Origin of the sequence: Nitrospira sp., assembly GCA_030692565.1 — a bacterium.
Taxonomy (GTDB): domain Bacteria; phylum Nitrospirota; class Nitrospiria; order Nitrospirales; family Nitrospiraceae; genus Nitrospira_D.
Genome location: JAUYAO010000050.1, coordinates 56,689 through 103,261, shown reverse-complemented (window position 1 = coordinate 103,261; position 46,573 = coordinate 56,689). Strand labels below are relative to the sequence as shown.

Here is a 46,573-nt window from a genome sequence, read left to right as displayed (position 1 = left end):
CCCCCCAAACCGATCACAATTCCACTCATTGGCACACGTATCGGCCACACCCTTCGGCGGCGGACCGAATCGCTGCTGGTCCTGCCGTGAATCTACGTCTTGTCACGCATGGTCAGCCATTACTCGGACAGGCTCCTAGCTCGCCTTGCGCGACAGTCTGGGACGTGACTAGCTCAAGCGAACGGCAAGCCTGCCCTCGGTCTTCCCATCACCTTCGCTTTCTCGTTTTAGTTTTATCACTCAGCTTCTGAATCTCCTGCGTGAGACGCGAATCGTCCACGCCCTCTAATTCAGGAAACTTTTCAAGGGCATATGCCCGCATACCGCGTTGCGTAGAGATGCGACAAAACACTGAGTCGTCCAAAAGGCTCCGGGTCTTGGCAAGCACGCTCTCCTCCTTCTTTAACCGCTGCGCCTCCATCTTTTTGCGAATCGCCTCCCGGTCTTCATCAACCTTCTCGATAGCCTTTTGCTGTTGTTCCTCAAACGAATTCCACCAAGCCTCAGATAAAGAAAAGCTAAGTGCAGCCAACTGACTCTTTGCGATCAATAGAAACTGACACTCCTCTCCTAGATGCTTCCTGAAGTCTGCCAATGAGGGCCATGCAACCGTCAAATCAAAGCTCTCTGCACCTCCCGCAGACTCATCCGAACTCAATACTTCCTCATCTAAGTGTTCACCACCATCGTTATAGTCGCAATCGACATCATAATTAAAATCTTCTTCGCCGAGCTTCGAGACGAAGAAAAACATCACCGTCGCTCCCAACGCCTTTGCCGCCTCAAAAAACTCCTCCAACGAGCCGGAAAACACCAAATCCGTCGATTCATCACGGCTGGCGCCTCGCTCAACAGGGATGGGATAGAAACCTGCCGACTTGATGCGTTGCGTGAGCTCCGATGTAAGCATGGTAGACCTACCTAATACGTGTATTGACGGACAAATAGGGAGGGACCAAACAGGGACCAAACAGGGACATTCTACTTTTCCCCGATCATCACGTCGATCTCTGCCTTCAGCTAGAACAAGCACCGGCTCGTGGAACCTTTTCGATCTTCTGATGCGCACAGGGATTCGCTGGCGAAGATTTGATTGTTGAAGACACTGCGAGCTTCGCCGCAGGGGCGTTCAATCCTGGATACTTCGCCTGAACGAAGCCGGCGACTTGCCAAAGCACCAACGCATTTACCACCGTCGCCACGATCAGCGCGCCGGCGATTCCCACGCCAACTCGCCGAAGCAGCCACTCGGCTATTCCACCGGTCAGCCCGCCTATTGCGATGCCGGCCAAAAGACCGGCCACTGCAAACACAACATAAAACCCCATCGCGAGCAGCATCGCAAAACTATCGGCATTGGGAGCCACACCGAGGTACCCCCCGAATCCTATCCACGCGCCCCATAGCCCCCCGAGCACCGGCCAGGAGATGCGGACGGCCCGCCAGAATGCATTTCCGTCCTTCATCACTTGCCTGCTCCCGGCCGAACACTCTCCAGTGTTTGGCGTGCCCCAAGAAGATGCCGTGCGGTTGCATCTATCTTTTGTAAGTGGCACCCGCCGGACGGTTCATTCCACGTCAATTTCAACGATTGATTGAATCCGCTGCTGAGGACAAATTGTTTCAATGGCATGACACGCAGTTGGGCGGAAGCCACGAGCGGGATGATTTGTTCGACTTGCAGGGACTGTTGCTGATTGCGCCATTGCATGCGCGCGCCCAGCCAGTCGCCCGTCCCGCCATCGATGAGCACCCACCCCCAGCCGTCAGCACTCAGGTTCAGATAGCAATAGGCGCCATGATGACCCGCCCCCGCCCATTCGCCCGAAAAGAAGCCAGGCGAGTTATCTGGCAGAGGCGTCAGCGCTTTCGCAGTTCCCAACCACACAAACACCAGTGCGAGTCCCATGAAATAGCGCATGTGCTGGCCTTGCCCCTGGATAAGAATACTTGTTCACACATCGTGAAGCCGCGCTCCATCAATGCCTACGTTGAAATCACTGGATCCCGAAGCCTGTTTCCCCCGCATCACTCTGCCAGCGGCACCCTCACAGTGAGTGCCAAGAGCGAGCTGGCCACTGCTGTTGATACGACCGCGGGCGGCGTCTACGGGGCGCGTTCAGCCCGTGCCTTCGACGCCGCAACGTCCGGCAGCGGCTGCCCCACGAGTCCCCGCACATAGTCCTTGTCCACTGCGTCGAACAACGCCTGCCGGGCCGGACCTTCCGGCCCCTCGACGAGCACCATCACGTTGTGCACGCGCAAGCCCTCGCTGCGCCGCGCACTCGCGACGCCGAACGTCGCCGTGGTCGGGCCGGCCTCCGGAAAGCGCTCCACATTCATCGCGAGACGCACCGTGATCTCCTGGGGAAACGTCTCAAGCCGCTTGGCCTGGGCGCGCAGGAGATCGGCCTGCGGTTTCACGCTGGCCCTGTGATCGGCGACGAACTTATTGGCGGCCTCCTCGAGCTTTCGGCCTTCGGCATTGGCGCGATCTGCTTGCGCCTGTTGCTCCGACGTGAAGGGAGGATCTTTTCGCGCCCGCCGTGGCGCGGCGTCGTACGCTGTGCGCATTTGCGCGAGCAACTGCTTGTGCTGCCCCTCTTTCTCCGGCGGGAGCTTTTCCAATTCCTCAATTTGCTTTTCAAGACTCTTGCGCTCGACGTACATGCGATCGGCCTCGGCCTTGGGGAACTTGTACAGATAGCCGCCGCTCGCATTGGACGAAAACGCCCCTTCCCCTGTACCACGGCAGAAGGACAGGCGCGGCTGGCGTGAAAAGTCGTACGGAGCCCCGCGCCGCTCGCTATTGGCAACCGGGGCGGGCAATGCCGCTGCCAGCGCCGCTTCCGCTCGGGCCGCGAATCCGAGCTCGGCCGGTGTCGCATCACGTACTCCGTCCACACAGTCGGCCAACCCGACACCGGGTACTCCCCACAACGCCACGGCGGCTACCACAGCAACAGCAACACGAGTCCTCGTCCTGATCATCATGGTCCTCCAATTCTGGCCGTACATGAAACAGATTTACGGGTCATCCCCCTTTGTTCTTCCTTACCATCTTGCGACTCACGCGACAGCCGACATCTTACTCACAGTTCATCTCCCGGCTCAGGAAATGGCTGGTGCAAAATCGCCCTGAGCTGATTGCGCCTGAAGCGCCTGCAATTGAGCGCGCGCCACGTTGACGTCGAGACCCAGCCAGGTGCAGGCGATGTCGGGAGAGTTGAAGACGATCACCTTCACGCCATACCCTTCCACCGCTTTCAAAAACACCAGGGCTCGTTCGTACGTTTCCGTATTCACCAGGAGCGCCATCCGGCCCACCTTGAGCTTCCCAATCACTTGGCCATAGAGATCGACGACCTCTTTGATCTCCTCCATCGTCGTGCCGAAGTGCGCCCGTTCGGCGTCAACCAGCACCGATGCACCGGCCTTCACCGACGGATCGCTTAAATGCAGCCGTTCATGCGCAAGAAGTTCGTCGTGAGTGACCTGCCCTGTCCACAGCTCCACCACCACGCTCCCATCATTCAACACGGCATAGTTATTGGGCATGCGTCTTCCCCCTTTTCAGCCGACCGGCACATCAACCCACCGTTATTTCATGGAACCCTAACGACACGCTTCCGCCCTGTCAATTGCCTCCTTCTGACGGGCAGGCATTGCCAAGCCTGCCCCCACTGCCGAATCGAGGATTGCCCCCTCCTCATCCCATATCCTTGCAGCTTTGAGGCAATCGTGATACTCAGGAATCATGGCACAACAGGTACCTCAAGCCCTTTCCGGCATTGAGCGACAAATCGCTCATGTCATGGCTCGCCACACCGCTGTGGCCATTGCGATCCTTTTCGGGTCCACAGCCACAGGGCATGCGCGGCCGGACAGCGACCTCGACGTGGCCATTGCCACCGTCACGCCGCTCACGGCCGAGGCTCGTATCGCGCTCATTGAAGACCTTGCGCTGACTTTCGGGCGGCCTGTGGACCTCATCGACATCGACCAGGTACATAGCCCGCTGTTGCACCGGATCTTCACGCAGGGACGCATGATTCTCTGCAACGATCGGACGCGCTACGCTGAACTCCTCCTGCGCATGATCTATGAAGAGGCCGATGTGATGCCTTACTACCGTCGGATATTGTCCGATAGAAGGCGCGCATGGATCGGGACATAGTCCAAGCCAAGCTCGAATCACTCCGGCGTTGCGTCGAGCGAATTGCCGCCAAGACACCGCCCTCTGCCGACCCGCTTGCCCACGACCCCGATCTCCAAGACATCATCGCGCTCAATCTTCAGCGTGCCGTCCAACTCTGCGTCGACCTTGCCGCGCATGTCATCGTCGACACCTCCTCCAAAGCGCCCTCGACCATGGCCGACAATTTCGCCATTCTGCAGGAGGTGAACGTCATTCCCCCCGCCTTGGCAGACCGGATGATGAAAGCCGTGGGATTTAGAAACATCGCCGTGCATAGCTATCAGACCATCGATTGGAACATCGTCTATCAGATCTGTACCCGCCACCTCGACGATTTCCGGCAATTTGCCAAGGCCATTGCCCAGCAACTCGCTAAACGCTGAGCCTTAAACTCCCCCCTCTTTCCCCTGAAAGGATTCCATTCCTCGCGCCATATCGTGGGTAGAAGGCAACGCCACTCTACTCACGAGGTGCCTGATGAACCTGCATCGACTCAAGACGGGACTTTCAGCACTCGATCCCCGCCTGTACCAGATCGCCAGTCTGAGCACGCTGCTGCTGTATGGCATCGGCGGGCTGCACTTCACGGTGTCGCCCGGGCAAATCGCCGTCACGATCGGCGCGGCGTTACTGACTCAATATGCCGGCACGCGCATTTACGATCTGCCTGCCTTTGACCCCAAGAGCCCGTTGATCTCGGCCCTCTCGCTCTGCCTCCTGCTCCGCACAGACGACCTCGCCATGGCCGCGTTGGCCGCCATCATCGCGATCGGCAGTAAGTTCGTCATCCGCTGGAAGGACAAGCACGTCTTCAATCCGACGAATCTGGCGCTGGTCGTTATGATTGCCGGCGGGCTCGGCTGGATGTCGCCGGGGCAGTGGGGGCAGGTCGCCTGGTTCGGTTTTCTCATCGCCTGCCTCGGCAGCCTCGTGGTCACCCGGGCGGCGCGGGCCGATGTGACCCTCGCCTTTCTTGCCTTCTATGTCGGTCTGTTGTTCGCACGAGCCATCTGGCTGGGCGATCCGCTCACGATCCCGCTGCATCAGATTGAAAGCGGCGCACTGCTCATCTTTGCCTTCTTCATGATCTCCGATCCCAAAACGACCCCTGATTCCAGAAGCGGCCGGATCTTCTACGCCCTGCTCGTCACGCTGGCTGCTCTCTATGTGCAATTCGGCTTATTCAAATCCAACGGCCCGCTCTGGGGCTTGATCGCCTGTGCGCCGCTGGTCCCGGCCATCGACTATTTGTTTCAAGGTGTTCGATACAAGTGGTCAGCCCCATCGAATGGTTCGTCGCCTGTTTCTCCCCTGTGCCCAGCAGCCTGTCGCCTGTCCCTTTCACAACCAAGGAGGTTCTCATGAGACGCTTCATCATTCCCATGCTCACATTATTCCTTGGCCTGTGTACCTGGAGCAGCGAAGCTTCCGCCTTCTGCGGCTTCTATGTCGGCAAGGCCGATACGAAGCTGTTCAACAAAGCGTCGGAAGTCGCCATCGCGCGCCACGACAACAAGACCGTCATCACGATGGCCAACGATTTCAAAGGCGACGTGAAGGAATTTGCGATGGTCGTGCCGGTGCCGACGATCTTGGAGAAGGAGCAAATCCACGTCGGCGATCCGGCCGTGCTGAAACATCTGGCCGACTATTCAGCCCCCCGGCTGGTGGAATACTTCGACGAGAATCCCTGCCGGCGCTACGACATGATGCAGGACCGGATGGGCGCCATGAAAAGCATGGCCCCGGCCGCCACCGAGGCCAAACGCGAACGCGATCAGGTCCTGGGCGTGACGGTGGAGGCGCAATACCTCGTCGGCGAGTACGACATCCTCATCCTTTCGGCAAAGGAAAGCGCCGGCCTGGAAACCTGGCTGACGGAGAACGGTTACAAAATCCCCAACGGGGCTTCAGCCGTGCTCCACAGTTATCTGAAACAGAATTTGAAGTTCTTTGTGGCCAAGGTCAATCTGGGCGAACAAGCCAAGCTGGGCCTCACGCATCTACGGCCACTCCAGATTGCCTTTGAATCGCCGAAGTTCATGCTGCCGATTCGCCTGGGCACGGTGAACGCCGACGGCGCCCAGGAACTGTTCATCTATTTCCTGACCAAGCAAGGCCGCGTGGAGACGACGAACTATCGCACGGTCCGCTTGCCGGAAGCGCAGGAGATCCCGCTCTATGTAAAGGACAAGTTCGGAGACTTCTATCGCGATCTCTTCACGCAACAAGTGAAGCGCGAGAGCGAGCGCGGCGTGTTTCTGGAATATGCCTGGGATATGAACTGGTGCGACCCTTGCGCGGCGAATCCTCTCTCGGCCGAGGAACTGCGCGGGCTGGGGGTCTTCTGGCAGGACAGCCTCGGCGGCCCGCAACGAGGCCGGAGCATGCCGATGGCCCAGAACGTATTCCTGACCCGCCTGCACGTTCGCTATGACGCGGCGCACTTCCCCGAAGACCTGATGTTCCAGGAGACCTCAGATCGGTCGAATTTCCAGGCACGCTACATCCTACGCCATCCCTGGACGGGCACGGACGAATGCGCGGCGGCGACCGCCTATCGTCAGCAACTGCGGGAACGCTATGAACGGGAAGCGCAGACTCTGGCCACGTTAACCGGCTGGAATATCGGCGAGATCCGCAAGACGATGAACATCGCGGCCATGCCGACCGTCGAGGGGAAGAAGTGGTATCAGCAGTTGTGGGCGAACTAGCACCGCGCACACACGACAACGGCGAGGCCTGGGATCACCAGGCCTCGCCGTCGTCTTCGCTCGACGCCAGCCCCGCGGCCGACGCTTCTTGCTCTAGCAGGAGAAAGATCCTGCGCTATGTCCTGATCGAGAGGGAGACCGACGTCAGGCTGACCGATCGATACGCCAAGACTGCGCCGTTGACCGTCGTCGAAGGAGTGCCCACTGGAGACTCCGGCTGTCCGGCAGCAGGCGTCGCAGAAAGGGCGGCTGGAGTTTCCGGCGGTCCGGCGGGGGATGCCTGCGGAGTCCGTTCATGCTCGCCCCTCAATTCCCGGCCAAGATTCTCACGCAACTTTTTGAGGAAGTCCGGCAGATACTTCCGGATCTTCCCTGACTCCACCTTCGCCTCGTCAAACACGGCTAAGACTTGCTCAACCAGCGACTTCGGCTGCGAGGCACCCGGCGCCGGGGCGACGAGGCGAGTCGTCGCGTCCGCTGCCGGAGCCGCTGCATCCGTCGAAGGCTGGGTGGGCGCCGTGGTACCGGTTGACGATTGCGGGATCGCCGCAACCGTCGAAGGCGCCGCACCCGGGGTAACCGGGATTGAGGGAGTACGGGACGTCTGAGTTGAGGTCGGAGTCGGAGCCGGTTGATTCTCCGGCAGCGCCGGCTGTCCGGTCACGGACGACGCCACCTGAGCTGCAACAACCGTCACCGATCGTTCGACATTGATACTGAGGTCCAAGCTGGATAGTGATGACAGCCCCCCGAACTTGTCGGCGAGCTTGGCCGTCTTGGCCAGCGCTTCGTCGTCCTGGCCGCGGAAATACTTGCGGAAAATATTGCTTACCTTACGGAACAGCTTTTCGAGATCGTGCAACTCCTGCTCGTTCAGGTCCCCTTCGACCGTCACGCCATACTGCTTCTTCAATGACGCCTCAACGCTCGTGGCCTTGACCTCGACCGTGCCCTGTTCAGTCTCCGCCTTCGCCTGATAGGTCACTGCCCGATACCGGGCTTCAAAGTCGGCGGTCAGCGTGATCTTGTCGCCTTCGGCCGTCGTCACGCTCAACTGTCCGGTCAGGTCCGTCGACGCGGAAATGGCGGACACTTTCGTATCCAACCGCTGAGCGCCCGCAGCATTCGCCGCCGGGGCCTGGAAGAATTTGGACGGGTCGAACGGGGTCAAAGCTGAGATAGGCATGACTGCTGTTCCTTCCTGTGGACCTTATCGGATCCCCCCTAGCTAAACTTAAGGGGTGCTGTGGTATAGTGCCTCCAGATATTGGCTATTCGACTTTCTCGCGGAGAAGGAGCCCCTATGCGCACACCATCAAATTCAGCACGCCTTGCTCTCGTGCTCCTGACGCTGACCCTCTCCAGCGGCTGTTCAATCAAGGCCACGCTCGATCAGACGATGGATACGACCTCCAATGTCAGCGGCACCACATCATCGGTTCATAGCTGGGTTTCAGAAGACGGGCTGGTGAAGCCGGACTACAAGGCGCTTGCCTTCATCGCGGCGAGCCGGGAGAACATGGAGCAGAACATCGCGGCCGGATCCGGCGAGTATCTGACCGCCGTCGGGACCTTGCTCGGCGTGCCGGAGCCCCGGCGCGCAGACTTCGGCGCCGCGGTCCAACGCCGCTATGCCCAAGATTGGCCAGGCTCCCATGCGGCCCCGGAGCAATGGCTCGCGCAGCTTCACGAAACCGCCCAACCCTATCGGCTATCCCACTAACCCCTGTCGGATCTCGTATGACCACACCTCAAGCCTCCGCCGCGACACTCCCTTTTCAACGAATCCTCCATCCCTCTGATTTTTCAGAGGACAGCCACACCGGACTGGTCCACGCGGTGAAACTGGCCGTGGCCGCTCACGGCGAGCTGTCGATCATGCACGTCGATCCGGATGTTCCCCGGGCGGATTTCGAAGACTTTCCCCAAGTCCGCCCGTTGCTTGAACGCTGGGGGCTCCTTCCTCACGGCAGTCCACGCGAGCAGGTGGCCGACCTGGGGATCGCGATCAAGAAGACTCGCACCGTGGCAAAGAACCGGACCGAAGCCATTCTCCAATACCTCGCCAAGCACCCGGCCGATTTGCTGGTGATGTCCACGAATCAGCACGAAGGACTCGCCCGATGGCAGCATGAGAGTGTCGCCGAACCGGTCGCCCGCGGGAGTCAAATGGCCACACTGTTCGTCCCCGCGCAGGTCGAAGGATTCGTGGCAAAGGATTCAGGGCAACCGAAGCTCCGCCGGGTGCTGGTGCCGGTGAGCGCGGAATACAGCCCGCAACTGGCCATCGACATGACCGCGCAGTTGGCGTCCGCCCTGGGCTGCGACAATCTCACGGTGATCGTCGTGCAAGTGGGAGATGACCGCATGCTCCACTCGCTCCGCTACCCGATCAAGACCGGCTGGCTCTGGCACACGATGGCCTGCCAGGGAAACGTGGTCGAGGTGATTCTCGCGATGGGGAAAGATTTCGATGTGGATCTCATCGTCATGACGACGTCGAAGCAGCTTACCTTGCTGGACCTCATGCGAGGCAGCACCACCGAGCGAGTGCTGCGCGGCGCCCGCTGCCCCCTGCTGGCCCTACCGGTCTGACATCCTCCGCACCACACTCACCGGCCCGTCCGACATTCCCGACATTCCTTCAGACTGCTTTCGCAGCACCGTACGCACGACCACCCCGTCTTTGAGAATGAGAAAATTCGTCGGCACGGCCGGAATTTTCGGCCCCGGCAGAATGATTCCGACGAGATTCAACGGATCGGACGCGGAAAGTTTGATCTCTTGTCCCGTCGTGGCGCTGCCCACGGACTTGCGCAGCGCGCGCAGGGCCTCCACTGCTTCCGGCAGCGCGAACTGCTCGCCGACAAAGCCTGTCACAAATCGCCCGCCGCGCAGCTCCCCTTGCAGTTCCAATTTCCGATACACCACGAGCAGGTCCCGCCACGACTGCACCAACGACTCCCGCACCAACAGATCCCGAAAGACCACCCCGTACCGGCGTAAGAGCTGACGGGCAACACGCTCTGAAGTCAGTGACGCGTGATGCGTGAGAAGGGACAAGTTGAATGGCGAGGGGCGAGAGGCAAGGGGCAAGGGGTTGGCAGGCGATTCTCCTCTAGCCTCGTGCCACGGACCTCGCGCCTCCATGCTCCGGAGCAGCGACCAGCGGCCCGCTGTATGGCGAGGCCGGCGGGCGCGATCCCGCCCCTCGGCACGGCGGCGCCGCGGATCCATGAGAGCGCGGAGATTGTCGAACCCGTCGGCCGTCACCAGGCCCGCCGCGACCAACTCCCAGACCCCCGCCTCGACCTCCGCCGGCAGATGATTGGTTAATTTCACAAGATCCGCAAAAAAGCTGGCGCCTCGCTCCTGCAACGCACGGCGCAAGTCCTGAGCCACGGCACTCAATTGGCCGTAGGTATCCGGTCCTGTCTGCGCGCCACCCTCTGCGAATGCCGCCATCAACCACTCTCCGTCCTCACGCGGAAACAGACTGATCGGGGCGACGCTCGTGGGCACGATGCGCCGCGCCTTATCAGCGTCACCCGAGAAGGCCAGACGCGGATGCGGCGAAATACGCCCCCAACTGACCGCGCCGCTGAGACAGAGCCGGTCTAGAAACTCCGGCTCGTATTTCGCCAGACGCGCACGCAAGAGCTGCGGTTCCCAGGCTGAAGCCGCCGCTTCAAACCCGGCTAATTGCGTGATGATCCGCGTGAGTCCGGCCTCCCCATGCTGCCGAGAGCCCGGCGTCACATGCTGCCACTGGAGCAGGAAGCGCATGAACTCGGCGGCGGTGACCGGCTCGATGTCCTTGCGCAACCGTCCGATCGTCAATCGATGAATCCGCGCCAGGAGCCGGCGATGACACCATTCGGACGAAGCCTGTGACGCGTGACCCGTGACAAGTGACGCGCTAGGACGGAAATGGCCGCGGAGGACTTGGCCTTGCGATTCGAGTTTCAGCATCGCTGCCATGACACCATCGACAGACAAATGCAGCCGGTCGGCCAGCTGCGGCACCGTCGTTGGGCCGATACTCTCCATCCACCCCTGGACAATCGCATCCAGCGTCGCAGCGTCTTGCATCGCCAGTGCAGCCGTTACCTCCATCTGCCGCTCTGTTGCGATCCACCCGCTCGCCTCTCGCGGCTCGACTGAGCTCGCCGAAGTCCCCTCACCTTCTCCTCTCCCCTCAGGGGAGAGGATTGAGGAGAGGGGAGTCTTGATCACCACTGCACGTCCCGCTTCTATCAATGGCGGCAGGAACGCTGTCCAACGCTCTCCCTCCTGGACCGGCACCCAAAGCAGTGTCAGCAACGCATCGTGCAGTTCGTCGGCATCCCGGACCACCGGCCACGCCTCCCGCTCGACCTCCTCAATCGCCGCCGGGTCGAGCGCGCCGACCTGCCCGAGCATCTCCGGCGGTAGCGTCCGCCGCATTTCCACCGCCCGGGCGCGGCGCTCTTCCAGCGGCGCGTCATCAAGAAACGCGTAGGGGTTGGCGTTCAGAATCTCATGGGAAAAGACCGAGGGCACGGGCGTATCCACCGCGACGCAGCGAATCGTGCCGGTTTCGATGGCCTTCAGCACGGCCGTCAGCCCCTCCAGATCCATCGCCTCCGTCAGGCAATCTCGGATAGTTTCGTTCACGAGGGGATGATCCGGAATCTGCCTGGCTGCCCGCTCGCCGGTCAGATTCTCCTGGCAGGCGATCGCATCCGGGAAGACCGCCGCGAGCAAATCTTCCGACTTCATCCGCTGAATCTGCGGAGGCACCTTCTTGCCGTTGGAAAATCTGAGCAGCGCCAGCGAACGCGACGCATTCCAGCGCCAGCGCGTCGCGAACATCGGCGCGAGGAGCACCGCCTGAATCAGCACCTCACGGACCGTCTTCGAGTAGAGATACCCGAAGACGGACTCCAGCGGGAAACTGTGCTTCTCGCCGAGCGAGATCACCAAGCCGTTATCTGTCGCCGCGGCCTGTAACTCGAAATCGAACGTAACGCAGAACCGCTTGCGCAGGGCGAGGCCCCAGGCCCGGTTGATCCGCCCGCCGAAGGGCGCGTGCAGAACCAGCTGCATCCCGCCGCTTTCGTCGAAGAACCGCTCGGCGACGATCGTCTCCTGCGTCGGCACGGTCCCCAGTACGGCCTTGCCGGTGAGCACGTACTCGATGGCCTGCTGCGCGCCACGCTGATCCAATGCGCATTCATTCCGAAGCCAGGTGATGGGTGATGCGTGATGCGTGATGCGCGGCCCCTCTCCTTCACCTCTCCCCTCAGGGGAGAGGGACGGGTGAGGGGAGCGACCCAGTCTGGTTGTAATTTCTTGCCGCAACGACGCTACCTCCGCCGATAATTCGGCTGTCCTCGACGGAGCCTCGCCACGCCAGAACGGAATGTTCGGCGGCGCGCCCTGGGCATCTTCCACACGGACCTTCCCCGCCTCGATCCCTTTGATGCGCCACGATGTATTGCCCAACAACATGATGTCGCCAGCCAAACTCTCCACCGCGAAATCCTCGTCGACCGATCCCACCACCGTCCCATCGGGCTCCGCTACCACCGCGTAGTTAGCCGTATCTGGAATGGCGCCCCCGGAGGTGATCGCCGCCAGCCGCGCGCCTCGCCGCCCCTTGATCCGCCCGTTGATCCGGTCATGGAACAGATAGGCCAGGCCCCGCCCCCGCTGAGTGGCGATCCCATCGGCCAGCATGCGCAGCACGCCATCGAACTCAGCCTGCGACAGATTCCGATAGGGATAGGCGCGACGGACCAAAGCGAACAGCTCTTCTTCCGTCCAGGTCTGAGTGGCCGCTGCTGCGACAATCTGTTGGGAAAGAATGTCGAGCGGAGCAGGCGGGATCGTGATCTGATCCAGCGTCCCCCGGCGGATCGCGCGCACGAGCGCCGCGCACTCCAACAGTTCATCCCGCGTCATGGCAAAGATGCGGCCTTTGGGAATCGCCTTGACCCAGTGGCCCGCACGGCCGATCCGTTGCAGCCCGGTGGCGATCGCTCTCGGCGAACCGATCTGACAGACGAGATCGACCGTGCCGACATCGATCCCCAGTTCCAACGAGGCCGTGGCAATGACGACGCGCGTCTTGCCGGTCTTCAACCGTTCCTCCGCCGACAGACGAATCTGCCGCGACAGACTGCCGTGATGCGCCGCTACCACGTCAGGGCCCAGATCGCGGAGCCGCTCTTCCAGATAGTGCGACACCCGTTCAGCCAGCCGTCGGGTATTCACAAACACCAGCGTCGAGCGATGCTGCCGCACAAGTTCAGCCACACGGTCATAGACATCGGACCAGATGGCATTCGTGGCCACGGCGCTCAATTCATCCTTCGGCACCTCAACGGCCAGATCCAATTCGCGACGATGCCCGACATTGATGATCGTGCATCCCCTCACCCTTTCCCTCTCCCCTGGGGGGAGAGGGCTGGGTGAGGGGCTCCCGACCAGAAATTGCGCCACCAGCTCGATCGGTCGCTGGGTCGCCGACAAGCCGATGCGTTGCGGCTTCACCAGCGTCAACGCTTCCAGTCGTTCCAGCGACAGGGCCACATGGGCGCCCCGCTTGTTCGGCGCCAGAGCATGAATTTCATCGACGATGACCGTTCGCACGGTCTGCAACATGTGCCGGCTTTTCTCCGCCGTCAGGAGGATGAACAGCGACTCCGGCGTGGTCACGAGGATATGCGGCGGCCGCTTCAGCATCTGCTGCCGATCCGCCATCGGAGTATCGCCTGTGCGGACCAGTACCCGCAGCTCCGGCATCAGCAAGCCAGCTTGCAAAGCCAATTGTCCGATCTCCGCCAGTGGTTTTTGAAGATTCTTCTGGATGTCGTTGCTCAGAGCCTTGAGCGGCGAGACGTACAACACCTGCGTATGATCGTCGAGTTCACGAGCAAGGGCTTGTTTGAAGAGAGAATCGATGCAAGAGAGAAACGCCGCGAGGGTTTTGCCTGATCCGGTCGGCGCGGCAATCAGCGCATCCGCCCCTGATTGAATCGCCGGCCAGGCCTGCCGCTGCACATCCGTCGGCTGCCCGACCTGCGTCAGGAACCATTCCGCGATGAGGGGATGAAAAGAAGACAGTGGCATGGCGTGAAATCTTACCACGCCGGGGGAAGGGGACTCTATCGGGGTCCTGCGAACAGTGTGGTTAGGGAAAGAACAGGCCCGTGAGGCAATACGATCTCACGGGCCAATGATCCACGAGCTTATCTTAGGGACGGCCAGGAGTCGCAATCCCAATGGGATTCACTCCTACGGAAGTGATGGCCCTGGGCGATGCCGGAGTTAGTGCCCCTGTCCCATCAATTGTAAACGCTGCAACCGTCGCGTTCCCACTATTGGCCACATAGAGAAACTGGCCTGTTGGATTAATCGTAATCCCGATCGGCGTGGATAAGCCAGCTGTCGCTGTTGGCGTAGACAACAACCCGCCGGTGAGAATTGAAAGTCTTGCAACTTCGTTATGAAGTGTATTGGTAACGTACAGGAATGAACCATTCGGTGAGATCACAATCCGTTGAGGACCAGCCCCAACAGTTCCAGTGGAAAATGTTGGAGTCAAGAGAGCTGTCAAATTACCGCTCCCATTAATCGCAAAGGCCGCAACTTCTTTCAAACCCGTATTGACCACGTAGAGGAATGACCCATTGGGAGAAATAGCAACCCCTTCAGGGCTTGAACCTGCCCCGGTAGAGACTGTGCCTATGCTGGCCAATGCGCCAGCGGCTCCAATCGTGAATCCTGACACGGTATTGCTGCCAGAATTTGCGACATAGAGGAATTGCCCGTTTGGAGAAACCGCAATCCCCCTCGCCAAGGTACCCCCAGTTGGGAATGTCCCTTGAGCGGTTGCAGACAACACCCCACCGACCCCGATTGAAAACCCCGCTACAGTATCCGTCGCACTATTCGCCACATACACAAATTGTCCGTTGGGAGTTATCGTAATCCCTCTGGGTGAAGAACCAACACCCGCGCTAATAGTCGCGGGGCTGGTGACAGCAAGGGCCCCCGTTGCCGAATTGATTGTGAAGGACGAAATATTTGAAGACCCTTGATTCGACGCATAGAGAAATTGTCCGTTCGGAGATACCGCGACCCACTCAGATGTAGTTCCCCCTGTAGCGATACTCGCTGGCGAAGTGGGACTCAATACACCCCCCGCTCCAATCGTAAAACCAGAAATAGTATGAGACCCGCCATTCGCTGTGTAAACCACAGGCGGCGCTGTCCCACCGAGCGTAAAATTGCCTCCAGGACCATCGCCGCCACCTGGACAGCCGGTGAGAAGAAACAGTCCTGACAACGCGTACATGATCGACAACGATTTCATCATGGTACATCCTCCACACCTGATCTACTTCACACACTATGCAGTCACGACTGCTCTTTTGATAGTGTAGCACTATGGAAAACTAATGCCAACTGAGACGCTCATGTTTTCCATAGACTTTGCCGGCTGTGCGCTGTCAGATTGTAGGTGAAACAGGACGGAGTGTTCCATCGTGCCACACAATCCCCTCGTCATACTTGGCTCCGGCTACACCGCTCGTTTTCTCTGGCCGCTCGTCGCCGATCGCTCACTAATGGTCTACGCCACGAGTCGCGCGCCGGAGGAGCATCTCGACCATGTGCCGCCGGCCCACCGTCTCCGGTTTGATTTATCCCAGCATGACACCTGGGGAAATATCCCACACGATGCCGATCTCCTCTGGTGCTTTCCCGCAACGCCTCTTGATCTCGTCCGGCAATTCGCTGCGTCGCTGAGCGGCTCAGCCCGCCGCCTGGTGGTACTCGGCAGCACCTCCGCCTATGACACGGGAGTCTCCCACGCATACCCGCCGCCTTGGATCGATGAAACCGCCCCGATCGATCTCACGAAGCCTCGTGTGCAAGGCGAAGAGCACCTCCGCCTGAAACATGGCGCCATCGTGCTGCGCGTCGCCGGCATTTACGGCCCAGGACGCAATCCCCTCGACTGGATTAGAACCGGCCGCGTCGGCCCAACGCGCAAATACGTCAACCTGATCCACGTCGAAGACCTCGCGGCCATCTGCCTTGCCGCCGTGGAACGAGGGACCCCCGGCGAGGTCTACAACGTCAGCGACGGCCAGCCGCGCACATGGGAAGCCATCTGCGAGACGATGATGGGTCCTGATGCTTGCCGCGCTGCTGACAACGCCACGCAGAAAGAGACGGGGAAACGAATCGTCTCTACCAAATTTCCTCGAGACGCCGGACTGCAATTGGCCCACGTCGACCTCTACCGCTCGCTCCGTGAACTCGATTCTCCGTAGAGATGAACCCGGCGGTCCTCCATGCCGTAGCAGGCTCGTTATCAATACATCGACCGGCCCTGTGAATATGCCCCGTTACGCAGGCGACTCCCTATTGATTTCTACGATGGTGATTGATTGGCCCTTGGCGTCGACATCCTGCTGGAGCTCCCAGCGACTGAAGACCGTGACTTTCGTGCCGTCGCGTCGCTCATGAATCAGGCGCCCCTCCCAAAACCCTCTTGCTAAAAGCTCTGCTTCGATATGCTCAAGCGAAACGGGAAATATCGTATGGAGAAGCTGGTGAGACACCTTCCCCAGTGCGCTCTTCTTGTCCCATCCGTACAACTCGCTTGCCCTATCGCTCCAGTAGCGAATGGTCCCGTCCTTATTCCGCACCATCATGGCACCCTTGGCGATGTCCACACTGCCGCCGGCCTTTGCATGCGTCCTGCTTTCATAACTTACGGATGATTCCCGTCCCGCGTAGGCGAGTGCGTGGTGCAGCGTCTCGGCCACGACACGATGGCCATCGCTAGTCCAATGGGTGTCGTCAGGGATAAATACCAGCTGCTTTGCCTTTGCCGCAGCCGACAGCGCAGGCGTGAGGTCGACATAGTGGATGTCCGGTGAAATATCCGCTACCAATCGACGGAGCCGTTCCGGCAAATCGTTCAACTCCCACCACTTCAGATCCCCCTGTGCATTTCCATCAAACCGGGCAATGTCGTGATACACCCTGAACTTAGTCGGAGCAAATGCGACCATAAAGCCTGCGCCCTTGCTTTGAGCCAATTCATAGGCCTCCTTGAGAGCGTTCGCGGTTGTCTGTAACGCCTTCAATTCCTGTCCAGTCGGCACGACGGATGAAGTGTGATCCAGGAAATAGATCCGTTGCTCGTGACCGTCCCCGCCATCAATCAAGCCATAATTCCCTGCGATCCGCTGGTTCGGCACACAACCATGGATCCATCGTGCCAGCGCCATGAGGCTATTGAGAAAAAACGAACGGTCCCAGGCCAGACTCATCCTATTCCACATGCCGTTCAGAGCAGACACCCGGTCCTCGTAACTTTGGGCGTCAACAAGATCATTGCCTTCGTAGAAGACCCACACGATCCACTTTGGGCGAAGAGGAAGAGCATAACGCTTCAACACCGCCAACTCCTGCTGAGGACCATAGCCGGATTGTCCGAGGTTAGCGACAACTCCTCCGTACAACTCCGCTAATCGAGTCGTCGCGAGAACCGATCCTGGCATCATAGGAGACTCCACATACGAATCCCCGATGACGGCGACTTCCGCCTCTGCGAGATCCTGATCGTTTCTGAATCCATTTTTGTCGTACTTGACATCGAAGGGTTCGAACGGCCGGACCGGAAGACAGATGCCTTCGCCGATGTTGCCCCGGCCGAACACCGTCTTCACGGTGGACCCGGGACGTGGAACCGCCAACAGCTCACGATCCGGAACGTAATTGGGTTGCTCCCAGGGAAGAAAGCTGGTGGTCCCGAACGTCTTTCTATAATCGATGAGATTGAGCCAGACAGGAACTTCGGCCAAAAGGAGCACCGCCGCAAGAGACAGTGTCATCAATACGAATTGGCTTCTGATTTCCTCCCGCGGGATATGCGAGAGCAGCGCGTATGCGCCCCATGCGAGAAAGTAGGATGTACCCAGAATACTAAACAGATGCCGTGCGTCCGGCACGGCGGTCGACAACCCGAGCTTAAATGCAATGACTGCCCCTCCAACAAACAGCACGCCGGTGATGAAGAGGATCGTTCGTTTGATGCGAGCGCTTGAAGTGACAGTCATGGGCGCATTGTTCTCTTTCAACCATCGAGCTTGAAACTGTCAACTGTCCTGAGGCAACACTCCCGATGAAGTACGATAGCAGGCGCATTTCTATTCTGTCGACCCCTCCACGTACTTGGAAAAGGCTTGGAATTGATACTTAGCAAAAGTATAGCGATCTTCCAAAATCAATCCGTTCACGAGAATAGATCGCTCTTTCCGGGAATGCCCTGTGAAGATAACGATTCGGCACCAGAGAATGCTGAACCTGTTCAACGAAGGAGGGCCATCACGGCCAGACACACCAGCAGATTGTTCGTTGCATGCGCAATCATGCCGGGGATTAGGCTGCCGGTTCGCTCATAGAGCCAGGCCCAGAGCACGCCGCTCCACAGCACGCTGAGAAAGCCGATGAGGCCGTACCCGTGCGCAAGGGCAAAGATGCCGGCGCTGATGAGGGCCGCCGGTAATGGATTCAAGCGGCGGCGCAGGATCGCATACAAGATGCCGCGAAACGCCAGCTCTTCGAAAATCGGCGCAAAGACCACATACTCCAGCAAGCTGATCGTCAACACCGAGCCTGAGGCCCACACCAGATCAGGGTCGAACCATTCCGTCCAGTGGTTGGCCAGGTGCAACGACTCGGCAAGCCGCCCCATCACCCACTCGCCCCATAGCCCGGCCGCGACCACCGCGAGCACCACACCCGCCAGCCGCCCGACCTGCCTCCACTGGATCTGAAGGCCAAACCCGGTGAGGAAACTCAGCCCCGATGGTCTGAGCAGATAGTAGTACGCCATCCCCAACAACGGCAGGTTAGCCATCGGAATCGCGACGGCGCGCAGAGAGACATTCTCTGCGGGCGCCATTGAAATGAATGCCAACGAGAGCACCGCGCCCAGTGCCCCGCCCCGCAAGAGCACTGCCGTGCCGATGCCTCCGGGCCAGGGCGGCGGCACCCCGGGCTGATGCAAACGCAGGCCATCGACCCGTCGAATCCCTAGCCAGGCAAATCGCAGCAGCATGAGGGATCCGCCGATCAGCCCCAACAGCTCCAGGCCCGTGAGCAGTTGTGAGAACCCTTGGATCCGCGCCCCGCGGGCATGCATCTGTTCGCGCACGGTCGCGCCCAAGGCCACGTCACCCGCTCGCTCAGCCAAGGCTGCCGCGAGATGATTGTAGAACCACCCGGCCGGGAGGGCCTCAGCCAAGGCAGCCTGCAATTCCACTTCACGTTCGCTCGTGAGCGAGCCCTCGCCATAGGCGGCGTCGATGAACGCTGCGTAGAGAAACAGCGGCGCATCCTCCTCGGCCCAGATGTTGGCGGCGGCCAGCGCTTCCGATGGATGACCGGATTCGGCCTGCAGAATCGCCAATCGCAATTTCGCTTCCGGCGATGCGGTCGCGGCCACAAGTTCTTGGTACCACTGGATCGCCTGCGCCCGCTCGACATCATTGCTGCCGGCCGTCCACTCTGTGACTCGCTGCTGCCAGTCCGGCGCCAGCAGCAAGCCGTCTTGCGCCTCCATCGTCCGGCTGACCATCAGGTCCAGCGCCCGCTCAGGATCCTCGAATCGATCAAGCTTGGGTGAATTGGAGGATAGCCAGAGCAGCGCCCCCAACGCCGTGAGGAGCAGCGTCGCAGCAAACAGACTGACCCCGAACGAAAAGCGCGGGCGATCAGGCCCGTTAAATGGCGATGGCGTCTCGGCCCTTCCTGTTTCGGCGAAACCTGTCTGGTCGCCCTCTGGCCTGCTTGCATCAATCATAGGGGTGACTATACCATCGGCCCCTCGCGGTCACCTATCCCTCGAAATGGCTAGATCCTCCCCCCAGGCTACTGAGAAAGTCCGCCAGCGGCGTTCTCGCTTCATTCAAAGGCTCAACGTACCGAAACGTACGCCTCGCCTCTTCACTCGCTGCGGCCTGGCTGAACGGCCCTTCTGAACAGCCTGTCAGCACACTGCCGAAATCCCGCCACTATCACGTGGCCTCTCACGCTGGACTTGGCTATACTTACCCCGCAAAACCGTTCGGAGACTTCGGCATGATGCGCGACTTTGTTCCTCCCCGGCGCCTGTTACTCGGCCCCGGTCCCAGCATGGTACACCCCCGTGTCCTGCAGGCCCTTGCCACGCCATTGCTCGGCCATCTCGATCCCGCGTTCCTCGGGGTCATGAACGATGTCCAGCAGTTGCTCCGGTTCGTGTTCGCCACCGTCAATCCGTTTACCATCGCCCTGTCCGGAACCGGATCGGCCGGGATGGAAGCGGCCATCGTCAACGTGGTGGAGCCGGGCGATGCCGTCATCGTCGGCGTCAACGGAGTCTTCGGCACGCGGCTCGCGACCGTCGTCGAACGATGCGGTGGCAAAGCGATCAGGCTGGAGATACCCTGGGGCCAGGTCATTCCTCCGGATATGATTGAGTCGGCCTTGCGCCGGTCTGGACCGGTGAAAGCCGTGGCGCTGGTCCATGCCGAAACGTCAACCGGCGCGTGCCAACCGCTTGAGGCGATCGGCTCGCTGTGCCGGGATCACAATGCGCTGCTGATCGTCGATGCCGTCACCTCGCTCGGCGGCATTCCGGTCGATGTCGACCGCCGGGGGATTGATGTCTGTTACAGCGCGACGCAGAAATGTCTGAGCTGCCCGCCTGGACTGGCGCCGCTCACAGTGAGTCCGCGAGCCCTGTCCCTCATCAAAGGCCGCCGCACTCCCTGCCAAAGCTGGTACCTGGATCTGGCGCTGGTCGCCGAGTACTGGGCCGAAGGGTCACGCGCCTATCATCATACTGCGCCGATTTCGATGCTCTATGCGCTACGCGAAGCGCTGCGACTGGTGGAGGAGGAAGGACTGCCCGCCCGCGTTGCGCGTCACCGGCTCAACAGCGAAGCCTTAGTCGCCGGGCTCATGGAGCTGGAGCTCATGCCGCTTCCCCTCGCGGAGCATCGGCTCCCGATGTTAACCTGTGTCACGGTCCCTCCGCATATCGATGACGCCGTAGTCCGCCAGCTGCTGCTCCAGATCTACGGTATTGAGATCGGCGGAGGACTGGGTCCGCTCAAAGGCAAGGTCTGGCGTATCGGATTGATGGGGGAGTCCAGCACGGAAGCGAACGTCTTGACGTTCTTGAATGCCCTTGAAGAAGTATTGATCCGATTCGGCTGGCTCTCGACGCCGGGGGTCGCGCTGCAAGCCGCCGCGCGAGTCTATAGCCGCACTGTGCGAAAGGAGTACCGAGCATGAGCCGTCCGCTCTTAGTGGTGCTAGGGGCCGTGGTCTTCGCGTTGATGAGTGTCATCCTTTTCTGGGTCTTCAAGCTGACGATGGCCAATTCCATGAAGACGGATATGGTCTCCCCTGAAAAAGTGGCGGCGTTTATCCAAGCCCTGCTCGAAGCCAATCGCAACAACTATACGGACAATGTCGTGGTGAAACTGCAGAAGGAAGGGATTCAGGCGCACGAACATTGGAAAGACGAACGCGGCGTTGCCTTGCCCGCCCAGTATCTGATGGAATCCGGCCGACTGGTGGCGATGAAAGATCTGAAGTTTTCGTTCCGCCTGGCCAGCCTCACGCCGATCTATGTCTGGAACGGCCCCAACAGTGACTTTGAACGCCTCGGCCTCGCCGCGGTGGACAAGAACCCTGACAAACCGCACTACGGGTACATCACCAAAGGGGGCACGCGCTACTTTCAGGCCATTTACGCCGACCGGGCCGGCTCGCAAGCCTGCGTCGATTGCCACAACCAACACTCCAACAGCCCACGCCGCGATTTCAAATTGAACGATGTGATGGGCGGCATCGTCATTACCTTCCCGGTCGGAGAATAGTCCCATGGCCATCGCCATTCAGCATGTTCGCCTCATTGACGGAACCGGCTACACAATCGAACGCACCACGGTTCTGATCCGCGGCAGTAAGATCGTCGCCACGGGGTCGAGCCGCACCATGACGATCCCGAAAGGCGTGACCAGAATCAACGGCCGCGGCCTGACGGTCATTCCCGGCTTGATCGACTGTCACGTGCACCTCTGTCTGGGAGGAGAGCCGGACGTCGTCGCCACGGTCGAGTCGGATACTCCTTCCATGACGCTGTTGAAATCGGCGCGCCATGCAAGACAAACCGTCGAATCGGGCTTCACGACCGTCCGCGATGTCGGCTCGCGCGACCACTCCATCTTTGCGTTGAAACACGCCATCGATGCGGGAATCCTGCCGGGCCCCCGCATTGTCGGCGCCGGTCTCGCGATCTGTATGATCGGCGGCCATGCCCGCTTCATCGGACAGGAAGTCGAGGGAATCGAGCAGGTGCAGCGGGCCGTCGACGCACAGCTCGCGGCCGGAGCCGGAGTGATTAAAGTCATCGCCTCGGGCGGGGTGCTTACTCCCGGGACATCACCCGATCAGGCGCAGATGACCATGGATGAACTCACGGCCGCCGTCGCGACCGCCCGCCGGGCGCAGAAGAAAGTCGCCGCCCACGCCCACGGGGCGTCCGGCATGAAAAACGCGATTCGCGCGGGCGTCCACTCCATCGAACACGCCACCTTGCTCGACGACGAAGCCGGCGAGCTGATGAAAACGCACGGCGTCTATATGGTCCCGACGCTCTCCGCTCTCTCGACCACCGCAGCAGGACGGCCGGGTTGCGGCATTCCCGTCAGCGCGCTCGATAAAGCCAAAGCGATGACCAAGCGCCATCAAGCGAGCTTCAAGAAGGCCCATCAGAGCGGACTCTGCATTGCCATGGGCACCGATGCCGGAACCCCCTTCAACTACCACGGAGACAATGCGCAGGAACTGGAACGGATGGTGGCGTTCGGCATGAGCCCGATGGAAGCGATTCTCGCCTCAACCGCGGCCGCCGCGCGCTTGATCGGCATCCATGACACGGTGGGCACTCTGATGCGAGGCCGGCAGGCGGATCTGGTTATCGTGGATGGCAACCCGCTCAAGCGGATTGAGTACTTGCGGGACCGCAGCAGAATCATGGGAGTGATGCAGGCGGGCAAGTTCGTCGCAGGACCGCTCTCGGAGACGTAAAACGTGAACGATCAGCGTCTCTCGTAAAAGAGCTCCAGGGCTGACGCGTATCCGTGAATGCGGCCTTTTCTGAAGCTGTCCTCCAGCTGTCCACGCATTGAGCGAAACCCGCCTTCGTCGCTCTTCTTCACCACTCCTTGCGATACCATCATCTCCGCGGCCACCTCGACAAGTCGCCCCTTGCGTGCTTCCATCTCCTCGGTGAGAAACTCATCCATCACTTCCGCCCCCCGTTCTGCGACCAGATCCTCTTTAAACGTGTCATAGCCCTGCGCCGCCACGGTCCGCTCGCGCAGGACAGCCAACTCGGCTTTCACTCTGGCCACATTCTTCACGAGCAGCGCAAACAGCTCTTTTCGCCCCTCATCGAAGAGCTTCTGCTCCATCTCATGGAAAATGGCGGACAGATCCACGAAGTCCGCGCGAGGCTCGTCACCCCAATAGAGCCGGTCATAGCTGCGCCGTTTCTCCGCATCGCCGACAATCTCATAGGCCGCGTTGATCTCGCGGATCTTCGCCTCCGCATCTTTGGCATCGGGATTTCGATCGGGATGATGCTGGAAGACCAGCTTTCGATAGGCCTTCTTGATCTCGTCGTCGGAAGCCTCCCGCGAGACGCCCAACACACGGTAGTAGTCCATTTGCGCCATGCGCGAAACTATAGCACGAGCTTTCATCAGGCTTCACCATGACTGACCCCACCCCCTTGACCTTCTCCTCATCCGGCTTATCTTCAAACCATGACACACAACACTACGCCCAAAGTACTGACGAACGACGAAAAGAAGGCTGCGGATGCCGCATTTGCCGGGCGTCCGTTCAACGATTCATGGTCCGCCTCTGCGCGGGTTGTCTATGATGGCATTGTGAGCGCCTTGCCCAAGGAAATCGTTGCAGCAATCCCTGAAGTTGACGCGGTGCTCGCGGAGCTGGACGCTGGGCTGCCGGCTATTTCAGACGTTGAACGCAAGACTCTTGTCGAGAAGGGCTCGGCGCAGGGAGAGTCTGAAGACGAGGCTAAAACAGGCCCGGCTGTCCCGACCATCAGGGACCGGCAGGAGGCGATTCAGTCTGGAATATTGATCGACGTCACGCCGACCGCCAAGGAACTTGGTCTCACATTTCCAGTCACGATCACCAAGCCGCTGTGGGACATCGGGATTGTCACGAATCAATCGCTCTCCCAGGAGGAGCAGACAGGACGGCTTCGGGATATCTTGATGGCGTTCAGGCTGAGACTCGCGAGCCTTGCGACTATCTCGCCCTTGATCGATTTTCCGGCGCTCCTGGCGATGCCGCCGAGCACGGTCCCGCAACCGGTCCCGCTGTTCGCCATTATTCAGCCGGATGCTGGGAACCAGGCCAATGTGACGCTCTTGCTGCCGAACGAAGTATCGCTCACGATTACACCGTCGAACTAAACGCAGCTCGACGGTCAACGGCGGATCAGTTTCTCGATGAACGATCGCTCTTCTGTCTCTGTCTTGACCAGCCCATCCAAGTGCGCGTCACGAAGCTGCGTGAGCACCTTGCCGTAGATCGGTCCCGGCTTGATGCCCATTGCCTGAAGTTCTTTCCCGGTGAGCCGAGGCTTAGCCTGTCTCCAGGCCGTGAGATACGCCGACACTAGCCGCTTCACCCGTTCGGACGGGCTCTGGGCCATGATGGCCACCAGCGCTTCATCCTGCACGCCCTCCAATATCCGGCAGACCCCGGATGGTTTCAGCGGTGGTTGCTTGCTCAGCTGTCGTAACAACCGATGGGCTCCTCCCCGCATGCCTTTCAATGTCGTCGCCTCACGCTCAGTGAAAGGGAACCGTTTCAACAAATCCGTCACCCCGCGATCAGGCAAGACCAACGCGATCGCCATCATGTAGACCAGCCAGGGCTCCAGCTTGTGATCCAGATAGAGCAGCCGGTACCAATCGAGTGTTTCCTCGACAGCGAGCAGCAACTTCTCGAGCCGTGGGGTCCAGACGAGCTTCGGATGGATGAATCGCAGCAGATCAAGTTCCGCCAACCGCTTCAATCCCGACTTCGGCTCCCGCTCTGAACAGAGCGCCTTCAATTCTTCCAAGAGCCGGTGGCCGGAGAGTTTTTGGAAGAGCGCCATCTTGACGGCAGCCTTCACCAGCGCCAATGTGTCTTTCCCAAGATGGAACCCGAACCTGGTCTCAAAGCGGACCGCACGGAACACGCGCGTGGGATCTTCGACAAAACTGAGACTATGGAGCACGCGGATGGCCTGATTCTTCAGATCCCGCTGACCGCCATAGAAATCGAGCACCTCTCCGAATCCACGGCCATTCAAACGAACCGCCAGCGCGTTGATCGTAAAATCCCGGCGATACAAGTCTTTCTTAATCGAGCTTTGCTCGACGGTGGGAAGCGCAGTCGGATATTCGTAGTACTCGGTTCGGGCGGTGGCCACATCGAGCTTGAACCCGTTCGGCAGGACGATGACTGCGGTCCCAAATCGCTCGTGCACCGTGACGCGCGCCGACTGCTCCGCTGCCAACTTTCGCGCAAACGCGATTCCATCCCCCTCGACAACCAGATCGAGATCGAGGTTTTCGATCCCGAGCAACAGATCCCGCACGCAGCCGCCCACCACATACAGCGGCAAATCCAGCCGATCCGCCAACTGCCCGGCTTCCTTGAGCAGCGTGAAGAGGGGCGCCGGCAACTTTTCTTGAAGATGTCGTTTGAGATTGCGGTGATGCAGCGGCCCTGGCACGCCGGCCGGGTCCGTAACTTTCGGGCGAATCTTCACGGAGCGCAGGACATCGTCATGCCACGCCCTAAGCAGATCCGTACGTGTAATGACCCCGACCACTTTCGTGCCCTCAAGAATCGGCACGAATCGCTGATTGCGCTCCAACATCGCCTGCTCAATGGCATGGAAGTCGGTGTCGGGATTCGCGGTGAACTGATCCGCTTGAAGAATGTCGGCCGCCGTCAGCTTGCCCAATCGATGAAACAGCGCCTTCTGTATTTGCTCCCGGCTGACCAACCCGGCATACCGGTCTTTGCCATCCAGCACCGGCAGAACGTTCACGCCGTAGTTGGTCATGCGCTGTTCCGTTTCAGTTACGGTGGCGTCTCCGCTGACCGTCTTGACCGGCTTGGTCATGACATCCTTGGCCAACAGCGTCGGCCGGTACCGCTGCGTCAACAACTGGACGAGCCGCTCCTTCACTTCTGTGAGCGTCTGCCCTTTGACAATCGCGGCCGCCGCCACTGCATGGCCCCCCCCGCCGAACTCCTGCGCAATCCATCCGACATCGATCTCCGGCGCGCGGCTGCGGCCGATCACTTCCACATGCTCCTCGTTCATCACGACGACCAAGATGGCGTCCACCCCTTCAAGCTCGGCCAACTGATGCACCGCTTCGGCCGCTTCCACACGATCGCGATCGAAGGTGCTCGTTGCCACCAACACCTTCCGGCCTTCCAGATAGTGCACCTCACTGTGCTGCAGGAGATCGTTCAGCAACGCGACAATATTCGGATCAAGCGGCTGGTGCAGCGTCTGAGCGATGAGCTTCAGATCGGCCCCGGCGCCGATGAGAAACGCCGCGGCCTGCAGATCGCGCGGAGTGGTCGAGGAGTATGTGAATGACCCGGTTTCATCATAGAGGCCGAGCGCCAGGACCGTCGCTTCCACCGGCGTGAGCGGGACACCTGCCTCTCGCACCCGTTCAATCAGCATCGTCGCCGTCGCCCCGACGGTCTCGATCACCTGATCGATGGATTTCCCGATCGATGGAGCCCCGGTCCCTCTGGGGTCTGCTCCATGATGATCGAAGACCTGCACCTCGACCTTCGGATCCAGCCAACATTGTTTGAATGGACCGATGCGATCGGGGTCATGGGTATCGACCAGAATCAACTTCGTCACTTGTGCAAGATCGAGATCTTTGAGCTTGGTGAGATTCAGGTCATGCGCCAAGAGAAAGGCATGCACCGCTTCCTGTGCCCCGCCGGACAGTACCAGCCGTACATCGGGGGACAACTTGCGCACGGCGACCATCGAGGCCAAGCCGTCGAAGTCCGCGTTGTGGTGAGTCGTCACGACTTCCATAGCGCCATTCTAGCAGGGTCGAGAACCTTGCGAAATGCGAGGGTTTACCTTTTCGCCTTCCGCTCGTCTTATTGAGTGACAGGTCGATTGGAGGGGGCTCTCCCGATCAGAGAGCCGGACGGGGCTCCCTCAGCGACAATTGCAACCAGCCTTTACCGCGAGCTCTCTTCCACTCAAGGAGGACGAATGATGATGAACACTCTACTGAAAGTCGGAATGTTGGCCAGCCTGGTGATGGCCATCGCGGCCCCGGCCATCATGCCGAATGTCGTGTTCGCGCAAGCGGATGTCCGCCAGGAAGACCGGCGCGCGGATCGGCAACAGGATCGGCAGAACGACCGCCGGGAAGACCGGCAGAATGATCGGCGGGAAGATCGGCAGCAAGACCGTCAGATGGACCGGCAACAGGATCGGCAGCAGGACCGTCAGATGGATCGCCAACAGGATCGCCGGGAAGGCCACCGCGCCGACCGTAGTGGCCGAGGACGGTAACACATCGGAGCAGAACGACCAGAGGGGCGCACGACAGCTGTCGTGCGCCCCTTCTTGATTACCGATGAACCAAACAGGACCTAGCGATGCCGTTTGCCCTGGGCATCATGCTTCTCGCGCGCGATATGCCGCGAGGCACGATCCTGCGCGCGATCGATCCTGGCCCGTTCGCCCTTCGTCACAACTCCATCGGCCTTTGCTTTATCTTCGATCTTATTGATGTGTTCCTGTTGCTTGTTTAACCGGTTCGCTTCCCGCTCATTCAACTGACCGCTGGTAATCCCCTGATCGATCCGCTTCTCTTGATTGGCCTGCCGCTGATCGATCACCGGCGTCTCCGCCTGCGCAAACGCCGTCCCGCTCATGCCAAGCACCAACACGCCAACCGTCAACATCATCGTCTTCATCGATACCTCCCTAGGATAAAAGGTTGAGCCCTCGTGCTCTCATCAACGCGCAGCCATCTGCTCCGTTGACAGAACCTCTATCCGGGGAACACCTGACTGGATTTATGTATCAGGAGGCACCTGGGCTGTCCAGATATTCTGAGCAGAGCAAGAAAGAGGACGGGTATCGAACCAGGTATGGAGCCTGGGGAATCGCTCTGCTAGCGATCACGCCCGCCGTGCCCGCTCCCGCTCCGGTCAGGCCGGCTGCCGCGGTCCTCGCGCCCGCCACGATCATCGCGGCCTCCGCGGTCTGAACTGCCGCTACGATCCATACGATCGCCACCGCCAGATCCGCCTTGATCGCTTTCGCGGAAGATCCGATCCGCACGTTGCCCCTTGGAAACTTGATCCTTGATGGTCTGTAGATTCATGCGACCTTGCTGAAGGTCGGCTCCCCGCCGCTTGATTTCACGGGCCAGGTCGCTCAGCTCTGCCGACCGATAGCCCTGCCGCATTCCTTCTGCAACCAGCGCGGTACCGTCTTTCGAGGGAATCTTGGCTTCCTTCAGGATCGCCAGACTCTTTGCCCCGGAGGCTAACGATTCTTGCGAGACCTTGGCGCCTCCGCCTTGGGCCGTCTTTGCAAGCTCGCGCACGTCTTCGGCGGTCGCGCCGCGGCTCAGCGCCTCCGCCAACCCTTCCAGCGCCCGTTGCCGATTGCCCTGGGAAACGTCAACCATCCCCTTGCTGATCGATTCCTGCAACACGTCATGAGCCGATTCAAAATGGGAGACCAATTGGCGCAATACCGGATCGATGCGCTTCGGTTCGACTCCCTTGGCCAAGCCTTCTTTGACTTTGTTCGCCAGCGGCTCGGTCGGGAGACCTTTTTCACCGGCTTTCGTCACCTGCTCAAGGAGCGCATTCACCTCTTCCGCAGAATGGCCCTGAGCCGAGCGCAGCCGATTGATCTCTTCCCGGTCCTGGGTCGAGAGAGAGTCCGCCAGTACGGGCGAAGCACCCAGACACATCGCCAGACCGATCAGCCACACCGGTATGTTCATCGTGCTGCGCATAGTCTTATCGAACGATCACGACTCCGTTGGTTTGCCCGAATCCGTCTGTCACGAAATCCTCCGCCAGCGGCGGCACGACCCACTCTTTTCCGTCGACCAGGTACATGAAGGTGTGTTCTCCCGGCCGTAGCATCACCTCGGCGATCCAGATCCCCGTCTGCCCTTCTCGCTTCATCGACGTCGCACCCTTGACCCACCCGTTGAACGAACCCACGACATACACGGTAGTGGCCGCAGGCGCGAGGTAGGTAAACCGCACCCCGCCCGTCACCGGCCTGGGCATATCGGGCTTGAGCGTCGGCGCGCAGGCGCTCATGGCCAGTACCAGCGCCACGCTCCACATCGCGATTTTGAGTCCGCTCGTCATGGGCCGCAGAGTACCCGACAGCCGAATACGATGCAAGGAAGCATGTCCTAGGTTCAGATCCTGACATCAAGCACCGCATTTTCCGCTCCAAAGCCGTCGCCGGAGGCTTCGCCCGCCAGGGGATCGGCAATCCATTGTTTCCCGTCGATCACGAACATGTATTGATACCGGCCGGGCTTCAGGGAAATCGTCGCCGTCCACATGCCGCCTTCCGACCGCTCCAGCTTCGTCTGCCCGGGATTCCACCCATTGAAATCACCCGCGACTGCGACCGACTGCGCGCCCGGTTGCAGCAACACCAGCCGGACGAAGACCTTTGACTCCCGATCCGTGTTCGCGGCAATTGTCTGAACCGGGGTCGCAACCACAGGAACTTCAACGATTCGCTCCGGCACCATCTTGACGACTCCCACCATCGCCACCATCGCCACACAAGTTGCCGCCATCGCTCCGGCAAGATTCCACTCCAGCGTATGCGGCACGGTCACGGCCGCACAGACACGATCCCAGAGACTGACCGAAGGGGGAGCCAGTTTCGCTTTCAACTGGCTCATAAACTTCGCCGATGGCGTAAGCCTCGGCAGTTGCGCCGCCTCCGCCACCACCATCTCAAGATTGAGCCATGTCCGGCGCAAGGCGGGATCGACATCGACCGACTGGAGAAACGCCACCCGCTCCTCCGGCGTCAGATCTTGATCGAGAAACCGCTGCACCATGAGTTCCTGCTCATCCATTGCCTTCACCTTGCCTCGATCGCCGGACGCTATCGCGTCGGATTCAGTTCCGTCAGTTCGCGGCTGAGTTGCACCCGTCCCTTGTAGACTCGCATCTTCAACGTATCGCCGTTCACGCCCAAGATCTCCTGCATTTCCTCGTAACTCAATCCTTCGACATGCTTGAGCACAAAGGCCTCGCGATAGAGCGGCGGCAACCGCTGGATCGCTTGTTCGAGTTCCAGGGCAACCTGCTGTTGCGAGAGGAGCCGCTCCGGCGTTCGATCTTCTGCCACATGCACATCCAGCCCCTCGTCCACATCGACATCGTATAGCCCCTGGCCGGGCCGTTTCACCCGCAGCCAGTCTTTGCACTTATTTGTGGCGATACGATACAGCCAGGTTGAAAACTTCGCATCCGCCCGGAACGTCGACAGGGACTTGAACGCCGACAGAAATGTTTCCTGCGCCAGATCCTCGGCCTCGGCTCGATTCCCGACCATCCGGTACGCGAGATTGACGATCGTCGCGGCGTGGCGATCGATCAGCTGACCGAAGGCCTCCTGATCCTGCTTGAGGCTGCGCGCCACAAGCGGGGCATCGTCAGGCCCTTCTCGGTGATCCTGTGGCATCATCCGCTCCACTCACCCGGCCTGACTGCCACCGGACTGTCTGCTTCGGCCGACTTGATTCATTAGACGCGACAACTCCCGATTCGTAAACGGCACAGCCATCCGTCAAAAGCGATAGCTGGTTCCAACCGTCAGCGCATAGGCTGGCGCACCGTCGGATAGCCCCACCGTGACTCCGCCTGAAAAACGCCAGGCCGACGAGGCCGTATAGTTCGTGGCAACAAAGACATCCCGGGCATTCACGAACCCGCGGGCAATCGCCCGATACTCTTCATAATACACGCTACACAACACATCTTTAGTGACGTAGTAGCCGGCCCCTACGTCATACCAATGCTGGTTCTGAAAGTTGATCCCCTCGGGATCGCCGATGACGTTGTACCCGCCATCCAAAAATGCGATCCACTTATCTCCCAACATTTTCGAGATTTCGATGCCTGCGCCGTAGTCGAACGCGCCGGTTCCCAAACCCTGACTGGCGCTGGCGGTCGGCAACTTCATCCGTCCCGTCACCGCTATCAGCGGCATATAGTCGCCTTCTTCGACGGCATAGTAGCGGCCCCTGAGAATGATGTCGCCCAGGCCAGCCGTAGTGGTTTTTTGACCAGGCCTTCGGCCGGTCAGACAGGACGGCTTGTCTTCACCCGGCTCGCAGCTATTTGACCCTGAACCGCTATTACTTCCACTATTATCCTGAACTACAACCGGATTTCCTCCGACCAACGTCGCTCGTCCATCACTTGTCGCCGTCACAAAGGGAATCACGAGCGTCACATCCCCATCTTTGAACATCCGTCTGATTGATAAGGGCGCATAAAAAAAACTGCTCGTCGTATTCGTTCCGAACTTCCCGCTGCTATAACTCGGAGTAAACCCCACCTGCCAATTCTGTTCCGAAGGTACCGGCCCCAGGTCAGTCTTGTCTGCCGCCTGTACCTCAAGGCCCCACATCCCCATTACCGCAATCACACTCATAAGCGCCCTTATCCACTGTGCCTGCATCATTCCATCACCTTTCTCCATACCTTGCATCCCGCAGATCTGATAGCACAACGGCGCCGGGCAAGTCTCCCGGCGCCGCTGCCTGGCCACCCCTGACATTCAGCACTCGATTAGTTCCGCCCAGCCCTCTCAGGACGTTCAGGCCGCTCCGGTCTCTGCGGCCGCTCGGGGCGCTCCGGCCGTTGCGGACGTTCCGCTCGCTCGATGCGATTCGGCCGATCCATCTGAGCGGCTCGCGCATTGTCCCGTCCCTGCTGGCCGCGATCCCCGGCCACTTGATCGGCGCGATCCAGCCCGCGCACTTCGCCTCCTGCATTCGAGCGGCGATCTTCCCGCCGATCCTGCTGGCGATCCTCCTGCCGCACATCGCCTGCCTGCGCCACCCGTATATCGTCGCCACCCCGTCGGCTACCATTGTCCCCGCGACCGGAGCCGCTATTGGCAGATCCCGGGCCGCTGTTATCCGATCCGTGTCCGCTATTGCCTCGCCCGTTCCGGCCCCCACGATCAGTCCCCCCTTCGAGGCGAAACCGATCGAACTGCGCTTGAAGATTCTGCCGTTCAGGCTCTGTCAATTGGGAATGATCGATCCCTTCGATTCGCGCCCGCAGCTGCCCTTCCTCCCGTCCGACTCTTGCTCGAAGGTCGTTGCTGCGAAATGTCACATTGCGCTCCGCGCCAGTTGCGGAGGGCACCACCGTCGAGACTTGCCGGAGAAGATTCTTATTGGGATCGCTATTCAAAAACAACGCCCGCTGCTCCGCCTCGGTCAGAGACACGTTATGAAACTGCACCTCCTGCACTCCTGGCCGCGCAAACTGTGCTTGAATCGTCTGCTTCACCGCTTCGATATCCACCGACCTACTGGACGTTCTCGGCAACGCCCCGTGAATCTCCACCTGCCCGTTCTGAATCGGCGGAGCGGTCTGTGCCCAGACCGGATGTGCCAACACGAGCAGACTCCCTAATGCCCACACCGTTCTCCCCATACGTTGCAGCGTCTTCATATACATCCCTCCTACGTCGAAGTTCCTGAGGCAACCAACCCGGCCTTCCTACATTCTTCAGCCATATTGGACGGAGCCCGGCGTCTTTCGTAAACGCGCGCCCTCCCTCGGTGCGAAGCGGGGGCAGCGGGGAGATCCTCTGCCCTCGCCTCAAGACACAGACAGGGCTCCGATTCGCTAGTCTTCCAACTCAGCTTCCCGCCAGGCTACCACGCCCCCTACGATCCGCCCCTTCACCTTGACGAGGGTACTTACCTTCACCGCATTGAAGAACGCGGCGCGGCCGATGGGCTGATCGTTGAGTCCCTTGAACTCATCCTCGGAGATCCCCGACGTATTCACGGACACCCCCAGGATGGTCAGGTTCGGATTGGAGACCGCCCACACCGGTCCCTGCAAATCCACATCGTCAGTAGCCGACCGCTGCTCGACCCGCGTCGCGATCATCCCGGTCGTTCCGTTCAACCGTCCACGAACCCGCACATGATCACCCACCGACAGGTCATTCAATGATGCTCCGGTATCCGTCTTCACCTCTGTCTGGCTATCCACCGTCACCGTCACACCGGACAGACCCGTAACGTTGATGGTGCCGGTTCCAGTATTGATCGAAGCAATGTTCCCCTCCAGCCGCACCCCTTCGTGGAATTTGACGTGTTTGGCCGTCACGATGCCGTTGGCGAGCCGGCCTTCGGCAGACAGCTTCGCGCCGACGATGATCTCATCGATCGTACCGCCTCGAAATACCGTGTTCAAGGTCGTTTGCACACGCGTCGAACCGATGAAGAAGTCTCCCGGCCCAAGCACTTGCATCACAAATCCTTCGACTTCAAATTCATCCGCCTGCTGCACACCCTGATTCTCTGGCTCGACCTTCGACGCCGTGAGGGTGGTTGTCGTCGGATTGAAGCTGCCGGCGCCGGTCCCCTTGGCTTCGACCAGCAGGCCGTTCCAGGCATTGCCTGCTGGATTCGGCATATCGTTGATAAGCGCGGCCGTATAGATCACCGTCAGATTACCGATCTGGAATGTTCTGGCGCCCTCATTGTGACTCTTCACAAAACCGCGCACTTCCGGCGTCACGGTTCCCGCCGGCTTCTTTTCGATGAAGGTCGCCTGGATTACGCCGTTGGGGCGAATATGTCCGTTCACTTCGACGAAGTCCGTTCCTACTACCAGATTGCGCACCGACTGGGCTGGAATACTGTTGTCGATTAGGGTCGTATTATCGATCAGTACGGTCTGCCCCATGACCACGAGGCTCAAACCGTCTACAGCCACCGACTGAACCAACCCTTCCACAGCATCTCGCTGGCGAACCGAAACGGCTGACCGTTGATCTCCCGTCACAGACCCTATGACCGCGACCGTCATCCCCAACTTCAAGTCACTCTGGCTTCCAGACTGACCGTCAACGATGAACGACGCGCCTGAGGTCTCGAATTTCTTGCCGTTGACGTAGACGCTGCCGAACCCGGTGACGGTACCGGAAGCGGCAGCCGTGCCGTTGGCACTACCAGTGCCACTCGCTGCCGGCGCCCCGTTTCCCCCTCCGCTTCCACACCCCCACAACATTCCGACAAGCCCGATCGCGCCGACGAAATACACCATATTAAGTGTTCGTTTCATTGCCTGACTCCTGTGAATATTGAAATGGTTACGATTTCGATGCAGGCACCCCGTTCGTTTGCAATCCCGCCGGCCTCGATCCGTCCGCCAACACGTCTGCCGACCAGGCGACACGGGCCGGACACCATTGCCAGACGCCAAGGGTGATGATTCTCGTCAGTCCGGCCGGCAGACAGGCGGCCGTATTCACCGACACCTCGCGATTAATGACCCGCGTCGAAGCTCCGCAGCGGCTCAGATATGGTTCACTGGTCAGCTTATGAAGATCGAAGTGCGGCACGAAAAAAGCAACCACCGGCACCGGCAATACCGAGAGCGACGAATCGTCCACCCACTCGCTTCCGGCACAATGACCGTCCAACCCTGCCGTTCGCTTCACATCGTCTGGAACCAAGGTTGATGTGCACCCGGATAGCAGCAGAACACCTGAGAGAATACATACGCTTGTTTGTGCATAGACCTGTCGCATAGCCCCCTCCTTCCAACCCTGTTTGATGGGTTAGACGAGGGAGCATGGGAAAGGTAAACAATCGGCGTTAGCGAATATCCTGAAAGAAGGCTCTGGGGAGGACGGGCAGACGGAATTCGACATGGAGGATGATGAGGAGAACGCGGAGAAAGCTTCTCCAGACACCCATCTTCAAAAACTTCCGTGCATCGGTGACGACGGGCGGCGACAGCAGCAGCGGAGTGGTGACCGTGATCAGGCGTTCACAAAACGCCACGTCTTCAAGAATCGGCCGGCTGGGGAATCCTCCGAGTTGCTCAAACAAGGCGCGGCGGACAAAGAGTGCTTGGTCCCCGTAGATAATCCGGCTGCGGATACAGCGAACGTTGTCTAAGAATGAGATCAGCTTCAACCGCCAGTCGTCACCAGAAAACTGATGCATGAACCCACCGGCCTGGATCGCCGTCTCGGACTCCATCTCGTTTAACCGCTGAATCGCCCCGGACGGCACCAGGGTATCCGCATGGAGGAACAGCAACCACTCCCCTTGCGCGATGACAGCTCCGGCATTCATCTGGGAGGCACGGCCTTTCGGCGCCGCGAGCACGCGCACCGCGGGGACCGCGCCAGCCAACTTCGCTGTTCGGTCTGCGCTCCCGCCGTCAACGAGAATAACTTCGTAGTCACCAGGTTGCGCCACGAGCGCCTGAAGCGTCGCAGGCAGCGCCTTTTCTTCGTTATAGGCGGGAATGATGACGGAAACCATAGTGTACGCTTCAGTGATCGGCCGCTAAGACTCTGCCCTCGGTTCCACCAGCCACTCTGGCAGAAACTTCCGGACATCCTGCGCCCAGGCCGTGGGATCTTCGGCGATGGTTTCGAATAAATCGCTCAGCGCCAGCACCATCTGATCGGTCAGCGCGAGGTAGTCTTGGGCACGGCGGCTCAGGGTCACTGCATCGATACGACCATCGGCCATGGCCCGTTCCAGCATGCGCCGGCCGAAGCCATGATGGGCTTCTTCTTGCTGCAGCAGGATGCGCCGTAGCCGGCCGAAAGGCGCGGCGCGTTTCACCAACCCGTCCTCGATGCGCGTGAGAATCGCCTCTCCCAATCCTTCGAGAATGACCTGCTCGGCCAGGACGGTTTCGAGCAAGTCCTGACGGGCCAATGCATCATCGAGTATCTTCCGATACGTTTCCAAGGCCGGAAGAAACGGCGCGGCGCCCAGATGTTTGGGCGCGAGCCAGGCAATGGCCCCCCGAAACACGAACGCATGCGCCGACTCCTGCCGGGCCTGGCTGAGGAGAAACCGACGCGACGGCGCGTCCGGCGCCAAAGCAGCCTGAGCCTGCGCACACTCGTTCGCCATCCGTTCACCATGCTCAAGAAACGTCAGCAGCCGCGCGATCGGCACTTTCTCATCGGGGCCTACCAGCACACATCACCTCTGCGGTACGGGACCGTTCAGACTCCAGTCATAGTCGAGATACTCGATGCGATACGTATTTCCCGTGAGATCATGAGCTAATTCTTCATCAGCGATATAGCGCGCCACAAACCGCAGCACGGAGCCGGCGTGCGCGGAAAAGTCGTCCATAAACCAATCAAAGATCTTGGAGAGATAGGCAACCCTGTTGTCTCGATCAAACCGGTTCCTGGACGGATCATTAATAAACCCGCGCGTCACCTGCTCAAGTTGCTGCTCCAACGGTGTCCGGTCATAGGCCCAGGGCTGTAACTTGGGGCAGGAAGCGGACGCACAGACGATCGCGAAGTGCATCCGCGGCTCATGAAATTGCGCAATGAGAATGTCCCGCTCCAGATCGTACAGATTGATCGAGGCCCCTCCCGCGCGATAGGTCCGCCCGATGAAGTACCGATACCGCCCGGCCCACGTCCCGGGAGAATAGCCGTCCAAGATCCCCTTGATGGCGTAGGCGTTATAGGCATTGATCCAGAGCGCCAATCGATCGTCTTTCGGCAGACTATTCGGATCGACACGGTCCAAGTGATCCAGATACTGCGCGAACCGCCGGTCATCCAGAATAGCCGGATAATCCACCACCCCGTCCCGCACATGCGCCTGCAAAACCTGATCGAACGGCTGATGAGAGAATTCTCCCGAGGCCAAGGGCATGGCTGGGCGGTAATTCGTGGGCACCGTCGAACAACCGCCCAGCACCGCCATCAGAACAATCATCGCGACTCTCATCGCAACCACTCCTGCGCCCCTCACAACGTGACCGGCGTGCGCAGCGCTGTGAGTGGATGCCGCACAATCGATCCGACAATCCGGCTGTCGAGCCGATTGCAGGATGATCTTCCCGAACAGCTTGCAATCTCGTCCCGATCGAACCCTGCGAGAATATCACTCAAGGAGGCCGTCAGCAGATTTCCGGAACAGGGCAAGGAGAGACAGGGCGCCACGTTGCCGGACGCATCGATGGCGATACTATAGCGCCCCGCATCACAGGGCTCCAAATCATGCCCCTGCAACCAGCGAACATTGTCTTCCGTAAAGCGCTTCAGTGATCCCGATGGGATCAGCGCCTCATCGAGCAACTGCTGGAAGAGCATGCCGGCTTGTTGCCGCTCGTACATCAACGCCGGATCCTTCTTCCCGTACAGTCCCACCTCCCAATGATAGGCGCCGACCACCGGCAGAAATCCTTGCTCCGTTGCAAATCGGACGACCGCGGGAACCTCGGCTCGATTCAGTTCGCTCACAATGCACACCAGACACTTCTGATGCGGATACTCTTGGAGCAATGCGATCCCCTCACGCACCTGATCGAGTTGATCGGCACCGCGAATCTGCCGGTACCGTTCGCGATCCAGCGTATCCAGGCTCACGGATATCGTCACCCGATGCGGCGCCATTCTGTCCAGCAGCGGTGGCGTCAACTTTGTGCCGTTCGTGATGAGGGTGATGAAGAAGCCTAGGGCGGCAAGGTCCTCGATAATTTCCGGCAGGTCGCGGCGGAGCAACGGCTCCCCGCCCTGGAGGAAGACCATGCGCACTCCGTCCCGGTAGAGCCCGGTGAAGACCCGCCGGATCTCATCTCTGGTCATTTCATAACGGCCTTGGTTGAGCGGCAGATTGCAGTACCCGCAATTCGAGTTACAGCGTAAACACACCTGAAAGACGGCCAGCAACGGTTTGCCTCTAAGGAGGTTACGGACCGGAGCATAGAGTGTCCGAAGGACGCCCATTCTGGTTATGTCCCCATCCGATTACACACATGCCGACCGGTGCCATATGCTGTCATCCTGATCAGATTTGCACGGGCTACGGCCGTTTTTTTTCCCCTCACCATGCGGTCTACGTGTCCCTCCTTAGAACCACCTCCTAACCTATTGTTTCTCCAGGAAGTCCTCAATAGCCCGCTTTCGGCATGTGCCTTGCTGTATGGCCAACCAAGAACTATGCACCGTTCATTTCTAAGGAGGTTGTCGATGAAGAGCCAGATGAAGAGCCCCATGATGACAATCGCTGTTGCCGCCCTCGCCATGGTGGCGCTGGCCGCTGCGCCGGCGTTGGCCAAAGATAAAGAGGCGAAGAAGAAGTCGTCCGGCATGCACCATTCTTCTGCCGCAGCTGCCGCCTCGTCTACCGGCCATATTCCCGAAGTCGGCCATGCGCCGAAGGCAGGCGAGCACGACTCAAAGCCGGGTCCGGCCTGGAAGACCGTAGGCGGGACGCTCAAGCAAGTGGATGGTAATGCGTACATTGTTGAAGACTACGAAGGCAATCAGGTGAAACTGTATGTCGGCCAGGGGACGAAACTTGTCAAGCAGAAGAAGGTCGGGGACACGGTCCGCGCCGAGATCACGCGGGGTGGCTTCGCGAATTCCGTGCAGTAATTCCCATTTCGAGTCCGCGCACCCACCTCACGCGCGGCGGTGTCCCTGAGCGGGCTGGCCCTCAACAGGCCAGCCCGTTTTTTCTTACCTCACAGTGCTCTGAATCGCTGGCGCCGCACTCCCCCCCTAAAGCGGATCGCAACAAGCACCTCCGCTCGCTCGGGTTCAATCAGGGCCAGAATCACCTCGCTGACTTTTTCCCGCAAAGCTTCAATCAACGGATAAGGTCCCGACATGGATTCCCTATTTCTTCCCAATTGTATACATCTATCCTATAGGCGCAATCCACCTCAGTTACCTGGCCACCAGACCGTTCGCCCCTGCGGGCAGACCAGCCACGCTCGTCACAGGAGTGAGCTGCCCATTGCCGCGATCGACACGCAACACGTCAATGGTATGTGCCGTCGAATTGAGGACATAGAGGAACTTACTGTTTCCTCTCAAGGCCATATCGATAGGGGCGGCTCCGGTCGAGGCGGCCACAGACGCGAGCAAGGTCAGTGTCCCGTCCCGCCCGACGCGGTAACTGGAAATGTTGTTGCTGCCGGTGTTGCTGCCGAAGGCAAATTTGCCGTTCTTGGTGACGACGATCCAACACACCGCCGATTGTAAGTCTGGGACTGAGGCGCTGAGGAGCCTCAAGGAACCCTCGTGGAGCGCGTATGAAGAAACCGCGCTGGCGTTGGCTGCTCCACCGAACGCCTCGCTGACGATGAGAACCCCTCGCTTATTGAACGAAAATCCGAACGGGGTGATGCCGGACGAGGCATGAGAGACCGGGCCAGTCGCGATACCATAATCATCCACCGTATAGGTGTCGATGATCCGAGTGGCTTTTTCCGTCACCACCAGCGTGTCTCCTTCGGGATTAAATTCGACTTGTGCCGGCGCCGTTGCCGGACCGCTGAGCGGACGGGTCGATCCAGGGATGGGCTTCAACGTATCGCGGCTCGTCAAGACGAATCCCGCAATATTGCCTATGCCGCTTCCGCCCGCATTCAACACATAGACCCAGTCCTCATGCACGGCGATGCTGATCGGGCGCACACCGCCCGAACTCACCTTATCGGCCAGGACTAGGCCATCGGCACGGACACGAAATACCGACACCTCGTCGCTTCCGGCATTGACGGCAAAGAGCGTCTCTCCATCTTCACTCAGCACGATCGCCCCTTGATTACCAAGCCCACCCCCTGAGCCGACGCCTTGAGTGGGAAAACTCCCGGCCGGAACCAATGTGTCGCCACGCTGCTCAAACGCCAAAACAGCATTCCCGGACGAGGCATTCGACATGGTGTATACCATCTGCCCCTTCTGATCGGCAAAGACGTTGCCGATCAACCCTCCGGACAATGCCAATACGAGTGCCATCACGCGCACGTACATCTTTCTCATTTGCTGCCTCCTATGTTTGCCGAGTGGGTCGTTAGATAGACAACCCCACCGTAGCCAGGAAATATCACCAAACTCTCACGCATTGATCACATATTAGTCACAAGATGGAGTCGAGCGAGGCGGACTTCCTTAATACTCTGCTACAGAATTCTGGTGAGGATGAGATAGGCGATACAAGCGAGGAGAGCCGACGCGGGCAGTGTCACCGCCCAGGCCAGGACCATGTCGCGAACCGTCGTCCAGCGTATGACGTTCAGGCCTTTGAGAAGGCCGATTCCGATAATGGCCGAGCTGCTGACGTGGGTCGTCGAGACTGGCAGCCCCAGTGTTCCCGAGACCAGGACCAGTAAAGACGTGGTCAGGTTTGCAGATAATCCTTCCGCATGGTCCATGCGCGTGACTTTTTCGGCGAGCACTTCAGTAACGCGCAGCCCTCCGAAGTAACTGCCCAGTCCCATCGCCAGGGCGACCCCTCCGAAGGCGGCAAGCTGGGACGAGGTGCTGGGCCATGCGGCGGTCGCACTGCCGAGCAGAAGCATCGCCACGATCTTCGGCGCGTCGTTCGTGCCGCGGGCAAACGACGCAAGGCCGCTGGAGCTCCAGTGAATCGTATCGAGTCCCACGACCAGCCCCTGTAAGCCGGCGCGGTCGCATTGAGAAGGCACCGCGATCACCGGCTGTCCGAAGTGTGTGGTTTGAAACAAGGTCCTCGTTCCCCCACGAGGATCGATCGCCACCAGCGCCCGAGAGGCCGGCATCACGCACAAGCAGGACCCTTCCCATTTCCTCGCGAGCGCGCGAACATCTGGATGGATGAGCAGAGAGACCGTGAGGGCGAGGAACGGACTGAGCAACAACGGAAGGGCAATCTTTTTCCCGATCGCGGGCCAGATCAATCCGTCTCCGGCGAAGGCGACGAAGCCGGTGCCGACGATGGCCCCGGTGAGCGCATGAGTCGGTGAGACAGGGAGGCCCGTGCGCGAAGCGAAGAGGACCCACGCCATCGCCCCGGTTAGGACCGCCAGGGTAGCGGCCGGTTCGATGATCGTGCCGGCCTGGACGAGGCCATGGCTGAAGGTCTTCACCATCGCACTCGCAACAAAGGCCACCGCCGCTGCTCCGATCACGGTCCAGACAGCGCCCCAGGCGATAGCCGACCGAGAATCGGTGACCCCGCTGCCAACTAAGGTCGCGATCGCTTTCGAGACGTCGTTGGCTCCGTTTGCGAAGGCGAGAGCGAACACGAGAGCGAAGGCGCGCAGGGAGATGTCCATCGTAGCCCTTAGGAGGTGACGGATCCGCCACAAGATGACCCGGTCCCTGCCGTACAGCCGTAGCAATGGTTGCGCGTCGTGATCTGGCGGTGATTGAGTTGAACCGGATCAAAGTTGCGGATATGGGCGGGCGCACCATGATCCACCGGCAGATCGAGCATCTGGTTGAAGTCGCAGTCGTAGAGGGTGCCGTCCCAACTCACGGAGATCGTGTAGCGGCACATGACGCCGGCTGCGGCCGTGGGATTGAAGGCGTTGGCCAATCGCTCCATATATTGCTCGTAGTTGCCGCTCTCCAGGAGAAACTCAAGAAACCGGCTGATCGGCATGTTGGTGATCGTATAGAGATGGTTGAACTCGACGCCATGACGAGCCCGGAGCTCTTTTCGAAACTGCGCTTCGATGGCCTCTTGCCTGGGAGGGAGAAAGGCTCCTACCGGATTGCAGACCAGGTTCAAGGCGAGGCCGCTATCGGGACGGCCATACCCGAGTGTATTCAAGAGTTGCAGGGCCTCGACGGATTTCTCAAAGACTCCTTCGCCCCGCTGCGCATCGGTCTGGCTGGCGCGGTAATAGGGTAGCGACGCGACGATTTCCACACGATGCCCGGCGAGGAACTCTGCCAAGTCCGCTTGGGACGGGAGGAGCAACACAGACAAGTTACATCGATCCATCACGTGGCGACCCAGTGCCCGGCTCTGTTCAACCAGCCAACGAAAGTTCGAGTTCAGTTCGGGTGCTCCGCCCGTGATATCGACCATCGGAATATCGGTCTTCGCGAGAGCCCGGATGCACTGCTCCGCTGTTTCTCCGGACATGCTTTCGGTGCGATCCGGTCCCGCATCGACATGACAGTGCCGACAGGTCTGATTGCAGAGTTTGCCGACATTGATCTGAAAGACTGTAATCCCGGTGGCGCGCAGCGGGAGCAGGCCGATGTGATCGAGTTGCGTCTCGAAGGGGGGGGGCAGCTCGTGGTCCTCCCGAGTATCTTTAATTGCTCCGTTGGGGAGGCGAGGGGGTTCTGTTGTCCCAGCAGGGTCAGCGCCATAGGATTCTTTCTCAACATGCCGCGGCCCGTTTCAGAACCGATTACCGAGATCGCCTGCGTGACTCATCGTCACCAAGCATCAGCAACAGTCTCCATTGGGAGAGCAAGTGACAGCGTCACCGCTGACGATCTGGCCTGCGCGGTTGATGATCGCGAAATGAGGAACGTAGGTGTCGGATTCCAATACTTCTAGCGTCTTCGAACAGATCTCCAACGGTTCGCCTCGGCGATACACATGGTGATCGTCATCGGCGGCTTCGACGAAGGGTCCGGCAAGCATGGCGAAATACCCTTGCCAGAGGCAGGGCGCGTCTGACGGATAGACTGCGGTCCATCGGTCATCGGCTCGATCCAACCACAGGGGGGCGGAGGACAAGATAAAGTGAGAAACCAACGGAGTCTGGCTCAAGAGGCACACAGTGTCCGGCGTGATTGGCTGAGGAATGCCTCGGGAATAGGTCGTGCCCAGTTCATCGACCACTCGGCTGAACGGTCCGCGGAGCGTGGCATAACGAACGGCCGACTGAGGCGCGCCGGCGGGAAGTTTAAATCCCGTCAAGGTGACAGAGAAGAAGTGAATGCCGTCGATCACCTGCCAGGGCGAGGACTTGAGCAGATGAATGCCCAGGAAGCCGGCTCCCACCATCCCCGCGATATAGTCGGTAAGCGTCAGCGCCCCGGAGAGGCAGTTGCCCCACTTTTCAGCGTCATGCACCAAGTACTGCGGAACGGGCTGATCGGCCACGATGTCGGAGATCGTAAATCGTCCACCCGGTTTGGCAACGCGAAACATTTCCCTGAAGACCTTCCGTTTATCCGGCGCCAGGTTGATCACACAATTGGAGATGATGAGATCGACGGCGCCGTCGTTCACCGGCATCGCGTCTGCCATCCCTTTGCGAAACTCGACGTTGGAGGAGGCATATCCAAGATTGGTTGCGACGACGGGGGCATGCTTCCGGGCGATGGCCAGCATCGTGTCCGTCATGTCGATCCCGATGACGTGACCAGTGGGGCCGACGAGCCGGGAGGCTTCGAAGCAATCGATGCCGCCACCTGAACCGATATCCAACACGGTTTCCCCTGGGGAGACGGTCTTGAGCCCGGCGGGCGTCCCGCAACCATACGAAATCTTGAGGACTTCTTCCGGGATGAAGGACTGGAGATTGGCCATGTCGTAACTGGTCGGGCAACACATTTGCTCGCCCGTTGACGCAGCCCGAGCATAGCGATCACTGACCTTTTGGGGAATCTCATCTATGGGCATTGCGTCCGCATGCGCAAATGTGCATATCCAGGCCTGTCCATCAAAGACGAATCTTGAGGTAGCGACAATGTGACCTGCTCACACACTGCCCGATCACTTTTTAGGCGTCTCATGCGAAAAGTCTTCCTTCAGCAAGGTTTCGATGACCCGTTGCGTCTGGGCGTACCCTCCCTCACCCACTCGCACATAGCGGACTACCCCTTGTTTATCGACGAGGTACATCGCCGGCCAATAGCGGTTGCCGAAGCGATCCCAATTAACGAAATCGTTATCCACGGCCACGACGTAGCGGATGCCGTGATCCCTGACATAGCGTGTCACGGCATCGATGTCCTTTTCGTACGCGAACTCCGGGGAATGGATGCCGATGACCACGAGTCCGCGATCCGCGTACTGCTGATGCCATTGCTTCACCTGGGGTTCCACATTTCGGCAGTTGTAGCAGTCAAAGGTCCAGAACTCGACCAGGACCACTTTGCCACGGAGACCACTGAGCGATTGAGGCTCTGAATTGATCCAGGCCGAGCTCGTGATCTCCGGCACCTGCATTCCGGTCAAGGCATGGACCTCCTGAGGCGAGTTCACGTACTGGACGATGGTTCCCAATACGATTCCGACAATTATGACCACACCTCTCCACGAAAGGCCTCTGTGAGCGTTGGTGATCTCTTTGTTCATGATGTCCTCCGCCCTGCTATTTCGTCATTCCCTTCTTCCCTTCCATCATCGCCTCCTTCTTGTCCATCATCGCATCGCCCGCTTCCATCGTTGCTTTCCCGAAGGACGCGCGGCCGATCTCCACGTTGAACTTCTTGCACCAGATCACCACGCTGTCGTACTCCTCCAGATTAACCGTGCCGGGAATCGGAAAATCGACCGTCCCGGAAAATTGCGTCAGCTTTCCCAGCTCGATCCCTGTGCGATAATCGCCGTTTTTGGCGAGATAGACCCGTCCATCAAGTACCTGATCCACGAGAATCTCCGTCAGGTTCAGGGTCTTGTGACCACTCTGATCTTTGGTCACGGAGACCGTCCCGGCTGCGTGATGGCTACCCGCACCCGCTAGCATGCCGGTACGGATTTCCGCCATCTGTCCTTCCATCATTCCGGTCTTCTGCTCCATCATCGAGCCGTCTTTCTGCCCCATCATCTTCTTGTCCGTCTTCGTCATGGAGCCATCTTTGGTCATCGTTTCGCCCTTCTCCATCATCGCCCCTTTTGAGTCCTGCATCATTCCGGCGCAGGCCGGAAGCGACACAATGGGCAAGCCCATCAGCCCCACCACAAATACCATCCTCTTTATGCTGTTCATATTATTCATTGTCGATCCTCCTTGTTAGTTTCGACTCTGCCACTTTACCCGGAGAACTCAGTCTGCTCCGTCATGGAATGAGAGAGACATTAAGGCCGTTCCACACATCGCTCGTTCGTGACTGTACAGATCGATTGCGCACAATGATCATCTCCGTCACCTCTCCGCAATTGACACAACGCCATGCCGGATTATTTTGGACACTGCTGTCCAGAAAATCGAAGAACCGCTCTTCCACCATCAAGCCCTTGCAACGTTGACACGTCACCGATGCTCCTTTCGTTTCGCCATTCAGGACGCATGATGGCGCACCCGAATCACGTTCGTCTCACAAAACAATCACATTTTGATCACGGGGCACCGAGCGTCTTGGTCAGACCGGGATCAGACCTCGGCATCACGGTGATGCGAGCGTCATCTGCTTCGGAGAGAGTGTGGACTGCGGAGAGGTTGATAACCAACAGACCCGCAGGCGAAGTCACCACCAAGACACGTCCCTGAAAGGGAACCGCGCTTAACAGCATGACCTGTGCAAAGGATCGCTTCCCAAGCAATCCACCTGTCACAAAACGATCGCGGTTGGGATGAGTGTTTCGTCGATGGAGAACCGATGGACTCAATGGAGGGTCAAGCAGCGGGCAGATGAAAGGTGACGGTCGTTCCGCTATTGAGGATGCTCTGGGCCTCAATGGCGCTTCCATGGAGCTCAAGTATCCGCTTGGCGATGGCAAGACCAAGCCCCGCCCCGGTGGAATGCTCCTGGTTGCTTGCCCCCGCGCGAAAGAACCGGTCGAAAATGTATGGGAGATCCTCAGGCGAAATTCCACAACCGGTATCCGTCACCTGTGCCACGATTGTCTCGTTTCTTTGGGTGAGAGCCACGGTTACGATACCGCCTGGCTGGGTGTACCGGAGGGCATTCTCGATGAGATTTTCAAGGACCCGCTCGATAAGCCCAATATCAGCTGACACGAACGGAAGGTCCTCCAGAAAGTCTGTTTGGAGCCCGACACGCTTCTGTTCTGCGGCAAGCCGGAGTTGTTGGACCACGTCTTGTACGAGTTCACCCAGGGAAAACGCCTCGACGTGAGGCTCCATCTCGCATGAATCCAGCTTCGCCAGCTCAAACAGCTCGGCCACCAATGTTCCTAATTGCTCGCTGTGCTTGGTCGCGATTTCAAGATAGGTCCGTTGCTCCTGCGGCGACAGCGTCCCTTCCTTCATGAGCAGGGTATCGAGATAGCCCTGAAGGGATGTCAGGGGCGTGCGAAGATCGTGAGAGACATTGGCTACCAGCTCGCGTCGCAACAAATCAATCTGTTTGAGCTGCCCTACCTGCTGATGGATACGATCCGCCATCTGGGTAAAGATCGTGCCTAACTCGTATATTTCATCTCCCTTCCGAGCTGTATTGAAATGAACCTGAGACCGGTATGAAGAATCTGGCTGTTTGGAAAAATCACCCCGCTTGAAGGTCTCCATCGCCACGGCGAGCGTTCTGAGC

Annotated in this window: 45 protein-coding genes and 1 pseudogene (1 of these 46 cut by a window edge); 13 read left to right on the top strand and 33 right to left on the bottom strand. The window is 59.4% G+C overall.

The features are described 5' to 3' along the window. Positions 1–208: 208 nt before the first annotated feature. From Q8N04_13220 to Q8N04_13200, 5 genes are all read right to left on the bottom strand, one after another. Positions 209–910 (bottom strand): hypothetical protein, encoded by a 702-nt coding sequence (locus Q8N04_13220; protein ID MDP3091635.1) that lies wholly within the window; start codon positions 908–910, stop codon positions 209–211. A 106-nt stretch (positions 911–1,016) separates the two neighbouring features. Continuing rightward, positions 1,017–1,466, bottom strand: coding sequence for a hypothetical protein (locus Q8N04_13215; GenBank protein MDP3091634.1), 450 nt, complete (start codon positions 1,464–1,466; stop codon positions 1,017–1,019). Continuing rightward, complete coding sequence (locus Q8N04_13210) at positions 1,466–1,921, bottom strand: hypothetical protein (GenBank protein ID MDP3091633.1); 456 nt, start codon at positions 1,919–1,921, stop codon at positions 1,466–1,468. Before Q8N04_13210 ends, Q8N04_13215 begins: the two co-directional genes overlap by 1 nt. A gap of 185 nt (positions 1,922–2,106) precedes the next feature. After that, positions 2,107–2,994, bottom strand: a complete 888-nt coding sequence (locus Q8N04_13205; protein ID MDP3091632.1) for a hypothetical protein — start codon at positions 2,992–2,994, stop codon at positions 2,107–2,109. Positions 2,995–3,111: 117 nt separating this feature from the next. Beyond that, complete coding sequence (locus Q8N04_13200) at positions 3,112–3,558, bottom strand: hypothetical protein (protein ID MDP3091631.1); 447 nt, start codon at positions 3,556–3,558, stop codon at positions 3,112–3,114. Positions 3,559–3,757: 199 nt separating this feature from the next. Between Q8N04_13200 and Q8N04_13195 the strand changes: the two genes are divergently transcribed. From Q8N04_13195 to Q8N04_13180, 4 genes are all read left to right on the top strand, one after another. Continuing rightward, complete coding sequence (locus Q8N04_13195) at positions 3,758–4,177, top strand: nucleotidyltransferase domain-containing protein (protein MDP3091630.1); 420 nt, start codon at positions 3,758–3,760, stop codon at positions 4,175–4,177. Then, complete coding sequence (locus Q8N04_13190; GenBank protein MDP3091629.1) at positions 4,162–4,581, top strand: DUF86 domain-containing protein; 420 nt, start codon at positions 4,162–4,164, stop codon at positions 4,579–4,581. The genes Q8N04_13195 and Q8N04_13190 overlap by 16 nt, the downstream gene beginning before the upstream one ends. 94 nt (positions 4,582–4,675) lie before the next feature. Further along, positions 4,676–5,563 carry an RnfABCDGE type electron transport complex subunit D gene (locus tag Q8N04_13185; GenBank protein ID MDP3091628.1) on the top strand — a complete coding sequence of 296 codons (888 nt, stop codon included), beginning with the start codon at positions 4,676–4,678 and terminating at the stop codon, positions 5,561–5,563. Continuing rightward, positions 5,560–6,912 (top strand): DUF2330 domain-containing protein, encoded by a 1,353-nt coding sequence (locus Q8N04_13180; protein MDP3091627.1) that lies wholly within the window; start codon positions 5,560–5,562, stop codon positions 6,910–6,912. Before Q8N04_13185 ends, Q8N04_13180 begins: the two co-directional genes overlap by 4 nt. A 115-nt stretch (positions 6,913–7,027) precedes the next feature. Here Q8N04_13180 and Q8N04_13175 read toward each other — a convergent pair whose 3' ends face one another. After that, positions 7,028–8,098 carry a hypothetical protein gene (locus tag Q8N04_13175; protein MDP3091626.1) on the bottom strand — a complete coding sequence of 357 codons (1,071 nt, stop codon included), beginning with the start codon at positions 8,096–8,098 and terminating at the stop codon, positions 7,028–7,030. Positions 8,099–8,215: 117 nt separating this feature from the next. On the opposite strand from Q8N04_13175, the gene Q8N04_13170 reads away from it, so the two are divergent. Beyond that, positions 8,216–8,635: a DUF3015 family protein gene (locus Q8N04_13170; GenBank protein MDP3091625.1), complete on the top strand. Its 420-nt coding sequence runs from the start codon at positions 8,216–8,218 to the stop codon at positions 8,633–8,635. Positions 8,636–8,652: 17 nt separating this feature from the next. After that, positions 8,653–9,507: a universal stress protein gene (locus tag Q8N04_13165; GenBank protein MDP3091624.1), complete on the top strand. Its 855-nt coding sequence runs from the start codon at positions 8,653–8,655 to the stop codon at positions 9,505–9,507. Here the strand turns inward: Q8N04_13165 and Q8N04_13160 are convergent. Continuing rightward, positions 9,496–14,028, bottom strand: coding sequence for a DEAD/DEAH box helicase (locus Q8N04_13160; GenBank protein ID MDP3091623.1), 4,533 nt, complete (start codon positions 14,026–14,028; stop codon positions 9,496–9,498). The two genes, Q8N04_13165 and Q8N04_13160, sit on opposite strands and share 12 nt — an antisense overlap. A gap of 124 nt (positions 14,029–14,152) precedes the next feature. Then, positions 14,153–15,277, bottom strand: coding sequence for a beta-propeller fold lactonase family protein (locus tag Q8N04_13155; GenBank protein MDP3091622.1), 1,125 nt, complete (start codon positions 15,275–15,277; stop codon positions 14,153–14,155). A 169-nt stretch (positions 15,278–15,446) separates the two neighbouring features. On the opposite strand from Q8N04_13155, the gene Q8N04_13150 reads away from it, so the two are divergent. Next, entirely contained in the window at positions 15,447–16,238 is a 792-nt protein-coding gene (locus Q8N04_13150; GenBank protein MDP3091621.1) for a hypothetical protein, read from the top strand. Positions 16,239–16,313: 75 nt separating this feature from the next. Here Q8N04_13150 and Q8N04_13145 read toward each other — a convergent pair whose 3' ends face one another. Both Q8N04_13145 and Q8N04_13140 read right to left on the bottom strand, forming a co-directional pair. After that, a complete protein-coding gene (locus Q8N04_13145) occupies positions 16,314–18,035 on the bottom strand; it encodes a PAS domain-containing protein (GenBank protein MDP3091620.1) in 1,722 nt (573 codons plus the stop codon). 251 nt (positions 18,036–18,286) lie between these two features. Further along, positions 18,287–19,783 carry a CPBP family intramembrane metalloprotease gene (locus tag Q8N04_13140; GenBank protein MDP3091619.1) on the bottom strand — a complete coding sequence of 499 codons (1,497 nt, stop codon included), beginning with the start codon at positions 19,781–19,783 and terminating at the stop codon, positions 18,287–18,289. A gap of 278 nt (positions 19,784–20,061) precedes the next feature. Here Q8N04_13140 and Q8N04_13135 point away from each other — a divergent pair, with 278 nt between their 5' ends. The 3 genes from Q8N04_13135 to Q8N04_13125 are packed head-to-tail and all read left to right on the top strand — an operon-like array spanning position 20,062 to position 23,064. Then, positions 20,062–21,261, top strand: a complete 1,200-nt coding sequence (locus Q8N04_13135) for an alanine--glyoxylate aminotransferase family protein (GenBank protein ID MDP3091618.1) — start codon at positions 20,062–20,064, stop codon at positions 21,259–21,261. After that, positions 21,258–21,851 (top strand): DUF3365 domain-containing protein, encoded by a 594-nt coding sequence (locus tag Q8N04_13130; protein MDP3091617.1) that lies wholly within the window; start codon positions 21,258–21,260, stop codon positions 21,849–21,851. Before Q8N04_13135 ends, Q8N04_13130 begins: the two co-directional genes overlap by 4 nt. 4 nt (positions 21,852–21,855) lie before the next feature. After that, positions 21,856–23,064: an amidohydrolase family protein gene (locus Q8N04_13125; protein MDP3091616.1), complete on the top strand. Its 1,209-nt coding sequence runs from the start codon at positions 21,856–21,858 to the stop codon at positions 23,062–23,064. Between the two features lie 11 nt (positions 23,065–23,075). On the opposite strand, the gene Q8N04_13120 is transcribed toward Q8N04_13125, so the two are convergent. Next, complete coding sequence (locus Q8N04_13120) at positions 23,076–23,741, bottom strand: DnaJ domain-containing protein (protein MDP3091615.1); 666 nt, start codon at positions 23,739–23,741, stop codon at positions 23,076–23,078. 63 nt (positions 23,742–23,804) lie between these two features. Between Q8N04_13120 and Q8N04_13115 the strand changes: the two genes are divergently transcribed. Continuing rightward, complete coding sequence (locus tag Q8N04_13115; GenBank protein ID MDP3091614.1) at positions 23,805–24,485, top strand: hypothetical protein; 681 nt, start codon at positions 23,805–23,807, stop codon at positions 24,483–24,485. 14 nt (positions 24,486–24,499) lie between these two features. On the opposite strand, the gene Q8N04_13110 is transcribed toward Q8N04_13115, so the two are convergent. Continuing rightward, positions 24,500–27,148 (bottom strand): CBS domain-containing protein, encoded by a 2,649-nt coding sequence (locus Q8N04_13110; protein ID MDP3091613.1) that lies wholly within the window; start codon positions 27,146–27,148, stop codon positions 24,500–24,502. A gap of 186 nt (positions 27,149–27,334) precedes the next feature. Between Q8N04_13110 and Q8N04_13105 the strand changes: the two genes are divergently transcribed. Continuing rightward, complete coding sequence (locus Q8N04_13105; GenBank protein ID MDP3091612.1) at positions 27,335–27,640, top strand: hypothetical protein; 306 nt, start codon at positions 27,335–27,337, stop codon at positions 27,638–27,640. An 80-nt stretch (positions 27,641–27,720) separates the two neighbouring features. Here the strand turns inward: Q8N04_13105 and Q8N04_13100 are convergent, their stop codons facing one another. From Q8N04_13100 to Q8N04_13040, 13 genes are all read right to left on the bottom strand, one after another. Then, positions 27,721–28,047, bottom strand: coding sequence for a hypothetical protein (locus tag Q8N04_13100; protein ID MDP3091611.1), 327 nt, complete (start codon positions 28,045–28,047; stop codon positions 27,721–27,723). Between the two features lie 200 nt (positions 28,048–28,247). Beyond that, positions 28,248–29,093, bottom strand: a complete 846-nt coding sequence (locus Q8N04_13095; GenBank protein ID MDP3091610.1) for a hypothetical protein — start codon at positions 29,091–29,093, stop codon at positions 28,248–28,250. Positions 29,094–29,109: 16 nt separating this feature from the next. Then, positions 29,110–29,472 carry an isoamylase early set domain-containing protein gene (locus Q8N04_13090; GenBank protein ID MDP3091609.1) on the bottom strand — a complete coding sequence of 121 codons (363 nt, stop codon included), beginning with the start codon at positions 29,470–29,472 and terminating at the stop codon, positions 29,110–29,112. A gap of 53 nt (positions 29,473–29,525) precedes the next feature. After that, positions 29,526–30,206 carry an isoamylase early set domain-containing protein gene (locus Q8N04_13085; GenBank protein ID MDP3091608.1) on the bottom strand — a complete coding sequence of 227 codons (681 nt, stop codon included), beginning with the start codon at positions 30,204–30,206 and terminating at the stop codon, positions 29,526–29,528. 29 nt (positions 30,207–30,235) lie between these two features. Beyond that, positions 30,236–30,820: a sigma-70 family RNA polymerase sigma factor gene (locus tag Q8N04_13080; protein ID MDP3091607.1), complete on the bottom strand. Its 585-nt coding sequence runs from the start codon at positions 30,818–30,820 to the stop codon at positions 30,236–30,238. Between the two features lie 102 nt (positions 30,821–30,922). Continuing rightward, entirely contained in the window at positions 30,923–31,792 is an 870-nt protein-coding gene (locus Q8N04_13075; GenBank protein ID MDP3091606.1) for a transporter, read from the bottom strand. A gap of 137 nt (positions 31,793–31,929) precedes the next feature. After that, complete coding sequence (locus tag Q8N04_13070) at positions 31,930–32,826, bottom strand: hypothetical protein (GenBank protein MDP3091605.1); 897 nt, start codon at positions 32,824–32,826, stop codon at positions 31,930–31,932. A gap of 177 nt (positions 32,827–33,003) precedes the next feature. After that, positions 33,004–34,455, bottom strand: a complete 1,452-nt coding sequence (locus Q8N04_13065; GenBank protein ID MDP3091604.1) for a DUF5666 domain-containing protein — start codon at positions 34,453–34,455, stop codon at positions 33,004–33,006. Between the two features lie 28 nt (positions 34,456–34,483). Then, entirely contained in the window at positions 34,484–34,924 is a 441-nt protein-coding gene (locus tag Q8N04_13060) for a hypothetical protein (protein ID MDP3091603.1), read from the bottom strand. 67 nt (positions 34,925–34,991) lie between these two features. Continuing rightward, positions 34,992–35,669 (bottom strand): TIGR04283 family arsenosugar biosynthesis glycosyltransferase, encoded by a 678-nt coding sequence (locus Q8N04_13055; protein ID MDP3091602.1) that lies wholly within the window; start codon positions 35,667–35,669, stop codon positions 34,992–34,994. A gap of 24 nt (positions 35,670–35,693) precedes the next feature. Beyond that, a complete protein-coding gene (locus Q8N04_13050; GenBank protein ID MDP3091601.1) occupies positions 35,694–36,344 on the bottom strand; it encodes a ferritin-like domain-containing protein in 651 nt (216 codons plus the stop codon). 3 nt (positions 36,345–36,347) lie between these two features. Further along, the gene (locus tag Q8N04_13045; protein MDP3091600.1) at positions 36,348–37,118 is read right to left on the bottom strand and encodes a DUF547 domain-containing protein; all 771 of its coding nucleotides are present in this window, start codon (positions 37,116–37,118) and stop codon (positions 36,348–36,350) included. A gap of 20 nt (positions 37,119–37,138) precedes the next feature. Next, positions 37,139–38,119 carry a radical SAM protein gene (locus Q8N04_13040; GenBank protein MDP3091599.1) on the bottom strand — a complete coding sequence of 327 codons (981 nt, stop codon included), beginning with the start codon at positions 38,117–38,119 and terminating at the stop codon, positions 37,139–37,141. Between the two features lie 243 nt (positions 38,120–38,362). Between Q8N04_13040 and Q8N04_13035 the strand changes: the two genes are divergently transcribed. Then, the gene (locus tag Q8N04_13035; GenBank protein ID MDP3091598.1) at positions 38,363–38,770 is read left to right on the top strand and encodes a hypothetical protein; all 408 of its coding nucleotides are present in this window, start codon (positions 38,363–38,365) and stop codon (positions 38,768–38,770) included. Positions 38,771–39,064: 294 nt separating this feature from the next. Here the strand turns inward: Q8N04_13035 and Q8N04_13030 are convergent, their stop codons facing one another. The 8 genes and pseudogenes from Q8N04_13030 to Q8N04_12995 form a co-directional block, all read right to left on the bottom strand. After that, entirely contained in the window at positions 39,065–40,165 is a 1,101-nt protein-coding gene (locus Q8N04_13030; GenBank protein MDP3091597.1) for a beta-propeller fold lactonase family protein, read from the bottom strand. A 140-nt stretch (positions 40,166–40,305) separates the two neighbouring features. Further along, positions 40,306–41,439, bottom strand: a complete 1,134-nt coding sequence (locus tag Q8N04_13025) for an inorganic phosphate transporter (GenBank protein MDP3091596.1) — start codon at positions 41,437–41,439, stop codon at positions 40,306–40,308. An 8-nt stretch (positions 41,440–41,447) separates the two neighbouring features. Next, positions 41,448–42,508: pseudogene (arsS, locus tag Q8N04_13020) on the bottom strand (arsenosugar biosynthesis radical SAM protein ArsS). 61 nt (positions 42,509–42,569) lie between these two features. Beyond that, on the bottom strand, positions 42,570–43,757 hold the full coding sequence (locus Q8N04_13015; GenBank protein MDP3091595.1) for a methyltransferase domain-containing protein: 1,188 nt from the start codon (positions 43,755–43,757) through the stop codon (positions 42,570–42,572). Positions 43,758–43,850: 93 nt separating this feature from the next. Beyond that, positions 43,851–44,387, bottom strand: a complete 537-nt coding sequence (locus Q8N04_13010) for a redoxin domain-containing protein (protein ID MDP3091594.1) — start codon at positions 44,385–44,387, stop codon at positions 43,851–43,853. A 64-nt stretch (positions 44,388–44,451) separates the two neighbouring features. Beyond that, positions 44,452–45,078 (bottom strand): DM13 domain-containing protein, encoded by a 627-nt coding sequence (locus Q8N04_13005; protein ID MDP3091593.1) that lies wholly within the window; start codon positions 45,076–45,078, stop codon positions 44,452–44,454. A 61-nt stretch (positions 45,079–45,139) separates the two neighbouring features. Continuing rightward, positions 45,140–45,337 carry a hypothetical protein gene (locus Q8N04_13000; protein ID MDP3091592.1) on the bottom strand — a complete coding sequence of 66 codons (198 nt, stop codon included), beginning with the start codon at positions 45,335–45,337 and terminating at the stop codon, positions 45,140–45,142. A 359-nt stretch (positions 45,338–45,696) separates the two neighbouring features. Next, on the bottom strand, positions 45,697–46,573 hold the 3' portion of the coding sequence (locus Q8N04_12995; GenBank protein ID MDP3091591.1) for an ATP-binding protein. Its footprint extends 614 nt past the window's final position; only the last 877 of its 1,491 coding nucleotides appear in the window; its start codon lies off the right edge, out of view; it ends in the stop codon at positions 45,697–45,699.

Bases quoted from the DNA above. Each gene is read 5' to 3' on its own strand.
- Q8N04_13040 (MDP3091599.1), bottom strand. From the start codon at position 38,119: ATGGGCGTCCTTCGGACACTCTATGCTCCGGTCCGTAACCTCCTTAGA.
- Q8N04_13115 (MDP3091614.1), top strand. From the start codon at position 23,805: ATGACACACAACACTACGCCCAAAGTACTGACGAACGACGAAAAGAAG.
- Q8N04_13195 (MDP3091630.1), top strand. From the start codon at position 3,758: ATGGCACAACAGGTACCTCAAGCCCTTTCCGGCATTGAGCGACAAATC.
- Q8N04_13215 (MDP3091634.1), bottom strand. From the start codon at position 1,466: ATGAAGGACGGAAATGCATTCTGGCGGGCCGTCCGCATCTCCTGGCCG.
- Q8N04_13145 (MDP3091620.1), bottom strand. From the start codon at position 18,035: ATGACTGTCACTTCAAGCGCTCGCATCAAACGAACGATCCTCTTCATC.
- Q8N04_13035 (MDP3091598.1), top strand. From the start codon at position 38,363: ATGAAGAGCCAGATGAAGAGCCCCATGATGACAATCGCTGTTGCCGCC.
- Q8N04_13200 (MDP3091631.1), bottom strand. From the start codon at position 3,558: ATGCCCAATAACTATGCCGTGTTGAATGATGGGAGCGTGGTGGTGGAG.
- Q8N04_13045 (MDP3091600.1), bottom strand. From the start codon at position 37,118: ATGAGAGTCGCGATGATTGTTCTGATGGCGGTGCTGGGCGGTTGTTCG.
- Q8N04_13070 (MDP3091605.1), bottom strand. From the start codon at position 32,826: ATGAAGACGCTGCAACGTATGGGGAGAACGGTGTGGGCATTAGGGAGT.
- Q8N04_13205 (MDP3091632.1), bottom strand. From the start codon at position 2,994: ATGATGATCAGGACGAGGACTCGTGTTGCTGTTGCTGTGGTAGCCGCC.
- Q8N04_13100 (MDP3091611.1), bottom strand. From the start codon at position 28,047: ATGAAGACGATGATGTTGACGGTTGGCGTGTTGGTGCTTGGCATGAGC.
- Q8N04_13125 (MDP3091616.1), top strand. From the start codon at position 21,856: ATGGCCATCGCCATTCAGCATGTTCGCCTCATTGACGGAACCGGCTAC.
- Q8N04_13105 (MDP3091612.1), top strand. From the start codon at position 27,335: ATGATGATGAACACTCTACTGAAAGTCGGAATGTTGGCCAGCCTGGTG.
- Q8N04_13140 (MDP3091619.1), bottom strand. From the start codon at position 19,783: ATGATTGATGCAAGCAGGCCAGAGGGCGACCAGACAGGTTTCGCCGAA.
- Q8N04_13005 (MDP3091593.1), bottom strand. From the start codon at position 45,078: ATGAATAATATGAACAGCATAAAGAGGATGGTATTTGTGGTGGGGCTG.
- Q8N04_13095 (MDP3091610.1), bottom strand. From the start codon at position 29,093: ATGAACATACCGGTGTGGCTGATCGGTCTGGCGATGTGTCTGGGTGCT.
- Q8N04_13015 (MDP3091595.1), bottom strand. From the start codon at position 43,757: ATGCCCATAGATGAGATTCCCCAAAAGGTCAGTGATCGCTATGCTCGG.
- Q8N04_13165 (MDP3091624.1), top strand. From the start codon at position 8,653: ATGACCACACCTCAAGCCTCCGCCGCGACACTCCCTTTTCAACGAATC.
- Q8N04_13025 (MDP3091596.1), bottom strand. From the start codon at position 41,439: ATGGACATCTCCCTGCGCGCCTTCGCTCTCGTGTTCGCTCTCGCCTTC.
- Q8N04_13190 (MDP3091629.1), top strand. From the start codon at position 4,162: ATGGATCGGGACATAGTCCAAGCCAAGCTCGAATCACTCCGGCGTTGC.
- Q8N04_13210 (MDP3091633.1), bottom strand. From the start codon at position 1,921: ATGCGCTATTTCATGGGACTCGCACTGGTGTTTGTGTGGTTGGGAACT.
- Q8N04_13090 (MDP3091609.1), bottom strand. From the start codon at position 29,472: ATGACGAGCGGACTCAAAATCGCGATGTGGAGCGTGGCGCTGGTACTG.
- Q8N04_13065 (MDP3091604.1), bottom strand. From the start codon at position 34,455: ATGAAACGAACACTTAATATGGTGTATTTCGTCGGCGCGATCGGGCTT.
- Q8N04_13130 (MDP3091617.1), top strand. From the start codon at position 21,258: ATGAGCCGTCCGCTCTTAGTGGTGCTAGGGGCCGTGGTCTTCGCGTTG.
- Q8N04_13085 (MDP3091608.1), bottom strand. From the start codon at position 30,206: ATGGATGAGCAGGAACTCATGGTGCAGCGGTTTCTCGATCAAGATCTG.
- Q8N04_13180 (MDP3091627.1), top strand. From the start codon at position 5,560: ATGAGACGCTTCATCATTCCCATGCTCACATTATTCCTTGGCCTGTGT.
- Q8N04_13135 (MDP3091618.1), top strand. From the start codon at position 20,062: ATGATGCGCGACTTTGTTCCTCCCCGGCGCCTGTTACTCGGCCCCGGT.
- Q8N04_13075 (MDP3091606.1), bottom strand. From the start codon at position 31,792: ATGAGTGTGATTGCGGTAATGGGGATGTGGGGCCTTGAGGTACAGGCG.
- Q8N04_13220 (MDP3091635.1), bottom strand. From the start codon at position 910: ATGCTTACATCGGAGCTCACGCAACGCATCAAGTCGGCAGGTTTCTAT.
- Q8N04_13080 (MDP3091607.1), bottom strand. From the start codon at position 30,820: ATGATGCCACAGGATCACCGAGAAGGGCCTGACGATGCCCCGCTTGTG.
- Q8N04_13160 (MDP3091623.1), bottom strand. From the start codon at position 14,028: ATGCCACTGTCTTCTTTTCATCCCCTCATCGCGGAATGGTTCCTGACG.
- Q8N04_13055 (MDP3091602.1), bottom strand. From the start codon at position 35,669: ATGGTTTCCGTCATCATTCCCGCCTATAACGAAGAAAAGGCGCTGCCT.
- Q8N04_13155 (MDP3091622.1), bottom strand. From the start codon at position 15,277: ATGATGAAATCGTTGTCGATCATGTACGCGTTGTCAGGACTGTTTCTT.
- Q8N04_13170 (MDP3091625.1), top strand. From the start codon at position 8,216: ATGCGCACACCATCAAATTCAGCACGCCTTGCTCTCGTGCTCCTGACG.
- Q8N04_13060 (MDP3091603.1), bottom strand. From the start codon at position 34,924: ATGCGACAGGTCTATGCACAAACAAGCGTATGTATTCTCTCAGGTGTT.
- Q8N04_13030 (MDP3091597.1), bottom strand. From the start codon at position 40,165: ATGAGAAAGATGTACGTGCGCGTGATGGCACTCGTATTGGCATTGTCC.
- Q8N04_13185 (MDP3091628.1), top strand. From the start codon at position 4,676: ATGAACCTGCATCGACTCAAGACGGGACTTTCAGCACTCGATCCCCGC.
- Q8N04_13120 (MDP3091615.1), bottom strand. From the start codon at position 23,741: ATGAAAGCTCGTGCTATAGTTTCGCGCATGGCGCAAATGGACTACTAC.
- Q8N04_13175 (MDP3091626.1), bottom strand. From the start codon at position 8,098: ATGCCTATCTCAGCTTTGACCCCGTTCGACCCGTCCAAATTCTTCCAG.
- Q8N04_13110 (MDP3091613.1), bottom strand. From the start codon at position 27,148: ATGGAAGTCGTGACGACTCACCACAACGCGGACTTCGACGGCTTGGCC.